General features: G+C 66.0%; 54 protein-coding genes, 2 tRNA genes, 1 pseudogene and 1 riboswitch (2 of these 58 cut by a window edge). Of the genes and pseudogenes, 25 read left to right on the top strand and 32 right to left on the bottom strand.

Annotated elements, in window-relative coordinates:
• The 3 genes from Q0C42_RS18860 to Q0C42_RS18850 all read right to left on the bottom strand — a co-directional run.
• Positions 1–1,066 carry the 5' end (the start) of a DUF3772 domain-containing protein gene (locus Q0C42_RS18860; protein WP_295079644.1) on the bottom strand. It extends 1,373 nt beyond the left edge of the window, so the window shows 1,066 of its 2,439 coding nt (coding positions 1–1,066); it begins with the start codon at positions 1,064–1,066; the stop codon falls past the left edge of the window.
• The gene (locus tag Q0C42_RS18855; RefSeq protein WP_295079641.1) at positions 1,063–2,097 is read right to left on the bottom strand and encodes a cysteine synthase A; all 1,035 of its coding nucleotides are present in this window, start codon (positions 2,095–2,097) and stop codon (positions 1,063–1,065) included. The genes Q0C42_RS18860 and Q0C42_RS18855 overlap by 4 nt, the downstream gene beginning before the upstream one ends.
• Before the next feature lie 150 nt (positions 2,098–2,247).
• A tRNA-Ser gene (locus tag Q0C42_RS18850) sits at positions 2,248–2,337 on the bottom strand.
• 266 nt (positions 2,338–2,603) lie between these two features.
• On the opposite strand from Q0C42_RS18850, the pseudogene Q0C42_RS18845 reads away from it, so the two are divergent.
• The 8 genes and pseudogenes from Q0C42_RS18845 to Q0C42_RS18810 all read left to right on the top strand — a co-directional run.
• Positions 2,604–3,089, top strand: a pseudogene (locus Q0C42_RS18845) (SPOR domain-containing protein); the annotation flags it as partial.
• A gap of 126 nt (positions 3,090–3,215) precedes the next feature.
• Positions 3,216–3,776: an SPOR domain-containing protein gene (locus tag Q0C42_RS18840; RefSeq protein ID WP_295079687.1), complete on the top strand. Its 561-nt coding sequence runs from the start codon at positions 3,216–3,218 to the stop codon at positions 3,774–3,776.
• A 10-nt stretch (positions 3,777–3,786) separates the two neighbouring features.
• Positions 3,787–4,941, top strand: a complete 1,155-nt coding sequence (locus Q0C42_RS18835) for a D-alanyl-D-alanine carboxypeptidase family protein (RefSeq protein WP_295079638.1) — start codon at positions 3,787–3,789, stop codon at positions 4,939–4,941.
• Positions 4,942–5,565, top strand: a complete 624-nt coding sequence (tmk, locus tag Q0C42_RS18830; protein WP_295079635.1) for a dTMP kinase — start codon at positions 4,942–4,944, stop codon at positions 5,563–5,565.
• Between the two features lie 495 nt (positions 5,566–6,060).
• Positions 6,061–7,191, top strand: a complete 1,131-nt coding sequence (locus Q0C42_RS18825; protein ID WP_295079632.1) for a DNA polymerase III subunit delta' — start codon at positions 6,061–6,063, stop codon at positions 7,189–7,191.
• 6 nt (positions 7,192–7,197) lie between these two features.
• Entirely contained in the window at positions 7,198–8,019 is an 822-nt protein-coding gene (locus tag Q0C42_RS18820; protein ID WP_295079629.1) for a TatD family hydrolase, read from the top strand.
• Positions 8,019–8,822 carry an MBL fold metallo-hydrolase gene (locus Q0C42_RS18815; RefSeq protein ID WP_295079626.1) on the top strand — a complete coding sequence of 268 codons (804 nt, stop codon included), beginning with the start codon at positions 8,019–8,021 and terminating at the stop codon, positions 8,820–8,822. The genes Q0C42_RS18820 and Q0C42_RS18815 overlap by 1 nt, the downstream gene beginning before the upstream one ends.
• Before the next feature lie 75 nt (positions 8,823–8,897).
• Positions 8,898–9,836, top strand: a complete 939-nt coding sequence (locus Q0C42_RS18810) for an AEC family transporter (RefSeq protein ID WP_295079623.1) — start codon at positions 8,898–8,900, stop codon at positions 9,834–9,836.
• Positions 9,837–9,911: 75 nt separating this feature from the next.
• Here the strand turns inward: Q0C42_RS18810 and Q0C42_RS18805 are convergent, their stop codons facing one another.
• The 5 genes from Q0C42_RS18805 to Q0C42_RS18785 form a co-directional block, all read right to left on the bottom strand.
• On the bottom strand, positions 9,912–10,883 hold the full coding sequence (locus Q0C42_RS18805; protein WP_295079620.1) for an ABC transporter permease: 972 nt from the start codon (positions 10,881–10,883) through the stop codon (positions 9,912–9,914).
• A 10-nt stretch (positions 10,884–10,893) separates the two neighbouring features.
• Positions 10,894–12,147, bottom strand: a complete 1,254-nt coding sequence (locus Q0C42_RS18800; RefSeq protein ID WP_295079617.1) for an ABC transporter permease — start codon at positions 12,145–12,147, stop codon at positions 10,894–10,896.
• Between the two features lie 60 nt (positions 12,148–12,207).
• Positions 12,208–13,275: an ABC transporter substrate-binding protein gene (locus Q0C42_RS18795; protein WP_295079614.1), complete on the bottom strand. Its 1,068-nt coding sequence runs from the start codon at positions 13,273–13,275 to the stop codon at positions 12,208–12,210.
• A gap of 77 nt (positions 13,276–13,352) precedes the next feature.
• Positions 13,353–14,453: an ABC transporter ATP-binding protein gene (locus tag Q0C42_RS18790; protein WP_295079612.1), complete on the bottom strand. Its 1,101-nt coding sequence runs from the start codon at positions 14,451–14,453 to the stop codon at positions 13,353–13,355.
• Positions 14,454–14,742: 289 nt separating this feature from the next.
• Positions 14,743–14,829, bottom strand: a tRNA-Leu gene (locus Q0C42_RS18785).
• A 106-nt stretch (positions 14,830–14,935) separates the two neighbouring features.
• On the opposite strand from Q0C42_RS18785, the gene lipB reads away from it, so the two are divergent.
• The 4 genes from lipB to Q0C42_RS18765 all read left to right on the top strand — a co-directional run bounded on the left by lipB (position 14,936) and on the right by Q0C42_RS18765 (position 19,494).
• The gene (gene lipB, locus Q0C42_RS18780; RefSeq protein WP_295079684.1) at positions 14,936–15,634 is read left to right on the top strand and encodes a lipoyl(octanoyl) transferase LipB; all 699 of its coding nucleotides are present in this window, start codon (positions 14,936–14,938) and stop codon (positions 15,632–15,634) included.
• Positions 15,635–15,734: 100 nt separating this feature from the next.
• Positions 15,735–16,145, top strand: a complete 411-nt coding sequence (locus Q0C42_RS18775) for a cytochrome C (protein WP_295079609.1) — start codon at positions 15,735–15,737, stop codon at positions 16,143–16,145.
• Between the two features lie 644 nt (positions 16,146–16,789).
• Positions 16,790–18,472 (top strand): cytochrome c oxidase subunit 1, encoded by a 1,683-nt coding sequence (locus Q0C42_RS18770; RefSeq protein ID WP_295079606.1) that lies wholly within the window; start codon positions 16,790–16,792, stop codon positions 18,470–18,472.
• Positions 18,473–18,546: 74 nt separating this feature from the next.
• Complete coding sequence (locus Q0C42_RS18765; RefSeq protein WP_295079603.1) at positions 18,547–19,494, top strand: alpha/beta fold hydrolase; 948 nt, start codon at positions 18,547–18,549, stop codon at positions 19,492–19,494.
• Here the strand turns inward: Q0C42_RS18765 and Q0C42_RS18760 are convergent.
• Entirely contained in the window at positions 19,491–20,180 is a 690-nt protein-coding gene (locus Q0C42_RS18760) for a gamma-glutamylcyclotransferase (protein ID WP_295079600.1), read from the bottom strand. The genes Q0C42_RS18765 and Q0C42_RS18760 overlap by 4 nt on opposite strands.
• A 122-nt stretch (positions 20,181–20,302) precedes the next feature.
• Between Q0C42_RS18760 and Q0C42_RS18755 the strand changes: the two genes are divergently transcribed.
• Both Q0C42_RS18755 and Q0C42_RS18750 read left to right on the top strand, forming a co-directional pair.
• The gene (locus Q0C42_RS18755) at positions 20,303–20,788 is read left to right on the top strand and encodes a DUF2244 domain-containing protein (protein WP_295079597.1); all 486 of its coding nucleotides are present in this window, start codon (positions 20,303–20,305) and stop codon (positions 20,786–20,788) included.
• 73 nt (positions 20,789–20,861) lie between these two features.
• Positions 20,862–21,254 carry a hypothetical protein gene (locus tag Q0C42_RS18750; RefSeq protein WP_295079594.1) on the top strand — a complete coding sequence of 131 codons (393 nt, stop codon included), beginning with the start codon at positions 20,862–20,864 and terminating at the stop codon, positions 21,252–21,254.
• 5 nt (positions 21,255–21,259) lie between these two features.
• Here Q0C42_RS18750 and Q0C42_RS18745 read toward each other — a convergent pair whose 3' ends face one another.
• Positions 21,260–21,613, bottom strand: coding sequence for a hypothetical protein (locus Q0C42_RS18745; RefSeq protein WP_295079592.1), 354 nt, complete (start codon positions 21,611–21,613; stop codon positions 21,260–21,262).
• Positions 21,614–22,072, bottom strand: coding sequence for a GatB/YqeY domain-containing protein (locus Q0C42_RS18740; protein WP_295079589.1), 459 nt, complete (start codon positions 22,070–22,072; stop codon positions 21,614–21,616).
• Between the two features lie 180 nt (positions 22,073–22,252).
• Between Q0C42_RS18740 and carA the strand changes: the two genes are divergently transcribed.
• Positions 22,253–23,404 (top strand): glutamine-hydrolyzing carbamoyl-phosphate synthase small subunit, encoded by a 1,152-nt coding sequence (carA, locus tag Q0C42_RS18735; protein WP_295079586.1) that lies wholly within the window; start codon positions 22,253–22,255, stop codon positions 23,402–23,404.
• A gap of 64 nt (positions 23,405–23,468) precedes the next feature.
• The gene (locus Q0C42_RS18730; protein WP_295079583.1) at positions 23,469–25,340 is read left to right on the top strand and encodes a glycosyltransferase; all 1,872 of its coding nucleotides are present in this window, start codon (positions 23,469–23,471) and stop codon (positions 25,338–25,340) included.
• Positions 25,341–25,370: 30 nt separating this feature from the next.
• Here Q0C42_RS18730 and Q0C42_RS18725 read toward each other — a convergent pair whose 3' ends face one another.
• Positions 25,371–26,006, bottom strand: coding sequence for a GntR family transcriptional regulator (locus tag Q0C42_RS18725; RefSeq protein ID WP_295079580.1), 636 nt, complete (start codon positions 26,004–26,006; stop codon positions 25,371–25,373).
• Between the two features lie 96 nt (positions 26,007–26,102).
• Here Q0C42_RS18725 and Q0C42_RS18720 point away from each other — a divergent pair, with 96 nt between their 5' ends.
• The 4 genes from Q0C42_RS18720 to Q0C42_RS18705 all read left to right on the top strand — a co-directional run bounded on the left by Q0C42_RS18720 (position 26,103) and on the right by Q0C42_RS18705 (position 28,871).
• Complete coding sequence (locus Q0C42_RS18720; RefSeq protein WP_295079578.1) at positions 26,103–26,750, top strand: pyrimidine 5'-nucleotidase; 648 nt, start codon at positions 26,103–26,105, stop codon at positions 26,748–26,750.
• 70 nt (positions 26,751–26,820) lie between these two features.
• Positions 26,821–27,063, top strand: a complete 243-nt coding sequence (locus Q0C42_RS18715) for a hypothetical protein (protein ID WP_295079577.1) — start codon at positions 26,821–26,823, stop codon at positions 27,061–27,063.
• A 75-nt stretch (positions 27,064–27,138) separates the two neighbouring features.
• Positions 27,139–28,362 carry a UbiH/UbiF family hydroxylase gene (locus Q0C42_RS18710; RefSeq protein WP_295079574.1) on the top strand — a complete coding sequence of 408 codons (1,224 nt, stop codon included), beginning with the start codon at positions 27,139–27,141 and terminating at the stop codon, positions 28,360–28,362.
• A gap of 257 nt (positions 28,363–28,619) precedes the next feature.
• Entirely contained in the window at positions 28,620–28,871 is a 252-nt protein-coding gene (locus Q0C42_RS18705) for a hypothetical protein (protein WP_295079572.1), read from the top strand.
• Positions 28,872–28,940: 69 nt separating this feature from the next.
• Here Q0C42_RS18705 and Q0C42_RS18700 read toward each other — a convergent pair whose 3' ends face one another.
• From Q0C42_RS18700 to Q0C42_RS18690, 3 genes are all read right to left on the bottom strand, one after another.
• On the bottom strand, positions 28,941–30,065 hold the full coding sequence (locus Q0C42_RS18700; RefSeq protein WP_295079570.1) for an aminotransferase class V-fold PLP-dependent enzyme: 1,125 nt from the start codon (positions 30,063–30,065) through the stop codon (positions 28,941–28,943).
• A gap of 87 nt (positions 30,066–30,152) precedes the next feature.
• Positions 30,153–30,620, bottom strand: coding sequence for an Lrp/AsnC family transcriptional regulator (locus tag Q0C42_RS18695; RefSeq protein WP_295079567.1), 468 nt, complete (start codon positions 30,618–30,620; stop codon positions 30,153–30,155).
• A complete protein-coding gene (locus tag Q0C42_RS18690) occupies positions 30,617–31,075 on the bottom strand; it encodes an Lrp/AsnC family transcriptional regulator (protein ID WP_295079564.1) in 459 nt (152 codons plus the stop codon). Before Q0C42_RS18690 ends, Q0C42_RS18695 begins: the two co-directional genes overlap by 4 nt.
• A 127-nt stretch (positions 31,076–31,202) precedes the next feature.
• Between Q0C42_RS18690 and ilvC the strand changes: the two genes are divergently transcribed.
• Positions 31,203–32,225: a ketol-acid reductoisomerase gene (ilvC, locus tag Q0C42_RS18685; protein ID WP_295079561.1), complete on the top strand. Its 1,023-nt coding sequence runs from the start codon at positions 31,203–31,205 to the stop codon at positions 32,223–32,225.
• A 48-nt stretch (positions 32,226–32,273) separates the two neighbouring features.
• On the opposite strand, the gene Q0C42_RS18680 is transcribed toward ilvC, so the two are convergent.
• Positions 32,274–32,543, bottom strand: a complete 270-nt coding sequence (locus Q0C42_RS18680) for a hypothetical protein (protein WP_295079558.1) — start codon at positions 32,541–32,543, stop codon at positions 32,274–32,276.
• A 206-nt stretch (positions 32,544–32,749) separates the two neighbouring features.
• Here Q0C42_RS18680 and Q0C42_RS18675 point away from each other — a divergent pair, with 206 nt between their 5' ends.
• Positions 32,750–33,532, top strand: coding sequence for a hypothetical protein (locus Q0C42_RS18675; RefSeq protein ID WP_295079556.1), 783 nt, complete (start codon positions 32,750–32,752; stop codon positions 33,530–33,532).
• A gap of 143 nt (positions 33,533–33,675) precedes the next feature.
• Positions 33,676–34,677 (top strand): glycosyltransferase 61 family protein, encoded by a 1,002-nt coding sequence (locus tag Q0C42_RS18670; protein WP_295079553.1) that lies wholly within the window; start codon positions 33,676–33,678, stop codon positions 34,675–34,677.
• Positions 34,678–34,952: 275 nt separating this feature from the next.
• Here Q0C42_RS18670 and glmM read toward each other — a convergent pair whose 3' ends face one another.
• From glmM to Q0C42_RS18625, 9 genes are all read right to left on the bottom strand, one after another.
• A complete protein-coding gene (gene glmM, locus Q0C42_RS18665) occupies positions 34,953–36,296 on the bottom strand; it encodes a phosphoglucosamine mutase (protein WP_295079550.1) in 1,344 nt (447 codons plus the stop codon).
• Positions 36,293–37,312: a dihydropteroate synthase gene (gene folP, locus Q0C42_RS18660; RefSeq protein WP_295079547.1), complete on the bottom strand. Its 1,020-nt coding sequence runs from the start codon at positions 37,310–37,312 to the stop codon at positions 36,293–36,295. The genes glmM and folP overlap by 4 nt, the downstream gene beginning before the upstream one ends.
• A 46-nt stretch (positions 37,313–37,358) precedes the next feature.
• Positions 37,359–38,267: a dihydroneopterin aldolase gene (locus tag Q0C42_RS18655; RefSeq protein ID WP_295079545.1), complete on the bottom strand. Its 909-nt coding sequence runs from the start codon at positions 38,265–38,267 to the stop codon at positions 37,359–37,361.
• An 85-nt stretch (positions 38,268–38,352) separates the two neighbouring features.
• Positions 38,353–38,973 carry a cell wall hydrolase gene (locus Q0C42_RS18650; RefSeq protein ID WP_295079542.1) on the bottom strand — a complete coding sequence of 207 codons (621 nt, stop codon included), beginning with the start codon at positions 38,971–38,973 and terminating at the stop codon, positions 38,353–38,355.
• 184 nt (positions 38,974–39,157) lie between these two features.
• Positions 39,158–41,704, bottom strand: coding sequence for a putative PEP-binding protein (locus Q0C42_RS18645; RefSeq protein WP_295079539.1), 2,547 nt, complete (start codon positions 41,702–41,704; stop codon positions 39,158–39,160).
• 91 nt (positions 41,705–41,795) lie between these two features.
• Positions 41,796–43,964: a glycine--tRNA ligase subunit beta gene (gene glyS, locus Q0C42_RS18640; protein ID WP_295079535.1), complete on the bottom strand. Its 2,169-nt coding sequence runs from the start codon at positions 43,962–43,964 to the stop codon at positions 41,796–41,798.
• Between the two features lie 9 nt (positions 43,965–43,973).
• The gene (locus Q0C42_RS18635) at positions 43,974–44,639 is read right to left on the bottom strand and encodes an FkbM family methyltransferase (protein ID WP_295079532.1); all 666 of its coding nucleotides are present in this window, start codon (positions 44,637–44,639) and stop codon (positions 43,974–43,976) included.
• Positions 44,640–44,641: 2 nt separating this feature from the next.
• Positions 44,642–45,160, bottom strand: coding sequence for a DUF6446 family protein (locus Q0C42_RS18630; protein ID WP_295079529.1), 519 nt, complete (start codon positions 45,158–45,160; stop codon positions 44,642–44,644).
• Positions 45,115–46,041, bottom strand: a complete 927-nt coding sequence (locus Q0C42_RS18625; RefSeq protein WP_295079527.1) for a glycine--tRNA ligase subunit alpha — start codon at positions 46,039–46,041, stop codon at positions 45,115–45,117. The genes Q0C42_RS18630 and Q0C42_RS18625 overlap by 46 nt, the downstream gene beginning before the upstream one ends.
• Before the next feature lie 159 nt (positions 46,042–46,200).
• Here Q0C42_RS18625 and Q0C42_RS18620 point away from each other — a divergent pair, with 159 nt between their 5' ends.
• Entirely contained in the window at positions 46,201–47,958 is a 1,758-nt protein-coding gene (locus Q0C42_RS18620; protein WP_295079523.1) for a peptidoglycan-binding protein, read from the top strand.
• Here the strand turns inward: Q0C42_RS18620 and Q0C42_RS18615 are convergent.
• From Q0C42_RS18615 to metZ, 3 genes are all read right to left on the bottom strand, one after another.
• Positions 47,955–49,403, bottom strand: a complete 1,449-nt coding sequence (locus Q0C42_RS18615) for a TrkH family potassium uptake protein (RefSeq protein ID WP_295079520.1) — start codon at positions 49,401–49,403, stop codon at positions 47,955–47,957. The genes Q0C42_RS18620 and Q0C42_RS18615 overlap by 4 nt on opposite strands.
• A gap of 60 nt (positions 49,404–49,463) precedes the next feature.
• On the bottom strand, positions 49,464–50,549 hold the full coding sequence (folE2, locus tag Q0C42_RS18610) for a GTP cyclohydrolase FolE2 (protein ID WP_295079518.1): 1,086 nt from the start codon (positions 50,547–50,549) through the stop codon (positions 49,464–49,466).
• A gap of 383 nt (positions 50,550–50,932) precedes the next feature.
• Positions 50,933–52,114, bottom strand: coding sequence for an O-succinylhomoserine sulfhydrylase (gene metZ / locus Q0C42_RS18605; protein WP_295079515.1), 1,182 nt, complete (start codon positions 52,112–52,114; stop codon positions 50,933–50,935).
• Between the two features lie 49 nt (positions 52,115–52,163).
• Positions 52,164–52,242: riboswitch (SAM riboswitch) on the bottom strand.
• A gap of 131 nt (positions 52,243–52,373) precedes the next feature.
• Here metZ and Q0C42_RS18600 point away from each other — a divergent pair.
• Entirely contained in the window at positions 52,374–53,492 is a 1,119-nt protein-coding gene (locus Q0C42_RS18600) for a tetratricopeptide repeat protein (protein WP_295079512.1), read from the top strand.
• Between the two features lie 52 nt (positions 53,493–53,544).
• On the opposite strand, the gene Q0C42_RS18595 is transcribed toward Q0C42_RS18600, so the two are convergent.
• The 4 genes from Q0C42_RS18595 to Q0C42_RS18580 form a co-directional block, all read right to left on the bottom strand.
• Positions 53,545–54,177, bottom strand: coding sequence for a hypothetical protein (locus Q0C42_RS18595; RefSeq protein ID WP_295079509.1), 633 nt, complete (start codon positions 54,175–54,177; stop codon positions 53,545–53,547).
• A 96-nt stretch (positions 54,178–54,273) separates the two neighbouring features.
• The gene (locus tag Q0C42_RS18590) at positions 54,274–54,882 is read right to left on the bottom strand and encodes an inner membrane-spanning protein YciB (RefSeq protein ID WP_295079681.1); all 609 of its coding nucleotides are present in this window, start codon (positions 54,880–54,882) and stop codon (positions 54,274–54,276) included.
• Positions 54,882–55,781: an EamA family transporter gene (locus Q0C42_RS18585; RefSeq protein WP_295079506.1), complete on the bottom strand. Its 900-nt coding sequence runs from the start codon at positions 55,779–55,781 to the stop codon at positions 54,882–54,884. Before Q0C42_RS18585 ends, Q0C42_RS18590 begins: the two co-directional genes overlap by 1 nt.
• Positions 55,778–56,284 carry the 3' portion of a hypothetical protein gene (locus Q0C42_RS18580; RefSeq protein ID WP_295079504.1) on the bottom strand. Its footprint extends 366 nt past the window's final position, so only the last 507 of its 873 coding nucleotides appear in the window; its start codon lies beyond the right edge, outside the window; its stop codon occupies positions 55,778–55,780. Before Q0C42_RS18580 ends, Q0C42_RS18585 begins: the two co-directional genes overlap by 4 nt.

The following is a 56,284-nucleotide window of genomic DNA, read 5'->3' as shown; positions in this document are numbered from 1 at the left end:
AGGCCTGCGCATCCATCGCCGCGCCGCGCAGCATGTCGGCCGCGATCACCAGCCCCATCATCACCGACAGAAAGCGCCCCTCGGCCCGGCGCTCGGGCGGGAGGGGCAGGACGGCACCCTCGCCCTGCAAACGCGGGAAGGCACGGGCGCCAAGCCAGGCCGCCGAAAAGACGACAAATCCCGCGACCGGCAGGACCTCTGCGATCTGGGTCCCGACATCACCCATCATCCCGCTGGCCAAAAACGCCCAAGACAGCAGGACCACCCCCACGGTCGGCAGGATGATCCCGCCCATCGAGGCCAGAAGCGCCCAGAAATGCCGCCCGCGGACCGAAGCGCCCTCCTGCAACCGCTCGGCAAAGCGTTCGATCCAGCGCCGGACGTAGAACACCAGGGCCAAGGCCACGATGACCAGGGTCAGGATCAGCGGCAGGTTGTCGAAAAGTTCGCCTCGCGCCTTCGGGTCGTCCCAGGCTTCGACGGTTTCGTCCCAAAGCCTCTGCACCGTGTCGGCGAAACCGATGGCGGCTTCAGGCCAGTTGCCGGGGTTCAAGGGCGAGGGCCAAAGCTGCAGAAGCTGGTCGGCCTGGCGGTCGCGCAGGGTGCGGTCGATCTCGTCGATCAGCCCGTCGGCGCGGCGGTAGGCTTCTTCGGCGGCGATGCCGGGGGCCTGCAGGCGGACCAGCTGTCCGGCCAGTTCCTGCCGGCGGGCCGAGATTTCGTCCGCCTCGGTTGCCCCTTCCGCAGGGGCGGGTCCCAGCGCATCGATCTGCTGGCGCACCGTGGCAATCCGCGCCGAGTTGGCGCTTTGTGCATTCAGCAGCGCGGCCCGCCACTTCGCCAACTGCGCGCGAATTTCCTCCATCCGCTCGGTCGAGGTGTAGCGGTTGCCGATCTCGGCCTCGGCCCGCTCGGCCATCCGCTCCCACAGCGCATAGTCCAGTTCAGCCCCGTCAGCCGCTGGTTCGGCAGCGGTGGGCGCATTCTCTCCGGTCTGGTCCTGCGCCAGCACTGGCACCGCGGCCAGTGCCAGCACAAGTCCGAGCCAGAGAAGAAGCCGCCTCATGCGTCCTCGTAGACCGGCGGGATCGGGCGGACGGGACGGTCCAGCCAATCGGGGACCGGCAGGCCCTTCTCGCGCAGGAAGGTCGGGTTGTAGATCTTGGACTGATAGCGGCTGCCGTAGTCGCACAGGATCGTGACGATGGTCTTGCCCGGCCCCATGTCGCGGGCCATCCGCATCGCGCCGGCGATGTTGATGCCGGTCGATCCGCCCATGCAAAGGCCCTCATCCGTCAGAAGATCGAAGATGATCGGCAGTGCCTCCGCATCGGGGATGCGGTAGCTGAAATCCGGGGTGAAACCTTCCAGGTTCGCCGTGATGCGCCCCTGCCCGATCCCTTCGGTGATTGAATTGCCGGGGCTCTCAAGTTTGCCGGTGGTGTAGAAGCTGTGCAGCGCGGCGCCTTCGGGGTCGGCAAGACCGATCTTGACGCCCTTGGACTGCAAGGCCTCGGCCACCCCTGCCAGCGTCCCGCCACTGCCCACAGCACAGATGAAGCCGTCCACCTTGCCGCCGGTCTGGTCCCAGATTTCCGGGCCCGTCGTCTCGACATGCGCCCGGCGGTTCGCCACGTTGTCAAACTGGTTGGCCCAGATCGCGCCGTTGGGCTCGGTCTTTGCCAGCGCCTCGGCCAGACGGCCAGAGTAGCGGACATAGTTGTTCGGGTTGCGGTAGGGTGCGGCCGGAACCTGCACCAGTTCGGCCCCCGCCAACCGCAGCATGTCCTTCTTCTCCTGACTCTGCGTCTCGGGAATGACGATGACGGTACGGAACCCCATCGAAGCACCCACCAGCGCGAGCCCGATCCCGGTATTTCCGGCCGTGCCCTCGACAATGGTCCCGCCCGGCTTCAACAGACCCTTCGCCACCGCATCCTTGATGATGTACAGCGCCGCCCGGTCCTTGACCGACTGACCAGGGTTCATGAACTCGGCCTTGCCAAGGATGGTGCAACCGGTGATCTCGGAAGCCTTCTTCAGCTTCAGAAGCGGGGTGTTTCCGATCGTATCGGCCAGATCCTGATGAATGCGCATGAGGGGCGGTCCTTCTTTGGTCCTTGCAGGTGTATTGGGGTCGGTGGGCAAACTCAAGCCGCGAGGGATCGTCGCGCCGCCGGCCTCCGGATCACCGCCGAACGCCCCGAACCACCCTCCGCACGAGCGCGCCTGGTTTGTGCCCTGGTCTGGCGGAAGCGGTGGGATTCGAACCCACGGTGGGGTTCCCCCCACGCTGGTTTTCAAGACCAGAGCCTTAAACCACTCGGCCACACTTCCATTCCGACCGCTTGGCCGGGACCACGACGGCCCGAATACGCGGCGCGGATCGATTCTGAAAGCCACTGGCAGGCGAATTCCGCTGATCGTGAGGCTCGGGACAAGCCTCCGCCCTTCCCTAGGCCGCTGCAAGTCTGTATGTTGTGGTAAAAGGCAGGCGGATACACGTGGTTTGGAGGGCGGAACGCTCCGGGCAGGATGCCCGAACCACGAAAGGGATCATGGACAAGCGCGGCGCTTCAGACCGTGCGACTTTGAGGGCGAACATGGCACGAGTGGGACTCCGGAAGGTTGTTTTCGGCTTGGCGGCAACCGGGTTGCTGATTGGCTGCGTAGAAGGTGGCGGAAAGACCGGCGTGGATGCTGCCCAGGTTTCGGCCCCGTCCAAGAAGTCAGGCGGTGCCCGTGACATCGAGGCACCCGAAATCTACCAGGCCACCGACAGCGCACTTTGGGACGGACGTCCCTCGCTGGGCGGCATCTGGGTGGCGGCCTCGGATGTGGTCAATCCCGAACGGGTCGTGATTTTCAACCCCGCCTCCGGCAAGTCGATCACCGGCGCCTTGTTCAAGCGCGAACGCGAAAACCCCGGTCCGAGGCTGCAGCTGTCCTCCGATGCGGCCGAGGCGCTCGGCATCCTTGCGGGCCAGCCGACCGAGATCCGCGTGACGGCCCTGCGCAAGGAGGAGGTAGCGGAACCCGCTGCGAATGCCGAAACCGATCCGGCTGCAAAGCCCGCGCCCGAAGGGGCCGAGGCCGCCGCCATCGCTTCCGCAGCCCTCGATGCCGTCGACTCCGGGACGGTTGACGCAGGCACCGCACCTGCTCCGGCACCCGAAGGCACGGACGTATCTGGCGAGGTTGCCGTCGCCGCCGCCGTGGCAGCCGAAGGTGCCGCCGACCTCGCAGCGGATGCCGCCCCGAAGCCCAAGACCTGGAAAGAACGTCGGGCCGAAGCCAAGGCGGCCCGCGAGGCCAAACGGCGCGCCGCCGCCGAAGCCAAGGCCGCCGCTGCCGCCGCCGCCACTACTCCGGTAGAGGGCGAGGTTGCCACCGCTGACAGCGCAGCCGTGGCCCCGATCGAATCCGCGCCGCTTGACGCGCGCACGCCCGATGTCAGCGCGCCCACCGTCGCCGCAAACGCCGGAACCACCGTCGCCCCAGCGGCGGTCAAACCAGCAGCCCCCGCAGCTGCCGCCGACCCCGCTCCGTCCTCCGCGGCAGGCGGCGCTGTACGGCCGATCCAGGTTGCCTCCTTCTCGAAAGAGGAAAACGCCAATCGCGCAGCCGAAGCCTTGGCCAAGATCGGCATCACTGCCAAACCGCAGAAGTCGGAAAGCAACGGCAAGGCGGTCTGGGGCGTGGTCGTGATGGGTGACGGCGCCATGCTGCAGAAAATCAAGGACGCCGGTTTTGCCGACGCCTACTACCTGAAGTAAAGGCCCTCTCATGCTGCACCGCCTCCGTCCTGTCCTGATCCTGCTCGCCCTGGCTCTGGCGGCGCTTCCCGCCCGCGCTTTCGAGACGGCGGCCAGTGCCGCTTGGGTCTATGACATGACGACCGGTACCGTCCTGATGGACAAGAACGCCGACGAGCCGCTGCCCCCAGCCTCGATGTCAAAGCTCATGACCATCAACATGCTGTTCGAGGCCCTGAAGGACGGTCGCGTCACGATGGAGACCGAATTCGCCGTCTCGTCCAACGCCACGGCGATGGAAGGGTCGACCATGTTCCTGCAGGAATCCGACCGTCCCACGGTCCGCGAGCTGATCCACGGCATGATCATCAACTCCGGCAACGACGCCTGCGTGGTGGTTGCCGAAGGGCTGGCGGGCACTGAAGCTGCTTTTTCCGCCCAAATGACCGAACGCGGCAAGGCGCTTGGGATGACGCAGTCAGTCTTCGCCAACTCCAGCGGCTGGCCCGATCCCGTCCACCGTATGTCGATGCGCGATCTGGGGATCCTGTCCCAGCACCTGATCCAGGATTTCCCGGAATACTACCCGATCTTTGCCGAGACCGAGTTCAACTACAAGGACCGCGCCCCAGCCAATGCCCGCAATCGCAACCCGCTTCTTGAACTTGGTGTCGGTGCGGATGGACTGAAGACCGGCCACACCTCCGAGGCGGGTTATGGCCTTGCCGGGTCGGCCAAGCAGGGCGACCGTAGGGTCATCTTCGTCATCACCGGCCTCGCAACAGACCAGGCCCGCGCGGAAGAGGCCGAGCGCATCGTCTCCTGGGCCTTCCGGCAGTTTTCCGAAAAGACCGTGGCCAAAGCGGGCACCCGTGTCGCCGAAGCCGAGGTCCACATGGGCGCCGCCGACACCGTGGGCCTCGTCCCGGCCGAGGATATCAGCCTTCTGGTGCCGGCCCTGGTGCAGGACAACGTCACCGCCGAAGTGGTCTACAACGGTCCGCTCCTTGCGCCCGTGACCAAGGGCACTCCGGTCGCCGAACTGATCGTCCACGCCCCCGACCTGCCAGACCGCCGCGTGCCACTGGTGGCCGAAACGGATGTCGGCACCGCCGGGTTCATCAAACGGCTGTCCACTGCCGCCGGAACGCTTTACGCCCGCTACATCGGATCGCCGGCAAGCTGAATGGCCGGTCTCTTCCTCTCGCTTGAAGGCATCGACGGGTCCGGCAAGTCCACGCAAGGCCGCAGGCTGGCGCAGACGCTGCGTGAACACGGCCATTCCGTCACCCTTACGCGTGAGCCGGGCGGCAGTCCCGGTGCCGAGGAAATCCGCCGCCTCGTCCTAGAAGGTCCCACCGACCGCTGGTCCGCCGAAACCGAGATACTGCTTTTCACCGCCGCACGCCGTGACCATCTGGAGAAGACCATCCGCCCCGCTCTTGCCCGTGGCGAGATCGTCATAACCGACCGTTTCGCCGACTCGACCCGCATCTTCCAGGGCATCACCCGCGGCGATCTGACCGAAACGGTGGATCGGCTCCATGCGCTCATGATCGGGGTCGAGCCTGACCTGACGCTCCTGTTCGACCTGGACCCCGCCAAAGGCCTTGCCCGCGCCACTGCCCGCGCCGGAGCCGAACTTCGGTTCGAGGACATGGGCCTGGGTTTCCAGGAAAAGGCCCGCGCCGGGTTCCTGACCCTGGCCGCCCGTCACGACCGCTTCCGGCTGATCGACGCCGACGCGGACGAGGCCACAGTGGCCGCCCGCGTCTGGCAGAGCGTCGCGCCGCACCTCGTCCCGAACTGACCATCCACGGATCGTGCCGGTTGGGGGGGCGATATCTTCCATCCTACCCATGCGTCCCGCACCACCTCCGGCCGGCCGAACTCCGCCTCCAGTCGTCCCTCCACACAAGCCAGGTCGATACGCCCGCTTCACCTCGCGCACCGATCCCCACCTCTAGCCCAGAACCCCGGCTGCAGTGCCCGCCGCATCAGGCTGTGTTATGCCACCAGTCTCACCCGCCCCTCAAACCTTGCACCGCCCTATACCGACCATCGCCCAACTCCAAAACCGCCCAGGCGGCCACCCTTCCGCCCGCCACCCGCTGTGGTCCGGATATCCCCGAGCAGCTCTCGATCCTCCCAAGCTCATCGGCACCAACCCTGCATCTGGCGAACGCACTAATGGCTCGTAAACGCCCACTGTCACACATTGGCCCGCTCGCCTCTCCATGGCGTCCACCTGAGGACACTTCAGACCCCCTTCCCCCCGCCCCCCTCCCCGTGCAATCTCCGGCGCATGGCCGCGACCGACCCGCTTCCCGAACCCGATCGCCTGGAAGGCGCCCCCCACCCGCGCGAGACGCGCCATCTCTTCGGTCATCCCCAGGCCGAAGCCGAATTCCTGCGCGCCTTCACCTCGCGCCGCCTGCACCACGCCTGGATGCTCACCGGCCCGAAAGGTGTCGGTAAGTCCACCCTCGCCTGGAGACTGTCACGCTTCCTGCTGGCAACCCCCGAGGATGACGGCGGCATGTTCGCCGCCCCCCCGCCCGACAACTTCGACATCCCCGACAGCCTTCCCGTCGCCCGCCGCCTTCTCCAACTGGCCGAGCCGCGCCATTTCCTCCTCCGCCGCGCCGCGAACGACAAGGAGACCGCGCTGTCCCAAGTCATCTCGGTGGACGAAGTCCGGAAGATGAAGTCGTTCTTCGCCCTCTCCGCCGCGGACGGTGGTCGGCGTACCGCCATCATCGACGCGGTCGACGAGATGAACCCCGCCGCCGCCAACGCGCTTCTGAAGCTCCTCGAGGAACCCCCCGCCAACGTCACCCTGTTCCTGATCGCCCACCAGCCCGCGCGGCTTCTGCCCACCATCCGCTCCCGCTGCCGCGAGTTGCGGCTGACACCGCTCGCCCCGCAGGACCTTGCCGACGCCCTGACCCAGGCGGGAGGCAACATCGCGCCCGAGGACCGCGGCGCCCTGGCCGAACTCTCCGGCGGCTCCGTGGGCGAGGCCTTCCGCCTGACCAATCTCGACGGCCTGAAACTCTACACCGCCGTGACCCGCCTGTTCTCCACCCTCCCCCGTCTTGATCGCCCGCAGGCCCTGGCCCTGTCCGAGATCGCAGGGGCGCGGGGCGCGGCCGAGACCTTCGATCTGATCATCTCCCTGATCGACCTCTTCCTCGCCCGCCTCGCCCGCTTTGGCGCCACCGGCCAGACCCCGCCCGAGGCCGCCGCGAACGAGGCGCAGCTTCTCCACCGCCTCGCACCCGACCCCCACGCCGCCCGCGCCTGGGCCGAGCTTGCCCAGACCCTCTCGGCCCGCGCCCGGCGTGGCAAGGCGGTCAACCTTGACCCTGCCGCACTTCTGATGGATATCCTCCTGAAGGTCGACGAGACGGCGGGAAGCCTCGCCCTGAGGTAGCTCCGAATGACATCCCCAACCGAACCCGACCTGCCCGATCTGGTGGACAGCCACTGTCACCTCGACTTCCCCGACCTGATAGCCGAAACCGAAGCGATCCTCGCCCGTGCCAAGGCCGCCGGGGTGAACCGCCTGGTCACGATCTGCACCCGTCTGAGGAACGAGCCACGAGTCCGCGCCCTGGCCGAGGCCCATGCGGAGGTTTTCTACGCCGCGGGCACCCACCCGATGAGTGCAGCCGAAGAGCCCCTCACCAGCGTTGCCGAACTCGTCACCCTTGCCCAACACCCGCGCTTCGTCGGCATCGGCGAGACCGGGCTTGACTACCACTACACGGCGGACTCGAAGGCGATCCAGCAGACCTCCCTCCGCATCCACATCGAGGCCGCGCAGGAAACCGGCCTGCCCCTGATCATCCATTCCCGCGACGCCGACGCGGACATGGAGGCGATCCTCGCCGAAGGCATGGCCCGCAAACCCTATTCCTGCGTCATGCACTGCTTCTCCTCTGGCCCGCGTCTGGCCGAGGCGGCGTTGGAGATGGGCTTCACCCTCTCCATCTCCGGCATCGCCGCCTTTCCAAAAAGCCACGACCTGCGCGACATCTTCGCACGGGCCCCGCTCGACCGGCTGATCCTGGAAACCGACAGCCCCTACCTTGCCCCGCCGCCCTACCGCGGCAAGCGCAACGAACCGGCCTACGTCGCCCACACCGCCCGGGCGATGGCGCCCGTTTTCGGCCTCAGCCTGCAGGACTTCGCCGCCCGCACCACGGCGAACTTCGACCGCCTCTTCCCCCGCGCCGCCCGCACGGCGAAGGCGGCGTGATGGCGAGACTGACCTTTACCATTCTCGGCTGCGGCTCTTCCGGCGGGGTTCCCCGCCTTGGCGGCATCTGGGGTGACTGCGACCCCACGAACCCGAAGAACCGCCGCCGCCGCTGTTCCATGCTCATCACTCGCGAAACCGCCGACGGTTTGACCCGCGTCCTGATCGACACCTCCCCGGACATGCGCGAGCAACTCCTCGACGCCGACGTGGGCGCGCTGGATGGCGTCGTCTACACCCACTCCCACGCCGACCACATGCACGGGATCGACGACCTGCGTCAGGTGGTGTTCAACCAGCGCCAGCGGTTGCCGGTGTGGGCGGACCCCCCGACACAGGAAGCACTCCTCTCCCGCTTCGGCTATGCCTTCGTCCAGCCGGAAGGCTCGCCTTACCCGCCGATCCTCGACCTCCATGCCCTGCACGGGCCCGTCACCGTGCCGGGCGCCGGAGGCCCCGTCACCCTGACCCCCTTCCGTGCCGACCACGGCAGCATGGATGCTCTCGGCTTCCGCATCGGACCGCTTGCCTACCTGCCCGACGCCGTCGAGATCCCGGCCGAAAGCTGGCCTGTGCTCGAAGGCCTCGACTGCTGGATCGTCGACGCTCTCCGCCGCAAGCCGCATCCGACCCACGCCCACCTCGACATGACTCTCGGCTGGATCGCCCGGGCAAAACCTGCCCGCGCGGTGATCACCAACATGCACATCGACCTCGACTACGAGGTCCTGAAGGCCGAGCTGCCACCCCACATCACGCCCGCCTTCGACGGGATGACGATCACCTACGACAACCAGCCCTGACCCCAACGGCTTTCATCTTTGCAAAAATATCCCACGGGGGTCCGGGGGTGTGAAACCCCCGGTCCGACACTTGCCATGAGCGCCCTTCTCGACGTCATCCTCCCGGTCTTCCTGGTCATCGGCTTCGGCTATGCCGCCGTCCGGGCGAACCTTCTGGCCGAGCCCGCTGTCGACGGCTTGATGCGGTTCGCACAGAACTTCGCCGTCCCCTGCCTTCTCTTCCGCTCTATTGCGCATCTCGATCTCTCGGCCGCCTATGACCTTGGCCTGATGACCAGTTTCTACAGCGGAGCCTTCGCGAGCTTTTTCGCCTGCTTCTTCGGCGCGATGCTGATCTTCCGGCGGGCGATGCCGGACGCGGTCTCCATCGGTTTTGCCGGGGTCTTCTCCAACTCCCTGCTCCTCGGTCTTGCCATCACCGAACGCGCCTATGGCACTGCGGCGCTGCAAGGCAACTACGCGATCATCTCGCTGCACGCGCCCCTGCTTTACGGCTTCGGAATCGCCCTGATGGAATGGGCGCGCAGCCGGGGACACGGGCTTTCGGCCTCTGCGCTCTTGCGGCAGATCAGCCGCGCGATCCTGTCACAATCGCTGGTGATAGGCATTCTGCTGGGCTTCGCGGTCAATCTCTCCGGCAATCCTTTGCCCGGTTTCTTCTGGTCTGGGATCGACATGGTCGCCAGCGCGGCCATCCCGGTGGCGCTCTTCGGGCTGGGCGGGGTTCTAGTCCGGTACCGGATCGAGGGCGACATCGGGCCGGTCATGCTGGTGACGGCAGCCTCGCTGGTTCTGCATCCGGTGATCACCTGGGTTCTGGGAACCCAGGTCTTCTACCTGGACACCGCGGCACTGCGGTCCGCCGTGGTGACAGCGGCGATGGCCCCCGGCGTGAACGCCTACATGTTCGCCCACATGTACGGGGTCGGAAAACGGGTCAACGCCTCCGCCGTCCTCGTTGCAACCGCCGCGTCGATCTTCACCGCCTGGGGCTGGCTGCATATCCTGCCATGACAGCTCCTCGATGACTTCGTCACTCGTCGCTGACCATCCGCGACGAGACGCCGATGGCGTACGAGGAGCTTCCCGTCAGCGCCCCGTGACCCCCCGCAGCCGGTCGGACCGACGCCGCAGCAACTCCACCGTTGTCAGCAACAGCACCGAGATCACCACGAGGATCGTTGCCACCGCCAGGATTGCAGGACTGATTGCCTCGCGGATGCCGTTGAACATCTGGCGCGGAATGGTCTGTTGGTCGGGACCTGCGATGAAGAGGACGGCCACCACCTCGTCGAAGGAAGTCACGAAGGCGAAAAGCGCGCCCGAGATCACGCCGGGCAGGATCAGCGGCATGATGACCTTGAAGAAGGTCGTCCTCGGGTTCGCCCCCAGCGAATGCGCGGCGCGGATCAGGGACTGGTCGAACCCCGACAAGGTCGCCGTTACCGTGATGATGACAAAGGGAATCCCCAGCACCGCATGGGCCATGATCACCCCGAGGTGGGAGTTCGCAAGGCAGCCCTTTTCCGAGAGGAAAACGCCAAAGATTGTCCCCATCGCCGAATCCGGGTCAATGCAGGCCTGAGCGAAGAAGAAGCTCATCCCGACGGCGATGATGATGATCGGCACGATCATCGGGCTGATCATCAGCGCCATGATCAGGCGGCGATAGGGCATCTCCGGCCGGGACAGGCCCAAGGCCGCAATGGTGCCCAGCACCGTCGCCAGGATCGTCGCCCAAAGGCCCACCCAGAACGAGTTCTTCGCCGCCTGCACCCATGTCGCCCGCTCCCACACCGTCGACCACCAGGAACTGTCGCGCGCCTCGTCCGGCGTCGGATGGCCCAGGGTCAAGAGCGTGTCGTACCAGCGCAGCGAATAACCTTCCGGGTCCAGCGCCATCATCTTAGGCGTCAGCGAGAAATAGGGCTCGGCGTTGAAGGACAGCGGGATGACGATCAGGATCGGCGCGATCAGGAACAGGAACACCAGCCCGCAGATGACCAGATAGCTGTAGTGCCAGATGCGTTCCAGCGGCGAGGCATAGATGGGAAGCGCCATGATGTTCTCCTCAGCCCAGCTTCAGCCGGTCGATGCCGACCAGCCGGTCATACAGCCAGTACAGCACCAGGATCGCCACCAGCAGCATCCCCGCAATGGCGGCCGCCAGCGACCAGTTCGACTTCGACATGTGGAAGCTGATCAGGTTCGAGATCAGCTGCCCGTCCGCGCCACCGACAAGTGCGGGGGTGATGTAGTAGCCCACGGCCAGGATGAAGACGAGCAGCGATCCAGCGGCGATCCCCGGCAGGGTCTGCGGCAGGTAGACCCGCCGGAACGTCGTCCAGCTGGTCGCCCCAAGGCTGCGCGCGGCGCGGGCATAGCTCGGAGGGATCACCTTCATCACCGAATACAGCGGCAAGATCATGAACGGCAGCAGCACGTGCGTCATCGCGACGATCGTGCCAGTCATGTTGTACATCATGGACAGACGGCCATCGTTGCCGATCAAGCCGATGCCGACCAGAAGGTCGTTGACGATCCCCTGCTCCTGCAACAGCGCGATCCACGAGGTCGTCCGCACCAGAAGCGATGTCCAGAACGGCAGCAGCACCAGGATCATCAGGAGCGAGGACTTCGCCATCGGCAGCGTTGCCAGAAGATGCGCCACCGGGAAGGCGAGCAGCAGGCAAAGGACGGTGATGATTGCCGAGACGATGAAGGTCTTCACGAAGAGGTACAGATAGATCCTTTGCCCGTCGTCACCACGCGCCCAGCCTTCGTCCGTCAGCTTGCGGTCAGCCGCGACCAGGTAAAACTCCGGAGTGTAGACGTGGCTGGCGGATTCCATGCCCCGCCACAGGGCCGGCATGCCCCATTCGGGATCGACGGCCAGCAGAGCTTCCTTGAAGGGCGGGGTCAGCGTATCAGCCTCGCGCGCGCCCTTCTTGAACAGGCTGATCGTACCGGGGACGGAATAGTTGATCCGAGTCCCCGCCTGGCCAGTGGTCTTCTCGACCTGCATCCTGGCAAGATCCTGCACCAGTGCGGCATAGGCTTCTTCGGGCGGGTTGGCGGGATCGAAACCCTTGTTCTGAGCGAACCAGTTCACCAGCGTCGGGGCGGAATTGGCAAAGCCGTCATGTTCGAAGGACCGTTTCAGCATGTAGCCGATCGGCACCAGGAAGGTCAGGACCACAAACAGCAGAAGCGGCAGGACCAAGAGGAACGCGCGCCGTCTGGCACGGGCCTGTGCGGCGGCAAGCGCCGCTTTCAGCGGGCGTCCGTCGGCGGTCGTCAGAAGGTTGGTCGCTGCCTCGGCCATATCTGCCTCGTCGGAAAGGTTTCGGGCGCGAGGGTTGCCCCCCGCGCCCGACATCAGGATTTACTGCGACAGCCAGGCCTGGAAGCGCTCGTTCAGTTCTGCGTCATGGTCGACCCAGAAGTCTGCCGAGGTTTCCAGCGCGTTGGTCAGGTTCTCCGGAGCGGTCGGCAAGTGCGGCGCCATCACCGTCTTGCCGTCCTTGAAGATGATGTCGGTGGCCAGCGACGACTTGCGCGCCGGGCCATACGAGATCTGCTCGGCCGACTTGCGCAGGCCTTCAGTCGAGGTGGCGAACTTGATGAACTCCATCGCGTCAGCCATGTTCGGAGCACCCTTCGGCACGACGAACATTTCATTCTCGTAGATTTGGCCATCCCAGACGATCTGGAACGGTTTGCCTTCGTTCATCGCCGCGGCGAAGATCCGGCCGTTGTAGGCGGTGGTCATCACGACCTCGCCGTCAGCCAGAAGCTGCGGAGCCTGCGAACCGGCTTCCCACCAGACGACTTCCGACTTGATGGTGTCCAGCTTGGCGAAGGCACGGTCCACACCCTCGGGCGTGTTCAGCACGGCGTAGACTTCAGAAGCCGGAACGCCGTCGCCCATAAGCGCGAGTTCCAGAACCGCCTTGGCTCCCTTCTTCAGGCCGCGCTTGCCGGGGAACTTCTCCAGGTCGAAGAAGTCCGCGGCTTTGGTCGGGCCTTCCGGGAAGACGGTCGTGTCATAGGCGAACACGTTCGACCAGATGTCGGTCGACACGCCGCATTCGGTCACGGCGCCCGGCAGGAAGTCTTCCGCAGCCGGGGTACCATCTGCACCGGCGGGCAGCGAGTTGATGTCGATCGGTTCCAGCACGCCCTCGTCGCACAGGCGGATGGCATCGGCATATTCCAGCGAGGCGACGTCAACGGTGACGTTGCCCGATTCGACCATCGCCTTGACCGGAGTGGCCGGGTTGTCGCTGTCCACCATGATCGCGTTCTTGCCGGTCGCGGCGATGAACGGCTTGATGAAAGCCTCGGTCTGGGCTTCGCCATAGGCACCGCCCCAGGACATGACGGTAATGTCGGCGTTGGCGGCAAAGCCGAACGACGTCATTGCAGTCGAAAGGATCAGAATCTTCTTCATTCGCAAGCTCCCTTGGGTTGGACTTTACTTCGTTGCTCTTGTGCGTCTCCGGTGCCCAGAGGGCCCGCGGTGCAGCATCAGGGGTCGAGCGCGCGGGCATCCTGGGGATGCCAGCCCACCTTGATCTTCTGGCCGGGGGACAGCTTGGTCTGCCCCAGCGTGTTGCGCATCTTCATCACGAACTCATCCGAGCCCGCGACCTTCAGAACCGCGCGCAGGATGTCGCCCATGTAGATGATCTCGACGACCTCGGCCTCGATGGTATGGGCGCCGGGCGGCATCATCTCGGGTTTGAACTCCACCCGCTCGGGACGGATCGAGACCAGGGTCTTCTGGCCTTTTTCCTTGATGTTCACCGCGGTGGCGTCGATCAGCTCGCCCGTGGCCAGCCGCACCAGAGCCTTGTCGCCGGCAAGCTCCTCGATGGTGCCGAGAAGCTTGTTGTTCTCGCCGATGAACTGGGCAACGAAGCTGTTGTCGGGCCGTTCGTAAAGATCGGCGGGCGGGGCCAGCTGCTGGATCTTGCCGTCGTTGAACACGGCGACGCGGTCCGACATGGTCAGCGCCTCACCCTGGTCGTGGGTGACATAGACCACGGTGATGCCCAGCGATTCATGCAGGTGCTTGATCTCGAACTGCATGTGTTCGCGCAACTGCTTGTCCAGCGCGCCCAGCGGTTCGTCCATCAGGACAAGCTTGGGGTCGAAGACCAGCGCCCGGGCCAGGGCGATCCGCTGCTGCTGACCGCCCGAAAGCTGCGCCGGCCGCCGGTTGGCGAAGGCGCCCATCTGGACCATGTCCAGCGCGCGCTTGATTTTCGTCTCGCGCTCGTCCTTGCCCATGCCGCGGACTTCCAGCGGGAAGGACAGGTTCTCCCCCACCGTCATATGCGGGAACAGCGCGTAGTTCTGGAACACCATGCCGATACCGCGCTTGTGCGGCGGCACCTGGTTGATCGGTCGGCCGTCCAGCTTGATCTCGCCGTTCGTGGCGGTCTCGAACCCGGCCAGCATCATCAGGCAAGTGGTCTTGCCCGATCCCGACGGTCCAAGCATCGTCAGGAACTCACCCTTGGCGATGGACAGATTCAAGTCCTTCACGACCAGAGAGATGCCGTCATAGCTCTTCTGGACATGCTCAAAAGCGACGAAGGCGTCGTTGCGGGGCTCAAGCGTCACCCGTGTCTCCCTGATGTGCTGGACGCCTGGGGCGTCTCTTCTGCTTGATTCGACTAAAGCGAAAGCTCCCCCCCAATGCAACGCACTTTTTCGACCCCCAAGAGCACTTATGCGACGCCTTTGGTCCGCTTTGCGCCGCTGCGGGAAAAACGGTCAGATTCAGTCCGTCCCACGGTCTATCTGCCTGCGATCTGCGCAAGAAAAGGAGGCATTCCGTCATGCCGCGGCGTGGAAATGGCGAAGGGCGCGAAGGTTTCCCCCGCGCCCTTTGGCTTGTCCCGACCGACCCTGGTGCGGATGAAAAGACTCGAACTTTCACTCCGGTTAAGGAACAGCGACCTCAACGCTGCGCGTCTACCAATTCCGCCACATCCGCACGGGGTCAAGTCTTGGACGCCCGCTATCTAGCGACAGTCGCGCTGGAAGGGAAGGGGCATTTTCGCCTCTTTCGCCTGCCCTCGCGCCCGGCAATCCGACGGAGTATAAAGCGGCGAACCCAAAGGCATCCTGCAAGGCGCATCATGGTGGACTGGACGCATATCCCGGGACTGGCCCCCTACCCCGAGACGCTGGCCGCGATGGAGGCACATGTCGCCGCCATGAACGCCGGAACCACCGGGGAAGCCATCTGGCTTCTGGAACACCCGCCGCTTTACACGGCCGGGACCTCGGCCAAGCCCACCGACCTTGTCGATCCCGATCGATTCCCGGTCTTTCCGGTCGGCCGTGGCGGCCAGTACACCTACCACGGCCCCGGACAGCGCGTGATCTACGCAATGCTCGACGTCAAGGCGCGGGGCGGCGACGTGCGCTGCTTCGTCCGCGAGCTGGAACGTTGGGTCATCGACACCCTGGCCGAATTCAACGTCACTGGCGAGATTCGCCCCGGTCGCGTCGGCGTCTGGGTCACCCGCCCCGACCACCTTGGCCCGGACGGCCAGCCCGCCGAGGACAAGATCGCCGCCATCGGCATCAAGCTGCGCCGCTGGGTCAGCTTCCACGGCATCTCGATCAACGTCGAACCTGACCTGAGCCATTTCGATGGAATCATCCCCTGCGGCATCCGCGACCACGGCGTCACCAGCCTGGTCGACCTCGGCCTGCCGGTAACTATGGCCGACCTCGACGCCGCCCTCCTTGCCACCTTTCCGCGCCGCTTCCAGGTCAGTTGCGCCGCGTAAGATGTCGCATAGCACCAGGATGCTATTGCATATCAGCCGCAGCCGACCCCATGTTCCGCTCATGGAGACGCCCCGGCGCTCCGACACACATGAGGACACCATGACGAAGTTCATCCTTCTTGGCCTGACCGTCGCCGCGCTTTCGGCCCCTGCCTTCGCAGGTGACCCGGCCGCCGGTGAGGACACGTTCAAGAAGTGCAAAGCCTGCCATTCGGTCATCGCCCCCGACGGGACCGAGATCCAGAAGGGCGGGCGCACCGGACCGAACCTTTACGGCATCGTCGGCAAGGGCGTGGCATCCGACCCGGACTTCTCCTACGGCGACTCGCTCGCCGCCCTGGGCGCGACGGGCGCCGTCTGGGACGAGGCCAGTCTTGCGGCCTATGTCGCGAACCCCGCCGACTACCTGAAAACCGCGCTTGGCGACGATGCGGCCAAGTCGAAGATGTCCTTCAAGCTTGCTGCAGGCGGCGAGGATGTGGCGGCCTACCTGGCGTCGGTCGCACAGTAGGTCACCCACCGTCCGGCACCGGACGACGTGGACTGAAAAGGGCGGTCCTTCGGGTCCGCCCTCCGCATGTCGGACGTGCGGTCAGACAAGTCCCCGCTGCGCCCCGGGGCAACCTCGCAGGGTGCCTCCCTCGAAGAACCAGTATGCTTCGGCCGAGCCTCCCAGCGGAATGGAGCGAGTATTGGTCCGAGCGGCAAGGCTGGAACATGACCTCCATGACGCCCACGACCCAAAGCCGCCCGATGGGCCGGCGCTGGATGTTTGCCGGACCACCCGCTCTCTAAACCATGAACTCCATTCGATAGTGGCCGATGATCCATCCCACACCACGTCGGCCGGAAGTGCCCACGCACGTCAGATTTTAATAGACAAGATCAGACACTGCTGCCCGCCCCGGAAGCCCTGCTCATCAGGCCCAAAAGGCCCCTGCCCCCGGAGACTCGCCCTTCCCGTGCACGCGAAAGCCGAAGCGGCCCCGGCCCGCCTCAAAGCCTGCCACTTTCCACTGACTTTTCTGCCCCCTGCGGCAAAGTCATACATTGCGAGCGGGGCATCCTGCGGCTAAAGACGAGAACACAAGGGAACCGGGCGGGCTTACGGGCTCGTGAACGGATATGTAAGAACGACCAAAGCGGAGGACGCCTATGGCGGACGCAGCCATCCACGGCCATGACGAACATCATCGACCCGGGTTCTTCACCCGCTGGTTCATGTCGACCAACCACAAGGACATCGGGATCCTCTATCTGTTCGTCGGCGGTTTCGTCGGCCTGATCGCGGTCCTCTTCACCGTCTACATGCGGCTGGAGCTGATGCATCCGGGCGTGCAGTACATGTGCCAGGAAGGCGCGCGCTTCATCGCGGACGCCGCGGCGACCTGTACGCCGAACGGGCACCTGTGGAACGTGCTGATCACCTATCACGGCGTCCTGATGATGTTCTTCGTCGTCATCCCGGCGCTGTTCGGCGGCTTCGGCAACTACTTCATGCCGCTGCAGATCGGCGCGCCGGACATGGCCTTCCCGCGCATGAACAACCTGTCATTCTGGCTTTATGTCGCCGGAACCTCGCTGGGTGTGGCTTCGATGCTGGCACCGGGCGGCGGTGGCGATCTGGGCACCGGCTTTGGCGGCGGCTGGGTCCTGTACCCGCCCCTGTCGACCACGGCCGAAGGCGGCTACGCGATGGACCTCGCGATCTTCGCGGTCCACCTGTCGGGTGCCTCCTCGATCCTGGGCGCGATCAACATGATCACGACCTTCCTCAACATGCGCGCCCCCGGCATGACCATGCACAAGGTGCCGCTGTTCGGCTGGTCGATCTTCGTGACCGCCTGGCTGATCCTGCTCGCGCTGCCGGTCCTTGCGGGTGCCATCACCATGCTGCTCACGGACCGCAACTTCGGGACCACCTTCTTCTCGCCTTCGGGCGGCGGCGACCCGGTCCTCTACCAGCACATCCTGTGGTTCTTCGGCCACCCGGAAGTCTACATCATCATCATCCCGGCCTTCGGGATCATCTCCCAGGTCATCTCGACCTTCAGCCGTAAGCCGATCTTCGGCTACCTGCCGATGGTCTACGCGATGGTGGCAATCGGTGTCCTCGGCTTCGTCGTCTGGGCGCACCACATGTACACTGCCGGGATGTCCCTGACCCAGCAAAGCTACTTCATGCTGGCGACGATGGTCATCGCGGTGCCGACGGGCGTGAAGATCTTCTCCTGGATCGCGACGATCTGGGGCGGTTCGGTGGAGTTCAAGACCCCGATGCTCTGGGCCTTCGGCTTCCTCTTCCTCTTCACCGTCGGCGGCGTGACCGGGATCGTCCTCAGCCAGGCTCCGGTGGACCGCGCTTACCACGACACCTACTACGTCGTGGCGCACTTCCACTACGTGATGAGCCTTGGTGCAGTGTTCGGGATCTTCGCCGGGGTCTACTTCTGGATCGGCAAGATGTCGGGCCGGCAGTACCCGGAATGGGCGGGCAAGCTGCACTTCTGGATGATGTTCATCGGCTCGAACCTCACCTTCTTCCCGCAGCACTTCCTGGGTCGCCAGGGCATGCCGCGCCGTTACATCGACTATCCGGAGGCCTTCGCCTACTGGAACTGGTTCTCCTCGATCGGCGCGTTCCTGTCCTTCGCCTCCTTCGTGTTCTTCATCGGCATCGTGTTCTACACACTGCTCTGGGGCCGTCGCGTGACCGAGAACAACTACTGGAACGAATACGCCGACACCCTGGAATGGACCCTGCCCTCGCCGCCGCCCGAGCATACGTTCGAGCAGCTGCCGAAGCAGTCCGACTGGGACAAGAGCCACGCGCACTAAGCGCATGATATGACCCAAAGGCCCCGGGCTGCAGCAGCGCCCGGGGCCTTTTCCTTTTCTGAAAGGCCGTTCCGATGCGTGTCGTCTTCTTCCTTGCGGTGCTGATCATCGTCGCGCTCGTAGGCTACATCGGCATCACCGGCTACTTTCTGGCCCACGCCGCCGTGGGACTGCTCAAGGTCGGCGCGATCTCCACCGCGCTCGCCACCGCCGAGCCGCCGACCGATCCGATGGCGCTTGGCTACCGCGGCGACCCGACGACAGCCTTGGCCCTTCCCTTCCAGACCGTCACCCTGGACATGCCGCTCGGCCCGACCGAGGCGTGGCTCGTCCCCGCCGCCGGTCCGGAAGCCGGGCGCGCGATCTATGTCCACGGCATCGCCGGCGCGCGCGAGGACGGCTACCGCGCCCTCTCGATCCTGCACGAGGCCGGATGGTCCGTCCTCCTCATCTCATACCGCAACGATCCCGATGCCCCCGCCGCGCCCGAGGGCACCTACGGTTTCGGCCTGACCGAATGGCCTGATCTCGAAACCGCCGTCTCCCGGATGGCGCCCACCGAGGCAGACCGGGTCCTGGTCGTCGCCGAATCGATGGGTGGCGCGATCCTCGGCCAGTTCCTGGCGCAAAGCCCGCTGGCGCCCCGGGTGCAGGCCGTGGCGCTGGACAGCCCCGCCGTCAGCTTTGGCGCGGTGATCGACCACTTGGCCGGCCAGGGCGGAAAGCCCCTTCCGGGCGTGATCGCCGCAACGGCCCGGCAAATCCTGCCCTACAAGACCTCCCTGCCCATTGCCGAGGCCGAGGTCGCCGCAAGCTTCCAGACCTTCCCCGGCCCGCTGTTCCTGACCCACGGCAACGCCGACCGCATCGTCCCGCATGGTCCCTCGCAGGCTTTGGCCGACACCCGAAGCGCCCCCACCGTCACCCTCTGGACCGGAGCCGACCACCTCGGCTCCTATGCCGAGGACCCGGCCGCCTACCGCGCCGCGTTCCAGGACTTCCTGGGCCGGATCGGCGGTTAAAGCCGGTCGATCTCGGCCGCGACCCGGGCCTGCAGGTCCCAGAGGTAACGGTCGCGGATGCCCAGGGACTCCAGATGGCTGACCGTGTTGTGCAAGTATTCCGCGCAGCTGCCCTTGAAACCCACCGCACGCGCCAGCCGCGCGGCCTGGTCGCCGGACGAAAGCCGCACCACATCAGGATCGTGTTGTGGCGCGCAATAGAAAGCCAGCGCACGGACCGGATCCTCCGCGCCCCGTACCGTCACCCAGCGCAGCCAGGGAAGATCCTCGTGGTGGGCAATCTCGCGCCGCAAAAGCCGCAGCATCCGGCCTTGGGGGTCATCCTCGGGCATCCTGTAGGCCACGCCCACACAGGCGCCGCCCCGCTCCAGCGCCAGCATCAGGCCCGGCTGCTCCAGGGTGGCCCGCCAGTTGGTCATGTGCAGGCAGAAGGAGCGCCGCCAGCCATGCACCACCCCGCGCCGGGCTTCGACATGTTCGAAGTCCGGATTCCAGATCAGCGACCCATAGGCAAAGACCCAGAACGCCCCACCATCCAGTTCGCCAACCAGGCGTTGCGCCACTGCGGCGAAATCCTCATCGCGCATAGGGGTGAAGCGTGACCCCCGGTCCTGCCGTACCACCTCTCGCGCGACCTTTGCCAGATGTGCCGGCCCCAGCGCCATCACCCGACCACGCGCTGCCATGTCTTCCCTCCGCCCCCCAAGACGCTTGGACCCCGCCCCAAGGATCGCAAGTCTGCCCTCTCATGACAAGGTGCCGCACTTGGCCCCCTTCCCTTTCGGTGCGAAGAACTTAGAACCAACCCATGCCCTATCAATGGCTTCCCCCCGACGGCGGCGAGGACCGCTTGCACCTCTGGCCGCACCGCTCGCTGAACCAGCGCGGCTTCGTCTGGTTCGTCGGCGCGACAGCGACCCTCATCGCGGTGCCGCTGGTCGGCATCCTTGGCACCCCGGTCCTCTGGGCGCTGCTCCCGTTCCTGCTCGGCACGATCTGGGCGATCTGGTTCGCGCTCCGCAAGAACGGCCGCGACCGCGACATCGTCGAGGATCTGCGCCTGTCCCGCGACCGCATTTCGCTGGTCCGGCACGGGCCACGCGGCCGCCGCCAGGACTGGGAGGCAAACCCCTACTGGCTGCGGATCACCCTGCACGAAACCGGCGGCCCGGTGCCGAACTACCTGACGCTGAAAGCCGATGGCCGCGAGGTCGAACTGGGCGCCTTCCTGTCCGAGGACGAACGCGTTGCGCTGCGCGGCGAACTCCAGTCCCGCCTGCGCGAGGTGCGCTGACTTGATCCCGATCAAGGCCGCTGGACGGGCCGGGGCGCAGAATTACCGTATCGCCCCTGGCCGGAGCCCTGCCATGACCGACCCAACCCCCCGCTGGACCCGCCCCGCTGCCCTTGTCGCCGCGGTTTTCGGCGCCATAACGATTTTCAGCGGCAGCATGGTGCTGTTCGGGCCGCGGGGGGCACAGGACTTGGCCGGCAATGCCGTGCCCTCTGTCGTGATGTTCAACACCGCTGCGGGATTCGCCTACCTGGCCGGAGCCGTCGCACTTTGGCGCAACCACCCGGCCGCCCGGCCCATCGCCCTCGCCATCGGCGTTGCCACCCTGATGGTGCTCGCGGGCTTCGCCGTAACCGCTCTGACGGGTGCGCCCGTCGAACTGAGGACCGCCCTTGCCCTGCCGTTCCGCGCGGCCTTTTGGCTGGTCATCGCCTGGGCTCTTGGGCGCCCGGCCTACCCGGCCTGACCCTGCTAGCCCAGAAGGATGCAGCCGTACTCTTTTTCCATGTGGTTGGTGATCGCGCCGGCCCAGGAGTTGGTCCTGCCGGTCATCGCCAGCGCACTGCCCAGCGAAGGTTCCCCCGCTTCGATGCCCTGCATCATCTCGCCCACGAAAACCTCGGCGAATTTCCCGACGTTCTCTTCGAATGCAGCCATCGCCTCTTCCGCCTGGTCCCGCGGGGGCTCGCCCAAGGGCCCGGGCTTGCAGGCAAAGACATAGGTGTCGCCGTCCGAGGCGATGATCTCAACCCGCTCGCGTCCCGGATACATCAACGCCAGGACCGAAGTCATGTCGAAGGCCAGCGCGACCGCAGCCCCCAGCATCTAGCCCAGCCGCGCCTTGACCAGCGCGCCGACCGCGCCGAAATCCATCTGCCCGGTGTAGCGCGCCTTCAGCACTGCCATGACCTTGCCCACGTCGCGGATGCTGGCCGCACCCGTCTCGGTCACGGCGGCATCCAACGCCGCTGCAATTTCCGCCGCGTCCAGCTGGCGCGGCAGGAACTCCTGGATCACCCCAATTTCCGCCAGTTCCTTCTCGGCCAGCTCCAGCCGTCCGCCCTCTTCGTAGGCGCGCGCCGATTCCTGGCGCTGCTTCACCATCTTGCCCATGATCTGCAGGATTTCCGGCTCGCCGACCTCGCCTGCATCGGATTCGCCGCGCAGCGCGATCTCCCGGTCCTTGATGGCGGCGTTGATCAGGCGCAGCGTCGAAAGCCGGTCGGCTTCCTTGGCTTTCATGGCCTCCTTGAGGGCCGTCTGCAGACGGTCGCGCAAAAGCATGGTCGCACTTTCCGATAGTTTCCCCAAGCCGCTGACTCTACCTTGAACCGCCCAAGACCGCAACTCTGCCTGATTTTACCAAATCGTTGATTTCCAAGGAAAATCCTTTTCGCATCCGCCCTTGACCCTGCGGCCCCCGGCCCTTAGTTTCCGCGCAATTTGCCAATTGGGAGAGTCGCCATGCCTGCGCAGCAGAAGCCTACCGCCTGCCTCGCACTTGCCGACGGCAGCCTCTTCTACGGCCACGGCTTCGGCGCCACGGGCGAGACGGTGGCCGAGCTTGTGTTCAACACCGCGATGACCGGCTACCAGGAAATCATGACCGACCCCTCCTACGCGGGCCAGGTCGTGACCTTCACCTTCCCCCACATCGGCAATACCGGCGTCACCGCAGAGGATGACGAAACCGCCAGCCCCGCCGCTGCCGGCATGGTGGTCAAGTGGGACCCGACGGAACCCTCGAACTGGCGTTCCACAGGCGAGTTGACCCAGTGGCTGACCAAGATCGGGCGCATCGGCATCGGCGGAATCGACACCCGCCGCCTGACCCGCGCGATTCGCCAGCAGGGCGCGCCGCATGTGGCTTTGGCACATGACCCCGAGGGCCGCTTCGACATCGAGAAACTGGTCGCCCGCGCCCGTGCCTGGAAGGGCCTCGTCGGGCTTGACCTGGCGAAGGACGTGACCTGCGCGCAATCCTACCGCTGGGATGAAAAGCGTTGGGCCTGGCCCGAGGGATATACCCAGCGGCAAGGACCCGGCCTGCGGGTGGTCGCCATCGACTACGGTGCCAAGCGCAACATCCTGCGGTGCCTCGCATCCGTGGGCTGCGAAGTCACCGTCCTGCCAGCCTCCGTCACGGCAGAGGATGTCCTCGCCCTGAACCCCGAAGGCGTGTTCCTCTCCAACGGCCCCGGCGACCCCGCGGCGACAGGCACCTACGCCGTGCCAATGATCCAGGGGGTTTTGGCAAAGGACTTGCCGCTGTTCGGCATCTGCCTTGGGCACCAGATGCTGGCCTTGGCACTTGGTGCCAAGACCCGCAAGATGAACCACGGCCACCACGGTGCGAACCACCCTGTCAAGGACCTGACCACCGGCAAGGTCGAGATCACCTCGATGAACCACGGCTTCACGGTGGACGCCGATACACTGCCCAAGGGCGTCAGCGAGACTCATGTCAGCCTGTTCGACGGCACCAACTGCGGCATCGCGGTAGATGGCAAGCCGGTCTACTCGGTCCAGTACCACCCCGAGGCCTCGCCCGGCCCGCAAGACAGCTTCTACCTCTTCGAACGTTTCGCAGAAGCGATGAAATCCCGCCGCGCCTGATCGGGCCTTAACGACCTGTTAACCCCCCACGCGCATGCTGGCCTGCGGAGGTTGGAGAACAGGCATGGGTGCGGCCGAACGGATCAGCGAACTTCACATGTCCGGGGCTACGGCCCGGGCTCCCCGCCGCACCTTTGCCGTCGGGGCTTCGCTCTTGCGCGAAGGCGTGGTCACCCCGGACGAGATGCTGACCGCGCTGGCCCACCAGGGACGCGAATCCGGGCGTTTGCCGGATGTGCTGCGCGCTCGTGGCCTGGTCGTGGAACGCGACCTCCTCGGCGTCGATGCCCGGAACTGGGGCCTCCGGCTTGTGGATCTGGGCGCCGCCCTGCCCGACCCTCGGCTGATCGACGCCGTCGGCGTGCAGGACTGCCTGCGCCACGGTCTTGTGCCCTGGCAGAAGGTCGGCGACCTCACCATCGTTGCCACGTCCCTTCCCGAGGAATTTCGCCGCGTCCGCCCGATGCTGGAAGCCCGCCTTGGACCGGTTGCCGCCGGGATCGCGTCCTCCCGCGCTATCCTTGGTGCCATTCACGCCCGGCGTGGCGACCTCCTGGCCCGTGCCGCCGAAAACCGCGTCGCACCCGCCGAAAGCTGCCGCTCTTGGCCGCGCCTGCACCAGTCGCCCCGCGCGATGGCGGCGCTTGGTCTGGCCTTCGCCGCCCTTGCCCTGGCACCCCTTGCCACCGGCCTTGCCGCGCTTGGCTTCGCCATCTTCTCGCTGGCCTGTCTCGCCGTTTTGAAGATCGCCGCCACCGTCGCCGCCCTCCGCGCGCCGCGTCCAGGCCCGCAACCCGCCTCGGACGCCATCCCCACGGTCGTTTCGATCATCGTGGCCCTTTACCGTGAGGCTGACATCGCCCCCCGCCTGGTCCGCCGCCTTGCGCGCCTCGACTACCCGGTGGAGCTTCTGGATGTCATCCTTGCGGTCGAGGCCGAGGATCACATCACCCTCGACGCCCTTGCCAACGCCGAACTTCCGCCCTGGATGCGGGTGGTCGTCGTGCCGGAAGGCCAGGTCAAGACCAAGCCGCGCGCCCTCAATCATGCGCTTGACCACGCCCGGGGCGCCATCATCGGGGTCTATGACGCCGAGGACGCTCCCGAACCAGACCAGCTCAACAAGGTGGTCGAACGCTTCCAGCGTTCCGGCCCCGAGGTGGCTTGCCTGCAAGGCGTCCTGGACTACTACAACCCGCGCACCAACTGGTTAAGCCGCTGTTTCACCATCGAATATGCTGGCTGGTTCCGCCTCGTCCTTCCCGGCCTCGCCCGCTTGGGCCTTGTCGTCCCCCTGGGCGGCACAACGCTTTTCTTCCGGCGCGAGGTGCTGGACCGCCTTGGCGCGTGGGACGCCCACAACGTGACCGAGGATGCCGATCTTGGCATCCGCCTCGCCCGCCACGGCTACCGGACCGAGCTTATCGACACCGTCACGCTGGAAGAGGCGAACTGCCGCCCGATGCCCTGGATCAAGCAGCGCTCGCGCTGGATCAAGGGCTACATGATGACCTGGGCGGTCCACATGCGCGAACCTCGCCTGCTGTGGCAGCAACTGGGACCACGCGGGTTCATGGGCTTCCAGATCCTTTTCCTGGGGACCATCGCGCAGTTCCTGATGGCGCCCCTGTTGTGGTCCTTCCTGCTTCTCCCGTTCGGCTTCTACCACCCGCTTTACGCGGCTCTGCCCGTCGTCGCCGTCTGGGCCATCGCCGGGGTCTTCTTTGTGTCCGAGGCCGCGAACATCTTTGTCGGCGCGCTTGGCCTTGGCCGCACCAGGCACGACTTCAGCCCGCTTTGGGTGCTGACATTGAAGGTCTATTACCCGCTCGCCTCGCTGGCGGCCTACAAGGGGCTGCTGGAACTGGCGACGCGGCCCTTCTACTGGGACAAGACCACGCATGGCCTTTTCGACCATGCCGAAACCAAGGATTGACCGCGCCGGGGTTGGACGCCCCCCGAAGATTTAACGCATCCGCAGCTCGCCCGCATCGACGCGCAGGCGCGTCTCGAAAGCCTGGCTGATGTGCGACCTCAGTGCCTGATAGGCCGCTTCACCATCCCCCGCCTCGATCGCGACCACGATCTGCGCATGTTCGTCCAGCGCAACCTCATCCCGCCCTTCGGCCGCAAAAGAGGTGTTTGCCATCAGCGCCATGCTGCGATGCACCAGGTCCAGCTGCTGGACCAGAAAGCGGTTGTGGCTGGCCAGGTGGATCTGCTTGTGAAAGCGCTTGTTCGCCCGGGACAAAGCCCGCGGGTCGCCGCCCAAAAGTGCGCGGTCCTCGGCCACCATGCTTTTCAAGACCCGCACTTCCTCGGGCGTCGCATGGCGCGCGGCCAGCCGGGCCGCCAGCCCCTCAAGCTCGGTTCGGACCGCATAAAGCTCGGCCAGCTGGTTGTGGTCCAGCGACGCCACGATCAGGCTTCGCCCGTCGCGGGTCAGCATCGACTGCGTCTCCAGCCGCTGCAGCGCCTCGCGCACGGGGGTCCGGCTCACGCCCAGCCGCTCGGCCAGCTCGCTTTCGACCAGCCGGTCACCAGGTTTGTAGACCCCGGCCTCGATCGCTTCCATGATCAGCGTATAGGCGTCTTTCTGCACATCCCGTCCCTTCCCCTTGCGCGGCGGACCATAAGCCGCACGCCCCCCCGCGATCAACCCTTCCCAACGCAACCACCCTGCCCTACATCGAACCCCATGCCGAAACAGGATTTCACCCACGTGACCACCTGGGTCTTCGACCTGGACAACACGCTGTACCCGCCCGAGATGCGGCTTTTCGACCAGATCGAGGTGCGGATGACCGACTGGGTCATGCAGGCCCTCAAGGTCGACCGCGCCCGCGCCGACCATCTTCGCGCCTATTACTGGCAGACCTACGGCACCACGCTGGCGGGCCTCATGCGCGAACATGACGTCGATCCCGGCCCCTACCTGACAGACGTGCACGACATCGACTTCTCGGTCCTGTCTCCGGATCCAAGCCTCGCACAAAGCATCACAAGGCTGCCCGGCCGCAAGATCGTCTACACCAACGGCTGCGCCCCCTATGCCGAGAAAGTCCTTGCCGCACGCGGACTTGCCGGTCTTTTCGACAGCATCTACGGCGTCGAACATGCCGAGTTCCACCCCAAACCCGACGCCCAGGCCTTCGCCACGGTCTTCGGCAAGGACGGCCTGGATCCGACGACCGGGGCGATGTTCGAGGATGATGCCCGCAACCTCGCCGTCCCCCACGCCCTTGGCATGCGCACGGTCCACGTCGCCCCCGCGCCGGAACCGGCCGACCACATCCACCACCACACCGGGGACCTCGCCGCCTTCCTCGCGCGTCTGGTGGAGTGACACTCCGCCACATCAAACCTGCAGCGCGTCGCCCTAGATAACCGGTATCGTGAAGTTTCAGGACGCCGCAATGACCCTTGCCTCCACCAATGCCCCCAGCGCCTTCGGCCGCTTTGCGCGCGCCACTCCCATCGTCGGCCAGGTGATCCGCGACGTCGAGCGCGACACCAGCAGCATCTACTACCTTCTCGTCATCTTCCTGACCGCCGTGGTGCTGGGCATCCAGACCTTTGGCCTGCCTGCCCTGGTCCTGACCGCGCTGGCCCTCGTCCCGGTGATGTTCGTCCTGTTGGTCCTGATCGCCCGGCCATAGCGCATCGACCCTGAGGCACCCTGTCCTCTGGCCCCCCGCGCCGCTGCGCCATATGCTCCTGGACGGAGGACCGACATGCGTGAAACCACCGATATCCTGATCTCCGGCGGCGGCGTTGCCGGGCTGACTGCGGCCTGTGCCTTTGGCTCGGCCGGGTTCCGCGTGGTCTGCGTCGACCCCACGCCTCCGATCACCGCAGGCGACGCGGAGGGCGCTGACCTGCGCACCACGGCCTTCCTGCAACCCTCGATCCGGGTCCTGAAGGCCGCCGGCCTGTGGTCCCGCCTTGAACCCCATGCCGCACCGCTACAGGTCATGCGGATCATCGATGCTGGCGGAGAGACACCGGAGGCACGGCTGGTCAAGGACTTCGACGCCGCCGACATCTCGGACGCGCCCTTCGGCTGGAACCTGCCCAACTGGCTGCTCCGTCGCGAGATGGTCGCCCGGCTTTCCGAACTGCCCAACGTCAGCTTCCGTCCCGGCATCGGCTTTGCCCGCATGCTGCCCCGCGATGCCGAGGCGCTGGTAACGCTCTCAGACGGAAGCCAGGTCGCGACCAAGCTGGTGATCGGAGCCGACGGCCGCACCTCCCCGGTTCGCGAGGCGCTTGGCATCGCCACAAAGACCACGCGCTATGGCCAGAAGGCGCTTGCCTTCGCAGTCACCCACGACATCCCCCACGGCAACGTCTCGACCGAGGTCCACCGTTCCGGCGGTCCTTTCACCCTCGTGCCGCTTCCCGACCGGGACGGTCGACCGGCATCTGCCGTCGTCTGGATGGAAAGCGGTCCCGAAGTGGCTCGCCTTGCCAGTCTGCCTGTGGCGGAGTTCGAGGCCGAGATGACTGCCCGTTCCTCCGGCATCCTCGGGCCACTGACTTTGATCAGCCGGCGTTCTATCTGGCCGATCATCAGCCAGATCGCCAAGCGCCTGTCCGGCCCCCGCACGGTCCTGATGGCCGAAGCCGCCCATGTCATGCCCCCCATCGGCGCGCAGGGTCTGAACATGTCGCTTGCCGACCTCGCGGCCCTCTTGGACCTTGCACAGACCCACCGCGCCGATCCCGGTGTGCTGGCGGTCACCGAAGCCTTTCACCGCAGCAGGCACCTTGAAGTCCAGGCGCGCGTGACCGGGATCGACCTTTTGAACCGCGCCTCGATGGCCGAGGCACCGATCCTGCGCGACCTCCGCGCCAAGGCGCTGGAGGCGCTTTACTCCGCTCGCCCCGTTCGCCAGACCCTCATGCGGGCGGGGCTTGGCGCGGGCCGGAAATCTTCTACGACATCGCACGACTGAAGTTTCGTGCATTTTTGCACAATGCACTCTCAAGATCACGACGCGGCCATGAACGCTGAAACATGTGAGCGTGAACCCTGCATTTCCACGCGGATTCCCGGTGAAAATGCTGCGCCGCGTCATGCAAGACCCACGTGAGTTCAAATCGCCGAGACGGCACGCGATCAACCCGTGATTTCCCTTTTCCTTCGCGTCACCCCAATTCTCCCTTACCGCCCCACGGTGGGGCAGGACGCAAGAAACCAAAGGATTACAAGATGAAAAGCTTCGTTCTCGCAACCGCTCTCGTTGCCGTCTCCGCCTTCTCGGCCATGGCTCAGCAATCCGCTCCGGTCGCGCTGTCGTCGTCGATCCAGTCGCAGATCCTGAACTGGGTGCCCGATGCCGACCTGTCGAACCTGACCAACTCGCAGTATGCCCGCATCGTCACGCTGTTCTCCAAGTCGGAAAACCTCCGTGCAGGCGAAGATCCCGCTGGCCAGGTCAAAGTCATCCTGAACGCCCAGTAATGACCACTGCGGACACCATGATGTCCGAAACGCACAGGCCGGAGAACTCCCCTCCGGCCTGTGTTGGCGTCAAAGCACCGCGTCGACCGCCTGCTTCAGCCGTTCGACAGTCGCGTCGACATCCTTCAGCTTGTCCAGCCCGAACAGGCCCAGCCGGAAGGTCCTGAACTCCGGCCCCTCGCCAACCTGCAGCGGAACCCCCGCCGCGATCTGCAAACCTTCGGCTCGGAACTTCGACCCGTTCTGGATATCCGGATCGGCAGTGTAGCTGACCACCACCCCCGGTGCCTGGAAGCCTTCTGCCGCCACCGACGGCACCCCTTTTGCAGCCAGCATCCCCCGCACCGCGCGTCCCAACGCCCACTGCGCAGCCTTCGCGGCTTCGAACCCCAGTCCCTTGGTCTCCAGCATGGCATCGCGGAACCCGATGATCGCGTCCGTCGGCATCGTCGCGTGATAGGCATGGCCGCCGCCTTCATAGGCCACCATGATCGCGCGCCATTTCTTCAGGTCCAAGGCAAAGGAATTGCTGCTGGTTGCCGCTAGCCGCTCTTCTGCCAGCGGGCTTAGCACGACCACCCCGGCAGAGGGCGAAGCGGACCATCCCTTTTGCGGCGCCGAGATCAGCACATCCACCCCGGTCGCACCCATGTCGACCCAGATGCAGCCGGACGCGATGCAATCCAGCACCATCAGGGCGCCCACTTCATGCGCGGCCGCCGCCATCTGTGCGATGTAATCATCGGGCAGGATGATCCCCGCGCTGGTTTCCACGTGAGGTGCGAACACCGCCTCGGGCTTCACCTCGCGGATCTTCGCCACCACCTCGTCGATCGGCGGCGGAGCATAAGGCGCGCGGGAATCGTTCCCGGTCTGCCGGGCCATCACCACCACGGTCTCGCCGGCGAAACCACCAGCCTCGAAGATCTGGGTCCAGCGGTAGCTGAACCAGCCGTTCCGCACGATCAGCACGCGACCCGTGCCGAACTGCCGCGCCACGGCCTCCATCGCGTAGGTCCCGCCCCCTGGCACCAGCGCCACGGCCGAGCCCTTGTAGACCTCTTTCAACAGGCCCGAGACATCGCGCATCACCGCCTGGAACTGCGCAGACATGTGGTTGAGCGAACGGTCGGTAAAGACGACCGAGAATTCCTGCAACCCGTCCGGGTCGATATGCGCATGCGGCAAGTTCATGTAGGCCTCCCTTTTCACCCGAAGCCTAACGCCTGCCAACGCGCACTGCCAGCCCGTAGGGTGGGCGATATCGCCCACCCTACGATCCTAGCCCAAGGGGCCCGGCCGGCGCTCCTCGGTCAGAAGGACGTTGGCCTCGACGTTCCCCACCCCCGGCAAGGTCATGATCCGCCGCCGCAGCACCCGCTCGAAGTCGGAGATGTCGCGGGCCACCACCCGCAGGCGATAGTCAAACAGCCCCAGCACGTGCTGCACCACCTGCACCTCGGGGATCGCCTGCACCGCGCGCTCGAAGTCCTCAAGGCTGACCCGCCCCTTCGTCGCAAGCTTCACCCCCAGAAACACCGTGACCCCGAAGCCCAGCTTCTCGCGGTCCACGTCGATGACGAGGCCTTTCAGCACCCCCGCCTCCTCCAGCCGCCGCACCCGCCGCCAGGCGGCAGGCTGGGACAGGCCCAACCTCCGGCCAAGCTCGCCCGCCGAAACGGTGCCGTCGGCGGACAGCACCCGCAGAATTTCCCGGTCGGTGTCGTCAAGGTCGACCGCACCCTTCACAGTGGCAGCCCCACGGTCTCCTTGATGGTCGAGACCAGCATCAGCGCCTCGACTTCCGCGATATGCGGCAAGACCAGGATGCGGTCACGGTAGATGCCGGTCCAATGCCCCATGTCGCGCGCGATGACGTTCAGGCGCACATCGACCCGACCCAGGAAGGTTTCGATCGAGATCACTTCGGGCACGCCGCGCGCCGCCGCGATGAACTCGTCGAAGGCGCGCGGGTTGGTCTTGTCCAGCGTGAAGCGCAATGAAACCTCGACCTCATACCCCAGTGCCCTCCAGTCGATCAGCGCGCCCTCGCTGCGGATCACTCCCGCTTCCCGCAGCCGGTCCAGCCTGCGCCAAAGCGTTGCCCCGGTGACCCCGGCGCGGTCAGCCAACACCGCCCGCTCCAGCCCCGGTTCGGCCAGCCACTGCCGCAGGATACGACGGTCAGTGTCATCAATCTGCATGATTCATCCAGCGTTATTGATATTCAAGAATGATCTTTCGCATAACCCGCCCAAAACGTCAAAGAATGCACGGTCCCCACTGCAGAAATCCCTACTTTGCCCGCATCATCACCAAGGAGGACGCCAAATGCGCGTTTACTACGACCGCGACTGCGATGTGAACCTGATCAAGGACAAGAAAGTCGCCATCCTCGGCTACGGCAGCCAGGGCCACGCCCATGCGCTGAACCTGCGCGATTCGGGTGCGAAGAACGTCGTCGTCGCGCTGCGTCCGGGCTCGGCCTCGGCCAAGAAGTGCGAAGCCGAGGGCCTGAAGGTCATGGACATCGCCGAGGCCGCCAAGTGGTGCGACCTCATCATGTTCACAATGCCCGACGAGCTGCAGGCCGAGACCTACAAGAAGTACGTCCACGACAACCTGCGCGAAGGCTCTGCCATCGCCTTCGCCCACGGCCTGAACGTGCACTTCGGCCTGATCGAGCCGAAAAAGGGCGTCGACGTCATCATGATGGCCCCGAAAGGCCCCGGCCACACCGTGCGCGGCGAATACACCAAGGGCGGCGGCGTGCCCTGCCTCGTCGCGGTCCACCAGGACGCGACCGGCAAGGCGATGGAAATCGGCCTCTCATATTGCTCCGCCATCGGTGGCGGGCGCTCGGGCATCATCGAGACCAACTTCCGTCAGGAATGCGAAACCGACCTCTTCGGTGAGCAGGCCGTACTTTGCGGTGGCCTCGTGGAACTGATCCGCATGGGCTTCGAGACCCTCGTGGAAGCCGGCTACGAACCCGAAATGGCCTATTTCGAGTGCCTGCACGAAGTTAAGCTGATCGTGGACCTGATCTACGAAGGCGGCATCGCCAACATGAACTACTCGATCTCGAACACGGCCGAGTATGGCGAATATGTCTCCGGCCCGCGCATCCTGCCTTACGCCGAGACCAAGGCCCGGATGAAAGAGGTTCTGACCGACATCCAGACCGGCAAGTTCGTCCGTGACTTCATGCAGGAAAACGCCGTAGGCCAGCCCTTCTTCAAAGCGACCCGCCGGATCAACGACGAGCACCAGATCGAACAGGTCGGCGAAAAGCTGCGCGCCATGATGCCCTGGATCTCAAAGGGCAAGATGGTCGACCGCGCCCGCAACTAAGCCTGCTACCCGAATACCGAAAGGGCGCCCCAGCGGGCGCCCTTTTTCTTACGGCTCGTCGCGCCGCAGCGGCATCTGCCGTGGCACCGTCACCGCCACCCGCACCGGCTGCATTTGCCCACGCTGGAACTGCATGCGCTCCTCCAGCGGCACCAGGAACGCCACGCCACCGTACTTGCCATCCTTCGCCAGTGTGGACACCGGCGCATTCGGGTCGCGCATCCGCTCCTTGGTCCGCTCCTTGCTGATCAGCGCCAGGACCGCCACGGCCAGAAGAGTGAACAGCGACAGGAAGAGCACGATTCCTCCATCGAACATCCTTGCCTCCTAAGTCAAAGGGCACCCCACGGCGCCATCGAAGGACCAACCGCCTCGGCCCACCCAGGTTCCCTGACCAGCGTTTTCCTTTGTATTCCCGCCCTGCCTTTGGCACCTTTGCGCCGACAAGGCACAGGGGGCAGGATGCGGGACCAAGACTTGGCATTGCGGGTCGCACCTGGCCTCACACCAGGGTGCTACACCTGATGGCCACCGTCCTCATCCTGATGCCCACCTCCGGCCAGGTCCACACACCGGCCATGCTCAGCCTCATCGGCCTCACTCAGGCGATGGCCCGCCGCAAGGTCGCCTTCGCGATGAAGACCTGGGAATGGTCCGACCTCGTCATCTCGCGCAATTACCTCATGTCCTGTTTTCTGGCGGAGAAGCAGTTCACCCATGCGCTTCTCCTGGACAGCGACATGAGCTATCCGGCCCAGCTTTTCTTCGACCTCCTCGACTTCGACGCCGATTTCACCGCGGCCCCCTACCCCCAGCGTCAGATGCGCTGGCAGGCCTTCCGCGGCCTCATCGAAGCCGAAGCGGCAAAGCCCGAGGCCGAGCGTGCCTCGACCGCCGACCTCCTCGCCCGGTCACTGCGCTACAACGTGGCCGAAGTGTACGACGCGGGGAGTCCCTGGCCCCGGGTGGTCCGCGACGGCTTTCGCAAGGTCCCCGGCGTCGGCACCGGCTTTCTCCTCCTCCGCCGCGCGGTGCCCGAGGGTATGGTGGCGGCGGGCATTGCGAAACCCGTCCCCGGCTTCAACGGTCCCGGCTACCCCGGTGCGGATTTCCACGATTTCTTCAGCCACCTGCGCGGGCGCGACGGCGCGGTGATGCATGGCGAGGACACCTCGTTCTGCCGCCGCTGGATCGAAGGCTGCAACGGCGAGATCTGGTGCCACGAGACCGCGAAGATCACCCACCACGGCAGCCTTGCCTATCCAGGTGACTATGGGCTTGCCGCGAAAAGCGGAAAACCGGTCTGAACCGCACTCCAAGCCGGGCGCCTCCAGCATTGGTGTTTCCCGGTGTCCCGGAATGTGTCAGTCTTTCCGCAGTCGGCTGCCGGGGCCATCGGGGATAAGCTGTCTTGAGTTTGCTTTCGCGGTTTTCCCTCCTATCGGCGCCTGTGCTGCAACGTCTGATCGGCCCTGGCACGCCAGAGGTCGAGGTCCTTCAGCCAGCCGAAACCGTCGCCGTCCGCCCGCCCGCGTACCTGCCAGACATGCTCGACCGCGTGACCGGAACCGACGAGCATTCCACCATCGCCTATCACATGCAGGTGGCGCAGGAAGTGACGGTGACCCACGTCCCGGTGCTTCGGAAGCTCTGGCGCAACGCGCTGGTGCGGCGGCGCGGTTTTGCCACGTTGCGCAGGCACGAACGCTATGGCCAGGGCTTCGGCCTTGCGGACGTGGCAGCCACGATGCGGCAGGAAGCGATCCTGCGCTATTGCCACAGCGGGATCAGTTGGCGCTATTTCGGCCACTGGCTGACCGATTCCATTCCCACAGCGCTGATCGAACCCGGAACCGGCGCGCTGTGGATGCCGCATGATCCAAGCTGGTCCCATGCCCCCGGCTACCTGGACGCGCTTTCGCTGCCGGCCCTGCCGGATCATCCTGTCTTGGCCAAAGAGCTTGTCACCTACCAGGACTTCGGTCAGGGCAGCCACAAGGTCGCGCGCTACAACCGGATCCGCGACCAGCTGCAGGCCCGCTTCGGCAGTCCGGGGGAAACGGCTGTCTACCTGCGCCGCGGTTGGACCGGGGCGCCACGCTGGATCGCGAACGAGGATGCCCTGGTCGAAGTCCTGCTGGCCCGGAACTGGCAGGTGATCGACATCGCCGGCACCTCGGTCGAGACGCTGCAGCGCGCGCTTTGTCCCGCAAGGATCGTGGTCAGCATCGACGGCAGTCACCTCGATCACGCGCATCTGTCGCTCCGTCCCAAAAGCAGGATGGTCGTCCTGGTGCCGCAGGACCGCTTCACCCTGCGCCAGGTCGGGCTATCACGAGCGCATGAGGTGGCCCCAGGCTTCGTGGTGCTGAGAGGCTCGGTCGAGGCGGGGTATCACGCTGAACTAGACGAAATCCTGCGCACGCTGGACTTTGCAGACTCGGGGGCTTGATCACGTGTCATTCAGCCTGACCGGACCGAGCCCTTGCCAGGCGTCCAGACCCAGAATTCCCAACGCTCACCCATCAAATCGGCTTCTTGGCCCGCTCTGCCAGCTCGCAGCTTGGCCGGATTGGCAAACAGGGTAAGGCCGGGCGCTAGAAGGGCCGCACTCAGTCGCCCGCGCCCCACGCAGCGCCGACATTGCTTCGGCGGGCCAGAGTTGTCGCGTCCGCAGGCCTCAGCCCCGGGTACAGAACTAACGGTTTCCTCCGTGGTCGGCCAGGCTCAGACCGCAGCCTCCACGGCCCCGACGATCTCGTCGACCACCGCCACCAGCAGCGCCTCGTCCTCGCACTCCGCCATCACCCGGATCAGCGGTTCGGTCCCTGATTTCCGGATCAGGATGCGCCCCAACCCCTCGATCCGCTGCTCGGACGCCCGGATCACCTCCTGCACCGAAGCCATCTCCAGCGGCTTTGCCCCGGCCGTGAACCTGACGTTCTTCAAAAGCTGCGGCACAGTCTCGAAGGACCGCGTCAGTTCCGATGCAGGTCGCCCGGTCCGCACCATCTCGGCCAGGAACTGCAGCCCCGCGACAAGCCCGTCCCCGGTGGTCGCATAGTCGGTCATCACGATGTGCCCCGACTGCTCGCCTCCGAGGTTGAACCCGCCCTCCCGCATCCGTTCGACGACGTAGCGGTCCCCCACCGCCGTCCGCTCCAGCCGCAGCCCGCGCCCCGACAGGAACCGCTCCAGCCCCAGGTTCGACATCACAGTCGCGACCAGGGCACCGCCTGAAAGCCGCCCCTCCTCGGCCCAGCGTGCCGCCAGTAGCGCCATGATCTGATCCCCGTCCGCGACCCGGCCTGCCTCGTCCAGGATCATGATCCGGTCGGCGTCGCCGTCGAGGCTGATCCCGACATGCGCCCCATGCGCCACCACCGCCTCGGCCGCCGTCTCGGTATGGGTCGACCCGCAGCGGTCGTTGATGTTGGTCCCGTTCGGGTGGACACCGACCGGGATCACCTCGGCGCCAAGTTCCCACAAGACCTCCGGCGCCGCCCGGTAGGCCGCCCCGTTCGCGCAGTCGATCACCACCTTCAGCCCGTCCAGCCGCAGGCCGTTCGGGAAGCTCGTCTTGACGAACTCCTGATATCGCCCCCGCCCGTCCTCGATCCGCTTTGCGCGACCGATGTTTTCCGGCTTGGCTGGCTGGATCTCGCCTTCGACCATCGCCTCGATCTCGGCTTCCGCGGCATCCGACAGCTTGAACCCATCCGGCCCGAAGAACTTGATCCCGTTGTCCTGGTGCGGGTTGTGCGAGGCCGAGATCATCACCCCCACATCCGCCCGCATCGACCGCGTGAGGTAGCCTACCGCAGGGGTCGGCACCGGACCCAGAAGCAGCACGTTCATCCCCGTGGAGCAGAACCCCGCCGTCAGTGCGTTCTCCAGCATGTAGCCCGACAGCCGCGTGTCCTTGCCGATCACCACCCGGTGCGCCGCCGACCCATCCCGCCGGAAATACCGCCCCGCCGCCGCGCCCAGCTTCAGCGCAAGTTCTGCCGTCATCGGCCAGCTATTCGCCCGCCCCCGGACGCCATCGGTGCCAAACAGCTTGCGGGTCATTGGTCGCTCTCCAGATGTTCGGTGTTCATCGCCTGCCACAGTCGCAAGGCCTGCCGCGTCTCGGCCACGTCATGCACGCGGGTGATCTGCACCCCCTGCGCCACCCCGGCCAGCGCCGTGGCGATGGACCCCGGCGCGCGGTCCTCGGGCCGGTCGGCACCGCCGATGGACCCGATGAACCGCTTGCGCGAGGTCCCCAGCAGGATCGGACAACCCAGGCCGTGGAACAGGGACAGCCCCCGCAGCAAGGCGAGGTTGTGCGACTGGTTCTTCCCGAAACCGATGCCGGGGTCCAGCACGATCCGCGCCCGGTCGATCCCCAGAGCCTCGGCCCGGCCCAGCCGCGCCGCCAGCGCGTCATAGACGTCCAGCAGAACGTCGGCATAAAGCGGGTTGTCCTGCATCGTCGCGGGCACGCCTTGCGCATGCATCAGCACGACCGGAGCCGCCATGCGCGCCACCAGCGGCCCAAGCGTCGGGTCAAAGTCGAAGGCGGAGACGTCGTTGACGATGGTCGCGCCCGCCTGAAGCGCAGCCTCGGCCACCACCGCCTTCCGGGTGTCAATCGAGATCGGAGCGTCAAGGCCGCCCTCGCGCAGGGCGCGGATGACCGGGACCGTGCGGGCGATTTCTTCCGCCACCGGCACCTCGACCGCGCCCGGCCGGGTGCTTTCCCCGCCGACGTCGATGATCTCGGCCGCTCCGGCCATCGCCCGGGCCTGCGCCACGGCGGCCTCGGCCCCGAAGAACCGCCCGCCGTCCGAGAAACTGTCCGGGGTCACGTTCAGGATGCCCATCAGACGTGGTCGGTCCACCGTCAGACCCGCAAACGCGGGGCGCGGCGCGGTCAGCCGGTGCAGGACCCCTGCGGGGACCTCGGAAGCCGGGATCATCCGGCTGGCGGCCGCGCGCGACAGAACCTCGACCCGGTCGAACCAGCACCAGCCTCCCGCCAGCGTCAGCGCGCCCGCAGCCCGGGCCGGATCGGTCATTGCTATCGGACGAAAGTATTCCATGCCCCCCGGAGTGGCCGATGGACCGCCGCTTTTCAAGGGGGAAGCATCAGCCCCGGCGCACCGGAACGCGGCTTCCTGCCGGGACTGCAACGTCGCCGTGAACAACCAGCGCCTGCGCCGACATTGTTTCCGCCAGCCACAAGGCAAGGCTGACCGGCTCGGACCCCTTGGGGCCGTCCACGGCGTCCAGTACCAGCTTCGACGGGGCCCAGACCACCGACTGCCCCCGCTTGATCGCCCAGTCGATCTCCGTCCGCGTCGCCACCACCACGCAGCGCGGGTCGCGGGCGGCCAGGGTCCAGGCGTTCTGCTCCATCGCCAGCAGGTCGACCCGGCGCTGGGTCGGCTTGTGCCCTGTGACGGGCCGGGGCAGGTCAGGCAGGCCGACGGCCAGGATCAGCGGCAAGCCTTCGGCCAACAGCTGATCCAGCCGCGCCGACAGATCGGAGGCTTGGATCGTCCGGTTGTCCAGATACACGACAAGCGGATGCACCGCCTCCATCCCCTCGTCCCCGGCCTTCTGGACCGGGCGTTCGGCACGGGAGCGGACGATCTCCACCCCCAAGGCATAGGGGCCGATGTCCAGCTTCTCGATCCGCACGAAGACCCGCATCGCAGCGGGCTCGGCCAGGACGCGCTCGGCCAGCCGTTCGGCCAAGGTCTCCAGCAGGTTCAGCCGCTCGGCGGCGAGCTCGGCGTCGATCGCCTCGGTGATGCGGTCGTAAGACAGGATGCGGTCGACGTCATCCTCCAAGGGCTCGGTCACCGGGCGCACCTCGACCACCACGTTGAAGCGCAGGCGCTGCTTGTGGCCGCGTTCCTTCTGGAAGGCGCCGATGTCAGCCTCGACCACGTGGTCGCGCAGGCTGATGCGGTCACGCGGCGCAGCGCCCGCCGACGCTTCGGCCCGATCCTCGGGATGGGCGAAGGCAAGCTCGATGTCGGACATGGTCATGGGCGCCTCCGCTATTCGGCCCCTCATACCATGCAGCGCGCGACGGCCAAGCGAGAAGGCGTCACCGAACGCACGATACCCGACATCACCCCCGGCTGCCGGGCTGTCGGTAGAAGAGATGCGCACCGATGACCGTGGTCTTGGCAAAGCGCTTCGACCAGCTGGGCCGGACGGCGCGGGTGTGGAAATGCGTGGCTCCGTCGGTCAGGACCCGCGGGGCCCCGTCCAGCATCGCCCGCGCAATCCGGCCCGCCCGGTCGGCAGACACCTTGTCGCGCATCCGGTCGGCCCGCCCGTCACAGACATACGAGAACTGACAGCCCCCACCGCCACGCTGGCGGACGACGCCACAGACGGAGCCGGGGTACAGCCGGCTGTCCACCCGGTTCAGGATCACTTCGGCCACGGCAACCTGCCCGTCCAGGCTTTCGCCGCGCGCTTCGAAGTAAAGCGCTTCGGTCAGGCAGGTCCACTCCTCGTCGCCCGTGGGCACGGGGCGGGACATCAGCCATTCTTCGGTAATGCCATCGGTCATGGCGATGGCGGGTAGCGGGCCGTTCAGCTCCGGCTGGGGCAGGCGCTGCAGGTCGGGGGTAGCGGCGGCTGTCTGGAAGCCGAACATGCTGGCCGGCCAGCTGCCGTCGGCCGCTGCAGTCGTGGCCGCCAGGGCCATCGCCAGCGCGAGGGTCGCAAGGTCGCGTTTCATCTGCTCATCCGTCTTTGGTTTCAGGCGGCGTAAGCCCCGCCCTTGCAAGCAGCAGGCGACCTAGGTGAACTGTTCCAGAGGGTCCACCGCTGTTGCGCAAATGCCACGCTAATCGGCGGCGCATAAGCGACATCTCGCCGAAAAAGCGGTGATTCCCTCAAGAATCCGTTGTAATTAACTGATTTTAAACGAGTTTCGCCCTATCGTTGAGCGCAAGGTGCGCCGCCGCCAGCCGGGCCATCGGCACCCGGTAGGGCGAACAGGACACATAATCGAACCCCGCCTGACGGCAAAAGTCGATGGATTCCGGGTTGCCGCCATGCTCGCCACAGATGGAAAGTGTAAGGTCGCTCCGTGTCTTGCGGCCCCGCTCGGCCCCGATAAGCAGCAGTTCGCCCACTCCGTCGATGTCCAGGATGTGGAACGGGTCTTCCGGGAAAACGCCAAGCCGGACATAGGTGTTCATGAAGCGGCCCGCGTCATCGCGACTCAACCCGTAGGTCATCTGGGTCAGGTCGTTGGTCCCGAAGGACAGGAACGCCGCGTGCTGCGCGATCTCCCCCGCCCGCAAGGCCGCCCGGGGGGTTTCGACCATCACGCCCAGCTTGTAGTCGAAGTCGGCCCCGGCCTTGGTGCGCACCATCGCTGCCACCGCGTCGATGCGGGTCTTGACCAGCTCGACCTCGCGCCGCGCGCTGACCAGCGGGATCATGATCTCGGGCACCACGGGGGCCCCCCGCCGCGCGCTTTCCAGCGTTGCCTCGAAGATGGCTTGAGCCTGCATGTCGTAGATTTCCGGCAGGACCACGCCAAGCCTGACGCCGCGCATCCCCAGCATCGGGTTCACCTCGGTCAGCGCCTCGGCGCGGCGGGTGACTTCCGAAAGCGGACGATCCAAGGCTTCCGCCAGATCCCGCAACCCCTCGCGGTCCGAAGGCAGGAATTCGTGCAAGGGCGGGTCGAAAAGCCGGATGCAGACCGGCAATCCCTGCATGATTTCAAAGAGCTGCACAAAGTCCGCGCGCTGCATCGGCAGCAGCCGCGCCAGCGCCGCGGCCCGATCACCGGGGGTGTCGGCGAAGATCATCTCGCGCATCACCACCAGACGGTCTTCATCGAAGAACATGTGCTCGGTCCGGCACAACCCGATCCCCTCGGCCTCGAACTTCCGCGCCGTTTCGGCGTCGGCGGGGGTGTCGGCATTCGCGCGCACCCCGATGTCGCGCACCTCGTCGGCCCAGCTCAGCAAGCGGCGAAAGCTGTCGTCCAGCGCCGGAGGCAGCATCTCGGCCGCGCCGGCCAGCGCCTCGCCCTTGGTGCCGTCCAGCGTCACCACGTCACCCTCGCGGAAGACGCGCCCGTCGGCCGTGGTCAGCTTCTTGTCCCGCGTCTCCAGCCGAAGTTCGGACGCGCCCACGACGCAAGGCAGGCCCAACCCGCGCGCGATCACCGCCGCGTGGCTGGTCATCCCGCCCCGCTCGGTCAGCACTGCCGCCGCCGAGTGCATGCCCCGGATATCCTCGGGCGCCGTCTCGCGCCGCACCAGGATGCAGGCCTCGCCCCGCGCCGCAGCCGCCTGCGCGGCCGAGGACGAGAACACCAGTATTCCCGTCGCCGCCCCGGGCGAGGCCGCGATCCCCCGGGCAATCACATCGCGCGCCCCGCGCGGATCGACCTGATGGTGCAGAAGTTCCGACAGCGCGCGCGGCTCCACCCGCAGCACCGCCTCATTCCGCGGGATCACCCCGTCCTCGGCCAGCGCCACCGCGATCCGCAGCCCCGCTCGGGCCGACCGCTGTACCTTGACCGCATCCAGCACGGCCAGACGCCCATCCTCGATGGTGAACTCGACCTGCATCTCCTCGCGCAGCCGCGCGCGGCACGTGGCGCCATAATCGACGAGCGTCGCAAAGATCTCGGGCGCCACATCCTCCAGCGACGGCCCTCGTGGGTCGCGCGTCAGGTACAACGCCTCGGTCGTCTTCAGCGCGTCGCGGCCCTGGCTTTGCCCCAGATAGCGCCCCGTGATCTGGCGTTGGCCGGTCACCGGATCAACGAACTGGATCACGCCCGAGCCCGAAATCCCCTGCCCGATCCCCTGCGCCATCTCCTGCACGACCAGTCCCAGCGCCGCCACCTCCGGCGCGCCCTTGGCCTGGCGCAGTAGCCGGGCCGAGGTCCCCTCCCAGGCCCGCGCCATGCTGCGCAAGACCTCGGAAAGCTGGCGGGCCGGGTCCTCGGGGAACGGGGCCTCGGTCTCGATCTCGTACTGCCGCAACGCCTCGCGCAGGGCACCGGGTCCCGGCTTCAGACCGTCGAAGACATCGGGGTCCAGCCGCGCCACGTGGATCGCATAGGCCTGCACAAAGCGCAGGAACAGCGCATCCGCCGCCGCCTCGCCATGCGTCTCGGCCAGCCGGGCGTGGCGCTTGGCGTTCAAGCCGATGTTCAGGATCGTGGACGGGCCGCCCCAATCCGGGTTCGCCGGGCTGGGGCGCACGCTGATCAGCGGGCCGTCGCCGAAATGGTCAAGGATTCCAGCCGCATCCACCCCGTGCCCCGCCGCGATGGACCGGACGGTAGTGGCGGGCAGTGCCACGGATTTCGGCACCGGCAGGTCAAGCCGCACCAGCCGCTGCAGGCACTTGGCCCGCCAGCCGTGGCTTGCGGTCGCGATCTGCGCACTGGGCGTGATCTGCGCGAATTCCGCGATGGGGTCGTGTTTCTGCACCGCAGCACCTTTTTGTTCAGGTGCAGAATACGCCGAAACCCCTGTCAATCAAGCGTGACATGTCAGTCCGGTGACAAATCTTTGGGCGCTATCAGCCTTCGATGCGCGTCAGATCGGCAACGCCGGAACAGATCGCCCGGATGCGGTGCAGAAGGTTGAGCCGGTTCCGCCGGACGATGGCGTTGTCCGAGTTCACCTGGACCGTGGTGAAGAAGGCATCTATCGGCGCGCGAAGGGCGGCCATCGCAGCCATCGCGGTGCCGAAGTCCTCTTGCGCCATCGCCGGAGCAATCGCCGCCTCGGCCTGGTCCAGCGCCGCGAACAGCGCCCGCTCCTCGTCGGTTTCCGCGAACTTCGGGTCTGCCCCGAACGAGTATTCGACCCCGTCCTTCGCCTCGGCCTGGCTCAGGATGTTGGCCGCCCGCTTGTAGCCCTGGATCAGGTTCGCCCCGTCCTCGGTCTTCATCACCGCCGCCAGCGCCTCGGCCCGTTTCACGAGGAGCGTCAGGTCGTCGTTCCCCGGCATGGCAAGGCAGGCGTCGATGATGTCGTGCCGGATGCCCTGGTCCTTGAGGTAGACCTTGAGGCGGTCGTGGAAGAAGGAGAGGAGGTCTACCGCGTTCGTCGAAACCATTCTTCCGTCAGATTCAGTCAATGCCGTGCCGGTTGCGGAGGCATAGTCGCCACCGTGTTTTCTAGCTTCCGCAGCGTGCCTCTCAGCAGCTTCGGCAAGAACGCGATTCAGGTGCCCGTCAAATAGTACCACCAGACTTGACCTCACCCCATTCCCCAGCACCAACCGGATCACCCCCAGCGCCGCCCGCCGCAGCGCGTAGGGATCCTTCGACCCCGTCGGTTTCTCGTCAATCGCCCAGAAGCCGGCCAGCGTGTCGATCTTGTCGGCCAGCGCCACGGCGACCGAGACCGGCTCGGTCGGGACGGAGTCACTCTCCCCCTTCGGCCGCCAGTGGTCGCGAGCGGCATCGGCGATGGACGCCTTCTCCCCGGCCTCCAGCGCATAGTAGCGGCCCATGACGCCCTGCAGTTCCGGGAACTCCCCCACCATCGCCGACCGCAGGTCCAGCTTGGCAATCCGCGCGGCGCGTTCGGTGTCGTCGGCATCGGCCCCGACCAGCGGCGCAATCTCCCGCGCCAGCGCAGCGATCCGCTCGATCCGCTCCGCCTGCGAGCCCAGCTTCGCCTGGAAGGTCACCGACTTCAGCCCCTCCACCCACTCGCCCATGCCTGCCTTGGCGACGCGCAAGTCGTTCTCCCAGAAAAACTTCGCGTCCGACAGGCGGGCGGCCAGGACCTTCTGGTTCCCCTTCAGGATCACCTCGCCGCCATCCGCCGCCTCGATGTTGGCGACGGTCACAAAACCCTCGATCCGCCCGGTCTTCGGATTCCGGACCGAAAAGAACTTCTGGTGTTCCTTCATGCTGGTCTGCAGGACTTCGGGCGGCAGGCTCAGGAAGGCCTCGCCGATCCGGCCCATCAACGGAACCGGCCATTCTACCAGCCCCGCGACCTCGGCCAGCAAACCGGGGTCCGCGACCACTTCCATGCCCGAGGCGAAGGCCAGGTTCTGCGCGCCCTGCCAGATCGCGGCCTCGCGCTCGGCGGAATCCAGCACCACCTTGGCGCGCTTCAGCTTCACGGCATAGTCGTCGAACCCGTTCACCACGAACCGCCCGTTGCCCATGAACCGATGCCCCTCGGTCACGTTGCCCGCAACGATCCCGTCCACCGTCAGCGGCACGACATGCGCGCCGGTCTCATCCGACAGGAGGCAGACGATCGACTGCAACGGCCGCACCCAGCGCAAGGTCCCCGAGCCCCAGCGCATCGACTTCGGCCAGGGGAAGGTGCGGATCACCGCTTCCAGCACCTCGGCCACGATCTCGGAGGCCTGACGGCCGGGCTTTTCCACGACGGCGTAAAAGGTCTCGCCCTTCTTGTCCGCGCGCCGTTCCAGTTGCTCCGGCGTCAGACCGGTGGACCGCAGGAACCCCTCGACCGCCTGCGCCGGGGCCGACACGGACGGCCCCTTCCGCTCTTCCCGCACCGGGCGGCTCTCACCGGTCAGTCCCTCGACCGAAAGCACCAGCCGCCGGGGCGTGGAAAACGCGCCCGCCGAGGCATAGGTCAGCCCCGCCTCGACCAGCCCGTCGGTCACCAGCCTGCGCAGGTCCTCGCGGGCGCGAGCCTGCATCCGGGCCGGGATTTCCTCGGAGAAGAGTTCGATCAGAAGGTCGGGCATTTCAGGTTCCTAGATCCAGTCGAGGTTCACGCGGGCGGGCGGATAGGCGGCGGCGATGGCAGCGCGAAGATCGGCAAAGCGCGGGCGCAGGTCCTTGAACTTGTGCTCATGGGTTTCGGCGACGGTCAGCTGGATATGATCGAAAAGGCGGGCGTCCAGCATCGCCTCAAGCAGGTCCAGCTCGGCGCCCTCGATGTCCATCTTGATGAAGGCGATCCGGTCCTGCGCGTCCAGAAGCCCGCGCAGAAAGGCCGGGAAGTCGATCATCGGCACGTCGATCCCCTCGCCTTCCGCGATGTTGTGGCCCCCCGCAACGACGGTGCTTTTCACCGACGCAAAGTCCGGGTTGTCGTCCCAGTTTGCCGCCCGCATCAGCCGCACGGTCCCGGCCTCCACCCCCACCGCCGCCGAATGCAACGTCACGTTCGACGCCGTGGCAAAGCGATCCTGCAGGTGGGCCAGATTATAGGGATCGGGCTCGAAGGCATGAACCGTCGCACCCGACGACGCCAGCACCTCGGTCACGTCGCCCCGGTTCGCGCCGCAGTCCACCGCCACATCCCCCGGCCGCAACATCGACACGACGCCAGCCAGCAGCCCCTCGGCCCGCGCATGGCGCAGGTCGCGCTTGTGACGGCGCTTCAGCTTCCTCAGGGCGTCCTCGGCCTCGGCCATGCTCACTCCGCGAGGTTGCCGTTCAGCTGGTGCCAGGCGAAGGCGCGCCCGTCGGGGAAAACGGCGACGACCCGGTCGACGCCGGGATGGATCTCGGGCTCGGACAGGAAGGCCAGCGCCTCGCCGCTTTCCAGCGCCTGCCCGATGGCCTGCGCGTCAAAGCAGTCAAAGCCGCGCGGGGCGACCAGCGGCTCGGCCTTAGGGTAGTCGCGGTAGGTTTCGGTCAGCATCGCCAACGACAGGGGCGTGGTGAAGCAGGCGCGGAACTTGATGGGAGAGCTGACCGCGTCGATCCCCTCGACCCCCTCGACCACGATGGCCTCGGGCTGGTCGCCGGTCAGCGGCACCAGCCGGATTTCCGCGCCGGGCTGGAAGGCCACGGGTTCATAAAATGCGCGTTCGGCGGTGTACCACAGGAAAGCGCCAGCGGCGGCTGCGACGATCAAGATGACCCCCACGATGATCTTGCCAGCATTCACTGATCCGCCCCCGCTTCGGTCTGGCGGAAAGCATCGGCGCATTGCTTTGCCAAGGCCCGCACCCGACCGATATAGGCCTGCCGTTCGGTGACCGAGATCACGCCCCGGGCGTCGAGAAGGTTGAACAGGTGGCTGGCCTTGATCGTCTGGTCATAGGCCGGATGCGCCATGATGATCCGCTTGCCGGATTTCGGGTCCTCGGGCTCGAACGCCAGAAGACGCGCGCATTCCTTTTCTGCCGCCTCGAAGTGCCGAAACAGCATCTCGGTATCCGCCCCGTCGAAGTTGTGGCGGCTGTATTCCTCTTCCGACTGCCGGAAGATGTCGCCGTATTTCAAAGGGATCGGGCTGGCGGGATCGTTGAATGGCATGTCCATCACATGATCGATGCCCATCACGTACATCGCCAGCCGCTCCAGACCATAGGTCAGCTCGCCGGACACGGGCTTGCAGTCATGCCCGCCGACCTGCTGGAAATAGGTGAACTGGCTGACCTCCATCCCGTCGCACCAGACCTCCCAGCCCAGACCCCAGGCGCCCAGCGTCGGGCTTTCCCAGTCGTCCTCGACAAAGCGGATGTCATGGAGGCCAAGGTCGATCCCGATCGCCTGAAGCGAGCCCAGATACAACGCCTGCAGGTCGGGCGGGCTGGGTTTGATGATGACCTGATATTGGTAATAGTGCTGCAGCCGGTTCGGGTTCTCGCCATAGCGCCCGTCCGTGGGGCGGCGGGAGGGCTGCACGTAAGCGGCGGCCCAGGGCTTCGTGCCCAGGCTGCGCAGCGTCGTCGCCGGGTGAAAGGTGCCCGCGCCCACTTCCATGTCATAGGGCTGCAGGACCGCGCAGCCCTGTGCCGCCCAGTAGGACTGCAGCCGCAGGATGATCTCCTGGAAGCTTCGGGGCGTGGAGGGGGCGTCGGACATGGGCGGCCTCTGGCAGGGGCTGGACTGGCGCCTTCCCTATCCACTGGGGGCGAAAGGGTCAATTCCGGAAAGGACCGGCGCAAACGTGACCGGTTTCACCCTTGCCGCCACACGCGCACTGACTAAAGGTGCGCAAAACGCCTTGCGCAGGACCGTCCCATGTTCAGACCCGTTGCCGTGTTGGCCCTTCTTCTGTCCGTTCTGCTGCTGATGCACCCCACAGCAGGCGCGGCCCAGGACGGCGAGGTCTACATTCAGGTCGAGGCGCATCCCGACCGCGCCACGGCAGAAGCCCGTGCCCAGTCCTATGGCGCGCTTTTCCCCGAAACGGCGGGCTTCGATCTGCGTTCGGGCTGGTTCGGCGTCCTGATCGGCCCCTTCCCGCAAGCCGAAGCGGCGGACCTCCTCGCCCAGCTCAAGTCGGAACGGCTGATCCCCTCCGACAGCTTCATCGCCTTTCGCCGCGATCTCCGCGAGCAGTTCTGGCCCGCCGCGGGGACGCCTGCCCCGGCGGCCGTCGATCCCGCGACCGAGACGACGGCCGCCGAGCCTGAGCCCGCGCCCGAGCCTGAGCCCGCCGCCACCCCCGACGAAGACCGCCAGCAGGCCCGCGACGGCGAAGCATTGCTGACCCTGGAAGAACGCCAGGACCTGCAGACCGCGCTGAAATGGTTCGGCTACTACCCCTCGGCCATCGATGGCGCCTTCGGTCCCGGCACCCGCACGTCAATGTCGGCCTGGCAGGACGCACGGGGCTATGAGGCCACCGGCATCCTGACTACACGCCAGCGTCGCGAGCTTCTGGACGCCTGGCAGGGCGAGCTGGCTGCCTACGGCTTTGAACAGGTGGTCGAGACGGAATCCGGTATCACCGTCATCCTGCCCCTCGCTCTGGTCGAGTTCGACCATTACGAGCCGCCCTTCGTCCACTACCGTGCCAAGATCGAGGGCGCTCCGAAGATCGTGCTGATCTCGCAGCCGGGCGATCAGGCCGCACTCAACGGCCTTTACGACGTGCTGCAGACGCTGCAATCCGTACCGCTGGACGGTGTGCGCGACCGCGACGACCGCAGTTTCCGCATCCGCGGCACCTCGGCCCAGCTCGACACCACGGTGTTCGCCGAACTGAACGGCGACCGGATCAAGGGCTGGATGCTGATGTCGACCCCCGGAAACGAACCCCGCGACGCCCGCATTCTGAAGGTGCTGCAGGACAGTTTCTCGCCCGACGGCGAAAAGGTCCTCGATCCCGGAATGGTGGCGATGGACGCCGGCACCAAGGCCGGGCTTCTGGCCGGGCTCGAGGTGCGCAAACCGAAGTTCAGCCGGACGGGTTTCTTCGTGTCGGCCGACGGTATGGTCGCAACCACCGTCGAGGCCGTCGCCCAGTGCGCTCGCGTCACCATCGACCGCACAACGGAGGCCGAGGTTGCGCTCTCGGACGCCTCCACGGGCCTGGCACTCCTGAAACCGCAGGCCCCGCTTGCGCCCCGCGCCGTGGCGGCCCTTGCCAGTGCTTCGACCCGGATCGGTGCGGAAATCACCGTGTCCGGCTATTCCTACGAAGACCGGCTGCCCGCTCCGGTCCTGACCTTCGGCACGTTCGAGGACGCCAAGGGCCTGAACGGCGAGGCCGGTCTTGCCCGCCTGGCGCTGCAAAGCCTGCCCGGCGATGCTGGCGGCGCGGTGCTGGACGGGACCGGCACGGTGGTCGGGATGCTGCTGCCAGCTTCCGCGCAAGGCGGCAAGCAGCTTCCCGCCGGGGTGGCTTTCGCGCTGGCGGGGTCCGAGATCAACCGCCTCCTCACCCAGGCGGGCCTTGCCCCGCAAGCCGCGACCGCAGCCACGCCCCTTGCGCCCGGCGCGCTGGCCGAAACCGCGACCGGGATGACCGCGCTCGTCTCCTGCTGGGACTAGCGCCGCCAGAAGCTGGGCAGCACCAGGACAAGGATCGCCAGCAGGCCGAGACGGCCAAGGATCATGCACAGCGTCATGATCGCGATGGCACCGGGCGGAAAGTCGATGAAGGTGCCGGTGCGTTCCACGAGCGGGCCGAAGCCGTAACCCACGTTGCCCAGCGACGTCCAGACCGCGAACAGCGCCGAAACGGTGTCGACCCCCATCAGCGTCATTCCCACGCTCATCACGCCCAGGATCAGGATGAAACTCGACACGAACAGGATCAGCGCGTTCAGCACGTCCTCTTCGACCGCGCGTCCGTCATAGCGGATCGGATCGACCGTAGACGGATTGCCGATCCTGCGTACCTCACGCTTCATCACCGCCAGAACAAGCTGGACCCGGAACACCGACAGCCCGGCCGCGGATGATCCCGAACAGGCCCCGACGATACCGATCACAAAAGCCACCACCAGCATGAACCCGCCCCAGACCGGGAAACTGCCGGAAAAGAACCCGGTTGAGGACATGATCGACGTCAGGTTGAACAGCGCTTCGCGGAAGATGGGCTCGACCGGGTCGCCGGTCGTCCAGACCCGCCAGACGGTGACGGACAACACCGCATAGGCCAGCCAGCGCAGATAGGCCCGCGCCTGACTGTCCTGCCACAGCGGCAGAGCGCTCCCGTTCACCAGCTGGACATAGCGGATATAGGGCAGGCTGCCGAGGATCATGAACAGCGCCCCGAAATACTCGCCCGCCCCGGCATATTTGTTGAACGACACGTCCGCCGGGAAGAACCCGCCCGTGGCGATGGTCGCAAAGCCGCCGACCACGGCGTCCAGCGTCTCCATCCCGATGGCCGAATAGGTGGCGATGCAGGCCACGGTCAGGGCCGAATAGACGAACAGGAGCTGCCGTGCGATGTCAGTCGCGCGCGGCAGGGCCTTGCCGAAAGTGTCGAACCCTTCGGTCCGGAAGAACTGCATCCCCCCGATCCGCATCAGCGGCAGGAAGATCATCGCGATGAAAGCGATCCCGAGCCCACCCAGCCAGTTCAGCATGCCGCGCCACAGGTTCATCCCCGCCGGCAGGTCCTCAAGCCCATAGATCACCGTCGCCCCGGTTGTCGTGATCCCCGAGACGGCCTCGAAATAGGCATATTGCAGCGACAGCCCCGGCGCCCCGATCCAGAAGGGCAATGCCCCGAAGAAGGGGACCAGGAACCAGATCCCCGCCGTCAGCAGATAGGCCTGCCGCGTGTCCAGCCCCTGCCCCAGCGCGTTGCCGGTCGACAGCGTAAGCGCCGCACCGACGACGCCTGTCAGCGCAGCGCAGGCCAGGAAGTCATAGCCATTCGCCAGCCCCGCCCGCCAGTCGATGATGGCGGGCGCCAGCATCAGGATCGCAAGCACGATCAGGATGCGGCCGATGACGTAGGCGACAGGGCGGAAGTCAACCATGGTCGGGCATGGCTACGCGGCCCTGCGCCATTGGTCAACCGCCGCCCGTCGGCCCTGCGTTCAGCGCGTGTGGATCAGCGTGCGGAAGAGATGCGGGTCCAGGCTTTCCGCCGCGAAGGTGTCACCGTCGGTCAGAAGGCTGACGGCATCGTGGCTGTGCAAGGACTCCTGGTGGCTGGCCACCACCCGGAAGTCGCCGATCCGCCCATCGCGCCGCAGCGCCTCGCAGAACAGCCGCGCCGCATCTTCGACGAAGATCGGGTTGGCCGCGTTCAGCTCGGCAAAGGCCTGCTCGTCCTCGCGCTTGACCATGACCTGGGTCTCGGTGACGACCGCGCCGCGCGCAAGCTCCACGAGGTCTTCCAGCGCCATGTCTCCGGTCAGCACCAGCGACAGCCGCGCCACCGACCGCTGCGAGTGCGGCGTGGCCAGTTGACCGCGCACCATCCGGGCATGTTCCGACAGCTCCAGGCTGCAAGGGCAGGTCGAGGAATACACATAGTCCAGATGCGCGATCCGCTTGCGGACCCCTGCGGTTTCCACCAGCTCCAGCGCGATGTCGTAATACTGCCAGCCGGTCAGGTCCGACCGCAAGGAAACCATCTGCATCGGGAACGACAGCCGCATCTGGATGCGGGCGTCAAAGGACCCCAGGTCCGCCTTGTAGTCGTCCAGCGCCGCCTCGATCACGCCGAAAGAGAATTCCTTTTCGGCATGGGCATAGAACGACCGCATGATGCGGCTCATGTTGATGCCCTTCTTCTCCGCCTCCAGGCTGACCGTGCCCGTCACCGAGGTCTCCAGCAGCACCGGCGCCCCGTCACGCGTCGCAAAGCGAACCGGCAGGCGGAAGTTCGAAATGCCGACATGCTGGATGCGTGCCTTGGCACCGCGGATCAGGCTGGACGGCCCGTTCTGCAGGTCGGGCATCGACGCCTTGTAGCCCGCGTCGGGGCGGAACGCCTCGGGATAGCAGCGCGACAGCGCGGGATAGCCCTGGCCGGGCAACAGCCAGCCCACCGCCGAATCCAGCTTGGCGATATCCTCGTCCGAGGATTTTCCCGCCCATTGCCGCAGCACAGCCAGTGCCGCCTCGGCCTCTTCACGCGTCGGAAGACGGTCGATGTCGGGGGTAAAGATATTCATTAGGGCAGGTCCTTTCGGTTCGGGCGCGCCCGCGGGCATGCGCCGTCAATTTCCGGATAGTATTACGCAGAGAACCCGCCGCCGGATCACCCTGGTCCGGGGCAGATGTCCATCAGATAGGGATTCCCGGCAGCGACGCAAGCCAAATTCGGACGCATTCCCGCCGTTTGCGACCAAGGCGGCGCAATCCACGGTCGAAGCGCCCAATCCTGACTGGCTTGGACGTCTGGACCTTGCCTGCGCATTATCAATGGAAATCTCCCGGAGTATCCTCAGAGCGCGCAAGTGTCTTTTAGGAAATCCTTGCACCCAACGGCCAAATCGCGACCAACGGCCACGGCCAGGGGACCGGTCCAAACCGGCCCCCCGGCTGGCGCACCAGGTCAGGCCAGCGCCAGGGCCTGCGTCAAGTCGGCGATCAGATCGCCCGCGTCCTCCAGACCCAGCGACAGCCGGATCAGGCCCGGCGTGATCCCCAGCATGTCCTTCTGGTCCTGCGGCAGCCGCTGATGAGTCGTCGTCGCCGGATGGGTCGCGATCGACTTCGCATCGCCCAGGTTGTTGGAAATCTTCGTGATTTCCAGCGCGTTCATGAAGCGGAAGGCCGCCTCCTTCCCACCTGAGATCTCGAAGGTGACCAGCGTCCCCCCCGACCCCATCTGGTCCATCGCCAGCTGATGCTGCGGGTGGCTTGACAGCCCCGGATAGATCACCTTGGTGACCTTGCCATGCGCCTCCAACGCCCGTGCCACCGTCAGCGCGGTATCCGCCATCGCCCGGCACCGCAGATCCAGCGTGGCCATTCCGTTCAGGTGCATCCAGGCGGTGAAGGGGCTCATCGAGCCGCCGGTGTGCTTCATGTAGGGCTCAAGCGTCTTCCTGACGAACTCTTTCGTGCCGCAGACCACGCCGCCCAACGCTCGCCCCTGCCCGTCAATGTGCTTGGTGGTCGAATAGACCACGACATCCGCTCCCTGCTCCACTGCCCGGGAAAAGATCGGCGTCGCAAAGACGTTGTCGCAGATCACCAGCGCGCCCGCCTTGTGGGCGATCTCGCTGACGGCGCGGATGTCCACCAGCTCCAGCGTGGGGTTCGACATCGACTCGAAGAACACCGCCCTGGTCCCCGGAACCACGGCCTTGCGCCACTGCTCCAGATCCGCGCCGTCGACGAAGGTGACCTTGACGCCGAACCGCTGCAGCACCTCTTCCAGCACGTAAAGGCAGGAGCCGAACAGCGCCCGCGCGCTGACCACATGGTCCCCCGCCCGCAGGCAGGCCATCAGCGCGCCACTGACCGCCGCCATGCCCGAAGCCGTCGCAAAAGCATCCTCCGTGCCCTCCAGCGCGGCGATCCGTTCCTCGAACATCCGGGTCGTGGGGTTGCCGTAGCGCGCATAGATGAACTCGTCCTCGCCGGCCTTGACGAACCGCGCCTCGGCGGCTTCGGCGGTGGGGTAGACGAACCCTTGCGTCAGGAAGATCGCCTCGGCCATCTCGCCATACTGGCTGCGGCGGGTGCCTTCGTGCACCAGGCTTGTGCGGGTCTTCCAGTCCTTCGTCATGTCGCGGGCCTCCCGGCCAATAAAAAACCCCGGACAACCGAAAGGTGCCGGGGCCATGCCCTTCACCTCTTTAGCGGTTTGTTTAACGTGGCCCGCAATCCGGAGGACAAATCGCCACGGCCGCCTGAATACGCCTGCACCCAGCCATGGTCAACCCGGATCGACCGCCCCGTCGCCCTCCAGTCGCCCTCCCGTCGCCCTTGATTTCTCGCGCCCGGTAAAGGACGCTTGCCCGCAATGTCCCCACCCAAAGGCCCCCATGCGCCGGCTCCTCTTCGTCTTCGCCACGCTTGCCCCCGCCGCACCGGGCTGGGCGCAATCCTGCACTGACCGGACCTCGGACCCCGACGCCCAGGTCACGCTTTGCGACCAGGCCTTCCAGGCCGCCGCCACACCCGAGGACGCCTCGCTGGCGCTGTCCTACAAGGGCGAGGCACAGCGGATGCTCGGCCAATATGACGCGGCCGCGGCCACCCTGCAGCAGGCCCTTGGCTATACCCCCGCCAGCGCCTGGGTCTGGGTCGAGCTTGGCAATGTCCGCTACGACCAGGGTGACAGCGCCGGGGCGCTCGCGCATTACTCCGCCGCCCTTGCGACCGAGGATTACATCTCGGCCTGGGCCAACCGGGCCGAAACCTGGTGGCAGTTCCGCGAAGGGCAGCGCTGCGCCGATGATGCCGACAACGCGCTGCGCCTTGACCCGCAATACGCCTACGCCAACGAAATCAAGGGGCGATGTCTGGTCGACCTTGGCCGCGCGGACGAGGCGCTGTCCTACTTCGACACCGCCATCGCGCTCGCTCCGGGCTACCAGAATGCCTACCGCAACAAGCTTGCCGCGCTGGCAGCACTTGGCCAATACGAAGAGGTGGTCTCGGTTGCCGATCAGGCGCTCGCACCGGGCACCGTGACCGACCCCAACCCCGCCATCGAAGAAGACATCCTGGCCCGCCGCCTGCTCGCGCTTGGGGAATACGCGCCGCCCGCCACCGTTGCGGCCGAGGCGGCAGCCCTTCTGCAACGCTATCCGCAGAATCTGGCCGCGGTGAACGTGCAGGGCGCCGCCCTTCTGTCCGAAGGCAAGGTTGCCGAAGCCGACCAGGTGACCCAGGTCCTGCGCCAGAACCCCGACGGCGCGCGGATGGAGGCGGTCTACCACGACACCCTCGCCCGGATCGACGCGACGCTCGGCCGGATGGAGGACGCCTATGCCAATTACGAAGCTGCGCTGAACATCGACCCGGCGCTGTCCAAGACCTATGCCCGCAAGCTCTCCGAACTCGGCTTTCTGCCGCTGTCGAACGCCCCTGCCGGGGTCCTGACCGCGCTCCGCCGCTGCACCGATGTCAAGAAGACCGCCTGCGTCATGGCAAAATGACAAAGGGCGCCTCCGGGGCGCCCTTTCGTATCGTCGGTGTCTGCAAAAACCCTCAGACCGCCTGGCCGTCGTCCAGGTTGATCACCGTCAGCACCATGGCACGCAGCACCATGTGGCCGATCACCGGCAGCACGGCCCAGAACAGCAGCCACTGCGACGGCTCGACCAAACGGATCATGGTTTCGTTCAGCAGGAGGAAGGTGAAGTTGTAGACCACCATCATCTTGGTCAGGTTCGGCAGGTGGGCGCGCATCTCCTCGTCCGGCCAGAAGCTGGCGGCGGTGGTGCTGCGACCATTCAGCACGTCCTGCAGGAAGACACCGGCAATCACGACATAGAACATGCTCTGCATGCGCTGGCACCACAGCGGATCATCGACCATCGCCAGCACGGCCAGCGGCGCACAGGCGAAGATCAGCGCGAAGACCACCGATTGAGTAGCCGAATAGCGGGTCAGCATCCGCCGCACCATGCCCTCGAACCCCATACCGATCCGCACCGCCAGCGCCGCAAGGAAAGCCGTGGCGAAGGCCTGGCCGTTATGATCCGGACCCAGCAGCACCGACAGCAGCGGATAACCGATCAGCAGCACCGCGCCGGGCAGGTACAGCGACCGCGACATCGGCGGCAGGTCCTGGAACAGGCTGAGGAAGATGCGGACGAGATCAAGCGGAGAGCGATACATGGCAGGACCCTTCTGTCTTGCCGAAAGGTCTAGCCCCGCATCAAGGCAGACCTGCGGCAGAACGCGGCCCCAAGCGCGGCATTTGCCCCGCTCCGGTCAGTCCTTCCCGGCCTCGGGCTCGATCATGAAGCGCTGCAGTGCCATGAAGTTTACCATCAGGAACAGAAACAATGCCGCGGGCATCGCAAAGGTCTCCAGCTTGACCCAAAGCTCGGTCGACTGGGTCCGCCAGATGATCTCGTTCACCACGGCCAGCGCTGCGAACATGACCGTCAGCCGCCGGGTCAAGATCATCCAACCCTCTGGTTTCATGGGCAGAGCCTCGGCCATCACCCATTGCAGCAGGCTTTTCCCGCGCATCAACCCGATCCCCAGGATCACCGCGAAAGTCCCGTAGACGATGGTGGTCTTCATCTTGAAGAACCGCTCGTCGTTGAACCAGGCAGTCAGCCCGCCGAAAAAGATCACCATCACGGCCACGAATATCTGCATCCGGCTGATCGTTCCCGTCAACAACCACAGCGTAAAGGTCGAAGCGAGCAGAAGCGGCACCAGAATCAGGGCTGCCACAATGAAGCCAGAATATTCGGTCCCCGCGAAGCTGTAGCTGTCGTCCTTGATCCGCATGTAGACCAGGAAGAACAGAATCGTCGGTCCCAGCTCCAGGACCTGCTTCAGTATCGGGTTGATCTTCCGCTCGGCCATTATCCCGCCCATTCCATGATCACTGCGCCAACGGCGATCAGCGCCATCAGACCTGCCCTGACGGGCCCCACCTTCTCGCCCAGAACCAGCCAGCCGATCAAGGCGGCAAATACGGTCGAGGTTTCGCGCAACACCGCCGCCTCGCCGACCTTGTCCAGCCGGGTCGCCAGCATGATCGAGCCGAAGCTGAAATAGGCGACGAAAGCCCCCAGAACACCCCGCTTCAGCAAGGGCACGATCTCGGCGGCGGGAAGCTGCCGCCAGCGGCGCTGCGTGACCAGCGGGATGAAGATGCCGTCCAGCAGGAAAAACCACGCCAGGAAGGTGAACGGGTCCGCCGTCGCCCGGATGCCGTAGGCGTCATAGGTGGTGTAGACCGCCACCATCGCCCCCGTCGCCACCGCCAGCCACAGTGCGGGGACCATCGTCGCCCGGTCCACCGTGACATGGGTCAGGTTCCAGACCGCCAGCCCCAGGATTCCGCCCACCAGCAGCGCCAGCCCCGCCCACTGGCCGGGCGCAAAGGTCTCGCCAAAGACGATCCCCGCCCCGATCACCGTGAAGAACGGCCCCGTCCCACGCACCACCGGATAGACTACGGTGAAGGCTCCCCGCGTATAGGTCATCGCCTGCAAGACCTTGTAGACGATGTGGATCAGCACGGCGCCTGCGAAGATCGGCCACATGTGCGGCTCGGGCCAGGGCACCACGAACAGCGCGAAGGGCAGCGCGATCACCCCGTAACTCGCGTCGATGGCCGCCCGTGACAGCCAGGGATCATGCCGACCCTTCTGCAACGCCCCGAACAGCGCATGCAGCACCGCCGCCAGAAGCGCGAGCGCCAAGGCCATGTCATGCCCCGCAGGCGTCCCCTCGATCGACCGCAGGTATTCGGTCAAGGGACCAGCCCCGGCTGCCAGTCCACCGCCAGCTCTGCCCCGGCGAACAACCGCGCCAGAGCCTCCGGGCCAAGCGGGTCTCCGGACAGCATCGCTACGGCGACCTGCGCCGCACCGATCCCCTCGGCCAAGCGGAACTCCAGGAACACCCGCCCCCGGCCTTGCGGCACGGCGTCCAGCACGTCGTCCAGCCTGTCCTTCCCATCTTCCGGAAGCAGGGACGTCGGCAGGTTTAGGACCATATGCTGCAACGCCAGTCGCGCGGCATCGACCGCTTTTCCGCCAAGGGCGCCGTCCACCAGACTTTCGCCCCACCGCTCCGTCACCGGCCGCAACAGCTTTCCATCGTTCCGCCAGTCCAGCCGCGCCCAGGTCAGCCGCCCCAGCAGAAGCGACCCCGCCGACAACCCCGCCCCCGCCAGATCCGCTTCGACCTTCAGCTCAGTTCCGCCCGAAAGCCGAACCACCCCGCCCCGCAGCCCCAGCCCCTCGGGGCCGACCGT

Origin of the sequence: Tabrizicola sp., from assembly GCF_022842145.1 — a bacterium.
GTDB lineage: Bacteria > Pseudomonadota > Alphaproteobacteria > Rhodobacterales > Rhodobacteraceae > Tabrizicola.
Note: the sequence above shows the minus strand (reverse complement) of the source record. Positions and strands in the feature narration are given on the sequence as shown.

Coding starts and splice junctions, on each gene's coding strand:
- Q0C42_RS18700 (WP_295079570.1), bottom strand. CDS start 30,065: ATGAACTTGCCGCATGCGCATATCGACCCGGACGGGTTGCAGGAATTC.
- Q0C42_RS18800 (WP_295079617.1), bottom strand. CDS start 12,147: ATGGCCGAGGCAGCGACCAACCTTCTGACGACCGCCGACGGACGCCCG.
- folE2 (WP_295079518.1), bottom strand. CDS start 50,549: ATGAATATCTTTACCCCCGACATCGACCGTCTTCCGACGCGTGAAGAG.
- Q0C42_RS18600 (WP_295079512.1), top strand. CDS start 52,374: ATGCGCCGGCTCCTCTTCGTCTTCGCCACGCTTGCCCCCGCCGCACCG.
- Q0C42_RS18775 (WP_295079609.1), top strand. CDS start 15,735: ATGACGAAGTTCATCCTTCTTGGCCTGACCGTCGCCGCGCTTTCGGCC.
- Q0C42_RS18855 (WP_295079641.1), bottom strand. CDS start 2,097: ATGCGCATTCATCAGGATCTGGCCGATACGATCGGAAACACCCCGCTT.
- Q0C42_RS18810 (WP_295079623.1), top strand. CDS start 8,898: ATGAGCGCCCTTCTCGACGTCATCCTCCCGGTCTTCCTGGTCATCGGC.
- Q0C42_RS18615 (WP_295079520.1), bottom strand. CDS start 49,403: ATGGTTGACTTCCGCCCTGTCGCCTACGTCATCGGCCGCATCCTGATC.
- Q0C42_RS18675 (WP_295079556.1), top strand. CDS start 32,750: ATGGCCACCGTCCTCATCCTGATGCCCACCTCCGGCCAGGTCCACACA.
- Q0C42_RS18590 (WP_295079681.1), bottom strand. CDS start 54,882: ATGGCCGAGCGGAAGATCAACCCGATACTGAAGCAGGTCCTGGAGCTG.
- Q0C42_RS18730 (WP_295079583.1), top strand. CDS start 23,469: ATGGGTGCGGCCGAACGGATCAGCGAACTTCACATGTCCGGGGCTACG.
- Q0C42_RS18630 (WP_295079529.1), bottom strand. CDS start 45,160: ATGCGCCGATGCTTTCCGCCAGACCGAAGCGGGGGCGGATCAGTGAAT.
- Q0C42_RS18815 (WP_295079626.1), top strand. CDS start 8,019: ATGGCGAGACTGACCTTTACCATTCTCGGCTGCGGCTCTTCCGGCGGG.
- Q0C42_RS18720 (WP_295079578.1), top strand. CDS start 26,103: ATGCCGAAACAGGATTTCACCCACGTGACCACCTGGGTCTTCGACCTG.
- Q0C42_RS18770 (WP_295079606.1), top strand. CDS start 16,790: ATGGCGGACGCAGCCATCCACGGCCATGACGAACATCATCGACCCGGG.
- Q0C42_RS18620 (WP_295079523.1), top strand. CDS start 46,201: ATGTTCAGACCCGTTGCCGTGTTGGCCCTTCTTCTGTCCGTTCTGCTG.
- Q0C42_RS18715 (WP_295079577.1), top strand. CDS start 26,821: ATGACCCTTGCCTCCACCAATGCCCCCAGCGCCTTCGGCCGCTTTGCG.
- Q0C42_RS18795 (WP_295079614.1), bottom strand. CDS start 13,275: ATGAAGAAGATTCTGATCCTTTCGACTGCAATGACGTCGTTCGGCTTT.
- Q0C42_RS18750 (WP_295079594.1), top strand. CDS start 20,862: ATGACCGACCCAACCCCCCGCTGGACCCGCCCCGCTGCCCTTGTCGCC.
- glyS (WP_295079535.1), bottom strand. CDS start 43,964: ATGCCCGACCTTCTGATCGAACTCTTCTCCGAGGAAATCCCGGCCCGG.
- Q0C42_RS18765 (WP_295079603.1), top strand. CDS start 18,547: ATGCGTGTCGTCTTCTTCCTTGCGGTGCTGATCATCGTCGCGCTCGTA.
- Q0C42_RS18745 (WP_295079592.1), bottom strand. CDS start 21,613: ATGCTGGGGGCTGCGGTCGCGCTGGCCTTCGACATGACTTCGGTCCTG.
- ilvC (WP_295079561.1), top strand. CDS start 31,203: ATGCGCGTTTACTACGACCGCGACTGCGATGTGAACCTGATCAAGGAC.
- Q0C42_RS18805 (WP_295079620.1), bottom strand. CDS start 10,883: ATGGCGCTTCCCATCTATGCCTCGCCGCTGGAACGCATCTGGCACTAC.
- Q0C42_RS18820 (WP_295079629.1), top strand. CDS start 7,198: ATGACATCCCCAACCGAACCCGACCTGCCCGATCTGGTGGACAGCCAC.
- Q0C42_RS18690 (WP_295079564.1), bottom strand. CDS start 31,075: ATGCAGATTGATGACACTGACCGTCGTATCCTGCGGCAGTGGCTGGCC.
- Q0C42_RS18835 (WP_295079638.1), top strand. CDS start 3,787: ATGCTGCACCGCCTCCGTCCTGTCCTGATCCTGCTCGCCCTGGCTCTG.
- tmk (WP_295079635.1), top strand. CDS start 4,942: ATGGCCGGTCTCTTCCTCTCGCTTGAAGGCATCGACGGGTCCGGCAAG.
- Q0C42_RS18740 (WP_295079589.1), bottom strand. CDS start 22,072: ATGCTTTTGCGCGACCGTCTGCAGACGGCCCTCAAGGAGGCCATGAAA.
- Q0C42_RS18825 (WP_295079632.1), top strand. CDS start 6,061: ATGGCCGCGACCGACCCGCTTCCCGAACCCGATCGCCTGGAAGGCGCC.
- Q0C42_RS18595 (WP_295079509.1), bottom strand. CDS start 54,177: ATGTATCGCTCTCCGCTTGATCTCGTCCGCATCTTCCTCAGCCTGTTC.
- glmM (WP_295079550.1), bottom strand. CDS start 36,296: ATGACCCGCAAGCTGTTTGGCACCGATGGCGTCCGGGGGCGGGCGAAT.
- Q0C42_RS18625 (WP_295079527.1), bottom strand. CDS start 46,041: ATGTCCGACGCCCCCTCCACGCCCCGAAGCTTCCAGGAGATCATCCTG.
- Q0C42_RS18760 (WP_295079600.1), bottom strand. CDS start 20,180: ATGGCAGCGCGTGGTCGGGTGATGGCGCTGGGGCCGGCACATCTGGCA.
- Q0C42_RS18705 (WP_295079572.1), top strand. CDS start 28,620: ATGAAAAGCTTCGTTCTCGCAACCGCTCTCGTTGCCGTCTCCGCCTTC.
- folP (WP_295079547.1), bottom strand. CDS start 37,312: ATGGAATACTTTCGTCCGATAGCAATGACCGATCCGGCCCGGGCTGCG.
- Q0C42_RS18710 (WP_295079574.1), top strand. CDS start 27,139: ATGCGTGAAACCACCGATATCCTGATCTCCGGCGGCGGCGTTGCCGGG.
- Q0C42_RS18650 (WP_295079542.1), bottom strand. CDS start 38,973: ATGAAACGCGACCTTGCGACCCTCGCGCTGGCGATGGCCCTGGCGGCC.
- Q0C42_RS18655 (WP_295079545.1), bottom strand. CDS start 38,267: ATGACCATGTCCGACATCGAGCTTGCCTTCGCCCATCCCGAGGATCGG.
- Q0C42_RS18680 (WP_295079558.1), bottom strand. CDS start 32,543: ATGTTCGATGGAGGAATCGTGCTCTTCCTGTCGCTGTTCACTCTTCTG.
- Q0C42_RS18755 (WP_295079597.1), top strand. CDS start 20,303: ATGCCCTATCAATGGCTTCCCCCCGACGGCGGCGAGGACCGCTTGCAC.
- metZ (WP_295079515.1), bottom strand. CDS start 52,114: ATGACGAAGGACTGGAAGACCCGCACAAGCCTGGTGCACGAAGGCACC.
- Q0C42_RS18635 (WP_295079532.1), bottom strand. CDS start 44,639: ATGGCCGAGGCCGAGGACGCCCTGAGGAAGCTGAAGCGCCGTCACAAG.
- carA (WP_295079586.1), top strand. CDS start 22,253: ATGCCTGCGCAGCAGAAGCCTACCGCCTGCCTCGCACTTGCCGACGGC.